A 54707-nucleotide genomic window follows, 5' to 3' on the forward strand; every position below is an offset into this window, starting at 1 on the left:
CGGCCGCCACAACTGCAAGATCGGCGGGTGCGGGCCGAAGGCTAGTCCGCGTCGGGGAAGCCCAGCGAGAACGCCGCGTCCAGGTCGTGCCGCGAGAAGACGCTGAACGCCACGTGCGAATCCGTGTTGAGCACACCCGGGACCTTCGAGATCTGGCCGGTGATCACCGTGGCGATGTCCTCGAAGCGGCGCACCCGCACCACGGCGATCAGGTCGACCTGACCGGTCACCGAGTACACCTCGCTCACGCCGTCGATGTCGGCGATGGCCTGCGCCACCTCCGGGATCGAGTCCGTCGCGCAGTCGATGAGAACGATCGCCGTGTTCACGATCAGCACTCTACGCCGGCACGGTCAGGGTTTCTCCCGCACGGATCGCCCGCTCCAGCGCCTCTCCCTCGCGCACCCGCGCACCGGGCCAGACGACCGCGTCGCGCACCTCGCCCTCGACGACGGCGCCCGCGCCGATCACCGCCCGCGTCACCGGCGCGGCCACCGTCGCACCCGGGTCGACGAGGCTGCCGCCATCCGCGGCGTGGAGATTCGCGGCCAGGTAGTCGCGCGGGGTCCCCGTGTCGACATAGGTCCCTTCATATCGAACGACCGTGAGCCGGCCGTCCCGTTCGGCCGGCCGCCAGGCGGTGCGGACCAGCTCGTTCCGCTCGATCGGCAGGTCGCGCACGATCGACCAGGGCAGCAGGGAGAAGCCGGCGAAGCGGTGGCCGCTGAACTCGTTCCCGCCGGGGACGCCGAGGATGCGCACGCTGTCGCCGTCCCAGCCGTCGAGGAGGGCCGCGATGTCCTTGCCGGGCGGGCGCTCCGGGTCGGCCAGGTACGCGTCGGCGTTGCCGACCAGCACACCCCGGCCGTCGATCCAGTGCTTGAGCCGCGCTATGCCGCCGGAGGTTCCCCACGGATCATCGGGCTCGACGGAGACGGTCAGGCGGCCGCCGACGTGGGTGACCACCTGGTCGGCGAGGTAACAGGCGTTGACGGCGGTGTCGAGGCCGAGCGCCCCGACGCGGGCCAGGGCGCGGTCGAGCAGGGCGACGTTGCCGACCGGGCAGAGCGCCTTGGGCAGCAGCGCGGTGAGCGGGCGCAACCGCTGTCCCTCACCGGCCGCGAGAACGACCGCGCAGAGATCCCGCGCGCTCATTTCGCGTACGGCCCGATGCCGTAGTGGGCGAGCAGCCGCGCCGTCGGAACGGCCAGCGGCGGCAGGTTGTCGATCGGGTGGAACACCGCCTCGTACACCTCCGCCCCGTCCACCGCCGGCGTCACGTCGGCCGGCACCTCCGCCTCGAACACGCAGTCCACCCAGCGGCCCTTGGTGTGGATGATCGCGTTGGGGTTGGCCGGGCGCAGCTCGCTCACGTCCAGCTTGATGCCGGCCTCCTCGCCCAGTTCGCGGGCGGCGCACTGGATCGGCTCCTCGCCGCGGTCCATCAGCCCACCGGGAACGCCCCAGCCGTTGCCGGGCGGCTGGCGCAGGAGAAGCAGCCGTTCGCCGTCGGGAGTGGACTGCCGGACCATGATCACCGCGCCGATGATGTAGCGGGGCTGCAGCGTCCGGGCCGCGCGACGGCGCCACGACGCGGGCATCCCGTAGAAGGCCCGGTAGAAGACCCGGCGCGCGGTGTGAACCGGCCCGCGGCGGGCGGGGGACTGTGCTGACACCTGCGCCAGGCTAGAGGATGGGAGGGAGCTCTACTGGGGCGAGTGGTCCACGGCGATCCGTTTCCCGCGCGGGCACGGCTCCGCCCCACGCCGGCTTCCCTCCGCTGCGCTCCGGTCCAGGCGGCGTGCTATGCCGCGCTCGCTGTTGCGCGGCCTACTGGGGAGAGTGGTCCACCGCGGCGATCAGCCGGTCGACGACGGTGGCCGCCGCGACCTTGTGATCGGCGACCGCCACGAGCAGCGTCTCCAGGTCGGGGTACCCGAGCTGCGGCGCCAGGCGCACCAGCGGCAGGTCGCTGGCGAGCCCGCGGCCGTGCTGGCGCAGCGCGAGCCCGATGGCGACCCGGCCGAGCCGGACCTTGTTGGCGATCGTGACCGCCGGCTCCTTGTACTTGTCGAACCAGCGCCCGATGTGCAGCCGCGCGTGCGAGGTCTTGACGATGTCGAGCCATTCCTCGGACGGCCCGGGCGGCGCGGCCTTCTCGTCGTAGTCGAACTCGTCCTTCTGCCCCGGCCGGGTGATGATCTCCACGGAGTCGCCGTCGTCCAGCGTGGACGTCAACGGCACGAGCCGGCCGTTGAGCCGGGCGCCGATGCAGCGGTGCCCCACGTCGGCGCTCAGCGTGTAGGCCAGGTCGACCGGGGTCGCCTCGGAGGGCAGCAGCACGGGACGGCCGGTGGAGGTGAAGACGATGATCTGCGACTCGGACAGGTCGCACCGCAGCGACGCGAGGAACTGCCCCGGCTCCGCCGCCGCGCTCTCCCAGTCGAGCACCCGCTGCAGCCAGTCCAGCTGCTCGGCGCGCGCCGCGGGACCGAAGCCGCTGCCCAGGTCGGGATAGCGGAAGTTGGCGGCGATGCCGTACTCCGCGGCCCGGTGCATCTCGGCGGTGCGGATCAGCACCTCGACCGAACGGTCACCGGGCCCGATGACCGTCGTGTGCAGCGAACGGTAGAGGTTGTTCTTCGGGGAGGCGATGAAGTCCTTGAACCGGCCGGGCACGGGGCGCCATCGCCCGTGGATCGCACCGAGCGCCGCGTAGCAGTCCATGTCGTCGCCGTTGACCGTGATCACGACGCGCGGCAGGTCGTGCGGCTCGGGGTACCGCCCGGCGACGGTGTCCTTCCAGATGGAGTACAGGTGCCGGGGCCGGGACTGGACCTTGGACTCGATCTTGCCGGTCTTGAGCTCGTGCGTGAACGCCGTGATGACCTGCTCGAGATAGCTCTCCCAGCCCTCGCGATGGCGCAGGTAGTCGGCGACCATCGCGTAGCCGCTCGGCGTGATGGCCTTGAGGACGCAGTCCTCCAGCTCCCGCTTGAGCAGCTGGATGCCGAGCCGGTCGCAGAGCGGTACCAGCACGTCCCGGGTGGCGATCGCGATGCGCTTCTGCGACGCCGGCGAACGGGCGTCGAGCGTGCGCATGTTGTGCACCCGGTCGGCCATCTTGATGATCAGCACCCGGACGTCCCGGCCGGCCGAGATCATCAGCTTGCGGATGGTCTCCGCCTCGGCGGCGTCCCCGAAGAACAGCTTGTCGAACTTGGTCAGCCCGTCGACGATCAGCGCCACCTCGGGGCCGAAGTCGCTCTCCAGCGCCTGGAGCGTGTAGCTGGTGTCCTCGACCGTGTCGTGCAGCAGCGCTGCCACCAGCGTGACCGTGTCCATCCCCAGGTCGGCGAGGATCTCGGTGACCTCGACCGGGTGGGTGATGTACGGGTCGCCGCTCTTGCGCATCTGGCCGCGGTGCATGCGCTCGGCGGTCTCGTAGGCGCGGCGGATCACCGTGACGTCGGCGTCGGAGTGGATCTGCCGGTGGGTCCGGATCACGTTCATGATCGGGTCGTTGGTCGACGCCCACGGCATCATCGCCAGCAGCCGCTGGGTCAGCCCCGGGGTGGCCGGACCCTGCTCCACTTTGGACGCCGGCTCCTCGGCGCGCGGCGCGGCCGCCGCGAGGGCCTGGTCGGCAAGGCTGCCGCCGGTCCGTCGCATGGCGGAATCCACGGCTGGCACCTCCTCACCGCCCCGGCGTACGGGCGATCGGCACGGGCAATTGGATGGGTCCAGGGTAATGACCGATCCGTTGCCCGATCGGTCATTTGAACATGTGCAAACGTCGGATGCGGGATTGGCGCATCGGGTCTAGACGGGCCGTGGGGGGACGTACAGGTCTACGACGGTAGCTCAACCTGGGCGCTCGCCGCCGCCTCCGCCCGATCGAGCAGGGCCCGCCACCGTCCCGCCCCCCGCGCGGGTGACGCCCAACCGTCGGCCAGACGGACGAGGCGGGTCTCGGGGCGTTCGACCCAGGCGAGGATGCGCTCGCTCTCGGCCGCGCTGGCCGCGGGGGTCGGGCCGGGCCCGGGCATGACCGTCTCGGCGGTGGCCAGCATCGCCTCCACGGTGATCATCGGGTGCGCGCCGGCCGGGGAGACGCCCGCCGCCGCGAGCCGTCCCCGACGGGCCACGGTGATCTCCCAGCCGCCACCGACCGCCGGTCGCGCCGCGACCACTTCTTCGATCCGGGTGAACGCCGCCAGCCGCTGCATCCGTACGGACGCCCGGAGAAAGGCCACCAGTCGGCTACGCACATTTGCCGCATCCTCGTAGCGCTTGGCGTCGGCCAGCACCCCGATCCGGTCCATCAGGCGCTCGACGACCCCGGCCGGATCGTCCACGGTGGCCGCCCGGACCGGGTCGGAGATCCGCTCGACGTACTCCTCCGGCGTGATCCGCAACTCGCACGGGGCCGGGCAGCGCCCCAACTCGGCCAGCGCGCAGGCCGGGGTCGGCTTGCGCACCGACAGCTTGTGCGTGCACTGGCGCAGCGGCACCGCGTCGTAGATGCCGGCCGCCGCCAGCTCCGCGGCCCGCCGCGACCCGAACGGCCCCAGGTACGCCGCGCCGTCCTCGGCGACCTGCCGCACGAGCGACAGCCGTGGATACGCCTCCGCGGTCAGCTTCAGCCAGAACACCCGCTCGGGGAACTTCGAGCGCCGGTTGTACGGCGGCTTGTGGGCCGCGATCAGGCGCAGCTCCCGTACCTCGGCCTCCAGCGCGTGGGCGCACTCGATGGCCTCGACCCGCTCGGCGGCGGCGAGCATCTCGCTCATCCGGGCGCGCTTCTCGGCGGCGGTGAAGTAGGAGCGCACCCGCGTCGCGATCGACGAACTGGTGCCGACGTACAGCGGCCGCTCCTTCGCGTCCCGAAAGACGTAGACGCCGGGAACGTCCGGGAGGCCGTTGGCCAGATGCTTCTTGCGCCGCTGCTCCGGACTGACCGCCTTGACGAACTCCAGCGCGTCGCCGAGCGTGTGCACCTTGTGGCTGCCCAGCCGGCCGATCAGCCCGTGCAGCACGTCGACCGTCGCCTTGGCGTCGGCCAGCGCCCGGTGGCACGGCTCGGTCTGGGCCCGGAAGTGCCGCGCCAGCGTGGCGAGCTTGTGGTTGGGCACCTCGTCGGCGATGAGCGCCCGCCGGGCCAGTTGCGCGGTGTCCAGGATCAACGGCTTGGGCCAGGTGTAGCCCAGCTCGTTGCACGCGGTCCGCAAGAAGTTGGCGTCGTAGGGCGCGTTGTGCGCCACGAGCACCGCACCCTCCATGAACTGCAGGAACCCGGGCAGCACCTCGTCGATCGGCGGTGCCGGCAGGACCATCGCCTCGGTGATCCCGGTCAGCACCGTGATGAACGGCGGGATCCGCTCCATCGGCCGCACGAGCGTCGCGAACTCGCCGAGCACCTCGCCGCCGCGCACCTTGACCGCGCCGATCTCGGTGATGCCGCCGCCGCTGACCGCCCCGCCGGTGGTCTCCAGGTCCACCACGACGAACGTGGTGCTGAACAGGGACGCGGCCCGCGGATCGTCGAACAGCGCGTCGAGGGTGAGCTGCACGGGCCGCAGCGTAGGGGAGGGGTCTGACAATCTGTCCTTGAGTGTTTTCACATATGCGTTCGGTAACGATCGCATTGTCAGGCAATCGTCGGCAACCTTGATCCGTACAGTCCGGCGCCGACAGTGCGACACTGGAGGGTATGTCCTCCCAGCCGCACCCCGCTGACCCCGCCCCGCGGGGTTCGCTGTCGGCGGAATCGGAGACAGACCTCGATCTCGAACCGGTCCTTCCCGCTCCCGTGCGCCAGCGTGTGATCACCCTCGCCTCAGGTGCCCTCACCGGCCTGCCCAACGACGAGATGCCCAACGCGCTGCGCCGGATCGCCAAGTTCGCCCCCAACAAGCGCGCCCAGCACGGCGGTGCCCTGATCGCGACCCAGCTCGGGACGGACGCCCTGTTCCGGCAGCGGATCGCGACCCGGATCGTCGACGACGCCGGCGAGCTCGGCGCGGCCGTCGCCGAGGGTGCGCCGCCGGCCGCGGCCGACCCGGTCGAGGTCGCCGCGCTGGCCTATCTTTCCCGGCCCGACGGCTGGCGTGAGCTGGTCGAGGCGGCCACCGAGGCGCTGCGCCTCGACGCCGAGAACGCCTCCACCGCCAACCAGATCCGTGATCTCGAGCACCAGATGGCCCGGCTCGAGCACGACCGCGCCGTCGCCCGGACCGAGGCCGACAAGCTGCGCGACGAGCTGGCCCGGCTGCGCGACGAGACCGCCGGCATCCGCGAGGAGGCCCGCCGGCTCACCCGCACCGTCCGCGAACTGGAGCAGCGCGAGCGCAAGGCCACCGAGATGCTCGCTACGGAGCGGGGCCGCGCCGCCCGCGCCGCCGCCGACCACGACGCCGAGGTGCGCCGGCTCAAGGCCCGCCTCGCCGAGGCCGAGGGCCTGGTGGGTGCCGCGCGGCAGAGCGCCAAGGACGCCCGCGCCGCCGACGACGCCCGCCTCTGGTTGCTGTTGGAGACGATCGGCCAGGCCGCCGTCGGTCTGCGTCGCGAGCTGGCGTTGGAACCGACGGATCGGCTGCCCGCCGACTTCGTGGCCGACGTGGCCGCCGACCGGCCCGACATCACCGGCCAGTCGGCGAAGGCGCGCGCGCTCGACGCCGACGACCCGGCCCGGCTCGACCAGCTGCTCGCCCTGCCCAAGGCGCACCTCGTCGTCGACGGCTACAACGTCACCAAGCGCGGCTACCCGGACATGTCGTTGGAGCACCAGCGCAGCCGCCTGATCACCGGTCTCGGCGGGATAGCCGCCCAGACGCGTGCCGAGGTCACCTGCGTGTTCGACGGCGCCGAACGCATCATCGGCCTGCCGCCCGCGCCCCGCGGCGTGCGGGTGCTCTTCTCCAAGAAGGGCGAGACGGCCGACGAGCTGATCCGCCGGCTCGTGCGCGCCGAGCCGCCCGGCCGGCCGGTGACGGTCATCTCCTCCGACCGCGAGGTCGCCGACGGCGTGCGCCGCCACGGTGCGTACCCGCTGTCCTCGGATTCCCTGCTCAGGCGCCTGGGCCGGACGTAACTTCGGGTTTTGTCGTACCCCTCGGTTACCGTCCGTCTCGGATGGCGATCGCGAGGAGGGGCGATGCTCATCGATTGTGAGACATGCACCGCACGCGGGGCCGGCTGTGCCGACTGCGCGCTGACGGCACTGTTCACGCCGCCGGTCGAGGTAGAGGTGCTCGACCGGGACGAGCTGTGGGCGGTGGAGATACTGACCCGTGCCGGCTTCGAGGTGGAGGTGCTGGAGCCCCACGACGAGCCGGTGAGCCCGACGCTCCCGCTGTTGCCCCGCACCCCCCGAGCCCGCCGCGCCTCGTAGTTGTCGATCTTGGAACGCCAGGCATGATCGAATGGGCGATCTACCTGTCTGGTGTTCCAAGATCGGCACGGAGTAGCGCTTCTCGGACCTGAGCGGCCACCAGCTCGGGGTTCCTCAAGTCGGCGGCCGTGAAGCGGAGGATTGTCCAGCCGCAGAGGTGGAGGCTGTTCAGGCGGGCGGCGTCGCGTTGGAAGGTCGCGCGTTCGCGATGGTGGTCGCCGTCGTACTCGAGGCCGATGCGTAGGTGCTCGTAGGCGAGATCGAGTCGTGCCACGGAGCGGCCGGCCCGGTCGTACACGGGGAATTGGACGGCGGGCTCGGGTAGGCCGGCGTCGATAACGATCAGCCGCACCGGTGTTTCCATCGGCGACTCGGCGCCCTCCCGGGGGCCAGGGCGACCGCGCGGCGGAATCGCGCTACGCCCGGTCGGCCGGCAACTGCCGGCACCGACTTCTCCAGCGCCGGCAGGCGGATCACACCGCGGTTGAGCAACGCGTCGAGTGCGATGACGGCACGATGCGCATCCGGTCCGCGGCCGAGGTCGAAGGCGGTACGCAGCGGACCGGTCGTGATGAGTCCACGCCGTCGCACCATGTCGCCCGGCAGCAGGTCGCCGCGGTGGATCGAGAGCCGGTCCACGGCCCGTACCCGCTTCGCGGCCGGGATCGTGGCCGTGACCCGCAGTGGCTCCCGCCGGTCCTGAAGGCCGACGCCGTGCAGCGAGGTGGCCGACTCGTGGCTGATCGCGCTGCCGGGCGGCAGGTACAGCAGCGCGGCGGCGCACCACATTGTGTGGTCCGGCACCGCCTCGTGGTGCACGTAGACGTCGGGCAGCAGGCGTTGCCAGCGCCGGCCCGCGAGCTGACCGCGCGTCAGCAGGCCGTGGGTGATGGCGTCCGAGCCGCGGAAGGGTTCGTGCATCAGGGCATCGTGCGGCAGCGCGGCCGCGGGGCGCAGGAGGCAATCGCTTCCTGTGGATAACCCGTGCGTGGCCGTGGCGCGGAGCTGCGGAAAACCGGACAAGCTCTAGACTTGCGGCGATGTCTACCCGGGTCTGGGCCGTGGCCACGTTGGGCGTTCTGCTGGTGCTGATCGGCATCGTGGCGATCACGCGCGTGCCGTGGAGCGGTGCGCCGGCGCCGCGTTCGGAGCAGCTGGCGGCGCTCGCGGGACTGCCGGCCGACGCCGTGGCGAAGGGGAAGGCGTTCAACGCGGCGCTGCGGCCGGGCAGCTACGGGTCGATGGTGATCGGGCTCGTCGTGGCGCTGGTGCTGGGGCTCACGCCGTTCGGGGCGCGGATCGTGGAGGCGGTGGGCCGGCCGCTCGGCGGGCACTGGCTGGCGCAGGCCGTTCTCGGCGGGCTGGTGATCGTGCTGATCGGCGAGGTCGTCTCGCTGCCGTTCGCGGCGTGGCGGCACACCGTTCTCAAGAGGTACGGGCTGTCCACCCAGGACTGGGGGGCTTGGCTCGTCGACCTCCTCAAGGCGTACGGCGTGGGAGCCGTCCTCGGGGCTCTGGTGCTCGCCGGGTTCTTCACGATCACGCGGCTGTTTCCGCAGTGGTGGTGGGCCGTCGGTGCCGGTGCGGCCGCCGCGCTGGTGCTGGTGCTGACGTTCGTCTTCCCGGTGCTGGTGGAGCCGGTCTTCAACAAGTTCACGCCGATGGAGGACGGGGCGCTGCGGGACAGTCTGGTGCAGCTGGCCGAGCGGGACGGCGTTCCCGTGAAGGACGTGCTGGTCGCCGACGCCTCGCGGCGCACGCGTGCGGTCAACGCCTACGTCTCCGGCTACGGGGCCACCCGGCGGATCGTCGTCTACGACACCCTGCTCCGCGAGGCGCCCGAGGCCGAGGTGCGCTCCGTCGTGGCGCACGAGCTGAGCCACGCGCGTTCCAACGACGTGCTCACCGGGACGCTGCTCGGCGCGCTCGGTTCGGCCGCCGCCGTCGTGCTCGTGTACCTGCTCGGGGCGTGGGAGCCGTTGCTGCGGCGGGCCGGTGTGGACTCCATCGCCGAACCGCGGGCCGTGGCGCTGCTCATGGCGATCGCGATCGTCGGCGGGCTCGTCGCCGGGCCGGTGCAGGCGTACGTGTCGCGCAAGGTGGAGGCGCGTTCCGACGCGCACGCGCTGGAGCTGACCGGCGATCCGGAGACGTTCCAGGCGATGATGACGCGCCTGGCGATGGTCAACCTCGCCGACCCGGACCCCAACCGGGTCGAGCACGGGCTCTTCGGCTCCCATCCGTCCACAGTGGAACGCCTCGCGATGGCGCGGGCGTGGGCCAAGTAATGAGGACCCTGCTCGTCACGAACGACTTTCCGCCCCGCCCGGGCGGCATCCAGCAGTTCGTGCACAACCTCGCGGTCAGGCTGCCCGAGCTGGTGGTGTACTCCTCCACCTGGCGGGACCCGCGGGCGTTCGACGCGGAGCAGCCGTTCGAGGTCGTGCGGGAGAAGACCGGCGTGCTCCTGCCCACCCCGGCCGTCGCGAAGAGAGCACAGGAGATCGCCCGGGCGCACGACTGCGACAGCGTCTGGTTCGGGGCGGCGGCGCCGCTGGGACTGCTGGCCAAGGGGCTGGGACGACGCTCCGTCGCGCTCACCCACGGCCACGAGGTCGGGTGGGCGAAGCTGCCGGGAGCGAAGAGCCTCCTGCGAAAGATCGGCCGGGACGTCGACGTCGTGACCTACCTGGGGGAGTACACCCGGGTGCGGCTGGCACCGGTCATGCCGCGGCTGGAGCGGCTCGCTCCCGGCGTCGACGTGCACACCTACCACCCGGGCGTGGACGGGGCGGCGATCCGCAAGCGGCACGGGCTCGACGACCGGCCGGTCGTGGTGTGCGTCTCCCGGCTGGTGCCGCGCAAGGGGCAGGACATGCTGATCCGGGCCATGCCGGCGATCCGTCGCCGGGTGCCGGACGCGCGGCTGCTGATCGTCGGCGGCGGGCCGGATCGCAAGCGGCTGCAGAAGCTGGCAGGCGACGACGTGATCTTCACGGGATCGGTGTCGTGGGAGGAACTGCCCGCGCACTACCGGGCCGGTGACGTGTTCGCCATGCCGTGCCGGACCCGCAACGGTGGGCTGGACGTCGAGGGGCTCGGGATCGTGTTCCTCGAGGCGTCGGCCGTCGGGATCCCGGTCGTCGGTGGGGACTCGGGTGGGGCCCCTGATGCCGTTCGACATGGGGAAACGGGATGGACGGTCGACGGTCGGGACGTGCCCGCGATCGCGGACCGGGTCGCGACGCTGCTCGAGGACCGCGACCTGGCGCGACGGATGGGCGCCGCCGGGCGCAGCTGGGTCGAGAAGGAGTGGCGCTGGGAGACCCAGGCCGAACGCCTCACGACACTGCTGCGCCCCGACTCGCGTACGTAAGGCCTGTGCCGAGGTGGCTGGCCGGCCTGCGTCGGGCCCAGACGCCGCCTGGCCGCACGCCGGTCTCACCCGGATACGACACCGGTATCCGGGCGAGCCCGGCGCACACCCAGTCGACGCCTGGACTCCGCCTCGGCTCGACCGACCACCTCGGCACAGGCCTTAGAACTTCGGTGCGTCCGGCGCTTCCAGCAGGCCCAACCGCAGCGCGGTCATCAGCGCCTGGGCCCGGTTGGCGGCGCCGAGCTTCTCGTAGAGCTTGGAGATGTGCGTCTTCGCCGTCGACTCGGAGACGAACAGCTGCTTGGCGATGCCCGCCACGCTCATCCCGTCGGCGAGCAGCCGCAGCACCTGTCCCTCGCGGGGGGAGAGCTGCGGGCCCTGCGGGGCGAGCCGGCGCTTCATGGCCTCGGCCAGGTCGGCGGCGGTGAACGCGGACGGCGCGGACGCGGCGTGCCGGGCGGCGGCCACGACCTCGTCGGCCGGTGCGGTCTTCGGGACGAACGCGCTGGCGCCCGCCTCCAGGGCACCGAAGAGCTGGTCGTCGCCGGCGTACATGGTGAGCACGACGATGCCCATCGTCGCGCTGGTCTTGCGCAGCGCCCGGGTGGCGTCCAGGCCGCTGCCGTCGGGCAGCCGGAGGTCCATGATCACGACCTCGGGCTGGAGCGCGCCGGCCAGACGGATCGCCTCGGCGACGGTGGACGCCTCGCCGACCACCTCGAACTGGCGGTCCCGTTCGAACGCGTGACGTAGGCCCCGACGGATCAGGTCGTGGTCGTCGACGAGGAGCACCTTGGTGCGCGTCGCGGACGGAGTCGGGTTAGTGGTCATACGCGGTGCTCTCTCCCTTTTGGTCGGCTTATACGCTACCGCGTCGGGGGGCCGTACCGAGGGCCACCGCCACGGTCGTACCCGTCGGGTCTCGCGGTTTGATCTCCAGTCGCCCGCGAATCCGGTCTGCCCGCTCCTGCATGATCGTCAGACCGTATCGCCCATCGGGGCGGTTCTCGCTGATTCCCGCCCCGTCGTCCGAAATCTCGATGTGCGCGTACGGCGGGTCGACGGCGCACGTCACCCACAGGTTTTCCGCGCCCGCGTGCTTACGGGCATTGGTGATCGCCTCCTGGGCGATCCGGAGCAGTTCCGCCTCGACGGCAGCCGGGAGACGTGCCGTCGACTCGTCCAGGGACAGGTGCACGCGCAGGCCGCCGGTCTGGCCGATGGTGCGCGCGTAGTCGGCGATCGCCGCCGTGAGCCCGCCGTAGCGGTCGACCTCGCTGCGCAGTTCGAACAGCGAGAGCCGCAGCTCGGTGATCACGCGGGTCACCTCGGCACGCAACACCCGGAGCTCCTCCGCCGCGGGCACCACGTCCTCGCGCGTGCCGCCCTCGGGAAGGACCGCCATCGTGTTGTCGATGCCGTAGCCGACCATGACCAGTTCCTGGGCGACGCCGTCATGGATCTCCCGGGCCAGCCGCTGCCGCTCCTCCGTGGTGGCGAGCGAACGCACCTCGTCGAAGAGCAGCGCCGCCTCCAGCCGGATCGCGGCCGGGCCGACCAGTTCGACCACGCGCTTGAGAACCGGCGGGGGATAGGCGCCCCCGAGATCCGACTCCAGCGCCACGAGCCCGATCGAACGCACCCCCGCCACCAGCGGCACCACCAGCGCGGACACCTCGTGCCCCCGGCCGGCGCTGCGCGCCTGGGAACGGATGGCGGTCTGCGGCTGCTGGCTCGCCCAGGCGTCGGCGATCGCCGAGTCGACGTCCAGATCGGTCTCCCAGTCGACCCGGTCGGCACCGGTCTGCGCGAGCACCACCAGCCGGCCGCCGCCGCTCGCCGACAGCACCGCGGCCCGATCGGCCGGGGCGACGGCGCGCAGCTCGTCGAGCAGGTGTTCGGCCAGCCCGCCCGGGTCGAGGGTGGCGCCCGGGAGCTGGCGGGCGACGCTGCGCAGCTGGGTGAGCAGGCGGGTCGCCTCGGCGTACGGCTGGGGAGCCGAACGCCGTTCGAGCAGCGACTTCTGGAGCATCGCGAGCACGGCCCCCGCGAACGCCGTCACGATCATCGACTGCGTGCAGGCGATGAGGTACCCCGACCGGTTGAGCAGTCCGTCGGCCAGGCCGACCCCGGTCAGCACCCCGGCGGCCACGACCGGCAGGGCCGCCGCCTCGACCGTTCGCTGATGCAGAACGGCGGCCACGACGGGCACCAGCAGGTACGGCAACACCGTGCACGCCGCGAGCCCGTTGCCCGGTGCCTCGCCCGCGACGGCGGCGGCCGCGAGCCCGGTCAACGTCACCTCGGCCAGCCGCGCCAACGGACCCACCACCGGGTGCGCGGCACCCAGCAGCGACGGAACGCCCGCCACCAGCAGCAGCCCGATCCAGCCCAGGACCCAGGCGTCGCCCGTGACCCAGACCGACAGGATCGCCACCAGGGCGAGCTGGCCGAGCCGGGCGGCCAGCGCGGACGGCTGGATGTTCAGCCGGCCCAGGCGTCCCGGGCGGAACTCGGACGGGACCGCACGGAACGAGCCGCTGTCGGTGTGGATCGTCTGCCACGCCCCCGACTCGGAGCCGTCAGTCGCCGTAAATCGCAGCGATCTCGTCGGCGTACTCCTTCAGGACGACGTTTCGCTTCACCTTCAACGACGGGGTCATTTCCCCGTTAGCTTCGGTGAAGTCATTCGGCAGGATGCGGAATTCCCTGATCGCCTCTGCCTTGGACACGGCGAGGTTAGCTTCATTAACCGCATTGCGCACCTCTGCGCGCAGAGCGTCATCCTCTCGGAGGTCGCTTACTGTCGCATCGGCCGGTTTGCCCGCGCCGTCCCGCCATGCCGGGAAAGCCTCGGGGTCGATGGTGATCAGTGCCCCGATGAACGGTTTGCCGTCCCCGACGACCACGCACTGGCTCACCAGTGGGTGCGCGCGTAGCCGATCCTCCAGGACGGCCGGAGCCACGTTCTTGCCGCCGGCGGTGACGATGATTTCCTTCTTCCGGCCGGTGATGCGCAGGAAGCCGTCCTTGTCGAGTTCACCCATGTCGCCGCTGTGAAACCAGCCGTCGGCATCGAGCACCTCCTTTGTGGCGACCTCATTGCGCCAGTAACCGGAGAAGACGTGATCGCCCTTGATCAGGATCTCCCCGTCGTCGGCGATCCGGAGCGTGGCGCCGGGCACCGGCGGGCCGATCGTGCCGATCCGCACCTTGCCCGGCATGTTGACGCTGGAGACCGGAGACGTCTCGGTGAGGCCGTATCCCTCGTACACCGGAATACCGATGCCGTTGAAGAAGTGCCCGAGCCGTTCGCCGAGCGGGGCGCCGCCGGAGATGACCCCCGCGCACTCTCCGCCGAGCGCGGCGCGCAGCTTGCCGTAGACGAGCCGGTCGAAGAGGGCGTGCTGGAGGGAGAGCAGGACACCGGCGTGGCCGTCGTGGCGGCTGTAGTTGATCGCGACCCGTTCGGCGCGGTCGAAGATGGCGCCCTTGCCGTCGGCGTGCGCACGCTGCTTGGCGGTGTTGTAGACCTTCTCGAAGACCCGCGGCACGCTCAGCAGGAACGTCGGCCTGAACTCTGCGAGGGCCGGGACCAGCGTCTTCACGTCGTGGTGGTGGCCCATCGTGGCGCGCGTCTGCACCACACCGATCTGGATCAGCCGCGCGAGCGCGTGCGCCAGCGGCAGGAAGAGGAGGGTGCGGCCGTGGGGGTTGATGAAGTCGGCGAACCCGGGGGCGGCGTTGGCGATGTCGGTGTACATGTTGCGGTGGGTGAGAGCGCACCCTTTGGGGCGGCCCGTGGTGCCACTGGTGTAGATGATCGTCGCCAGGTCGTCGGCGCCGGTCGCCGTCCGGCGCGCCTCCACCTGGGCGGTCTCCACGCCGGCGCCCGACTCCTTCAGCATCGTCACGGCCGGTCGTCCGCCGTCGATCTGCCATACCTGGGTGAGAACGTCCAGTCCGCCGCGCACGGACTCCAGCGTCTCGCTGTGCTCGTCGGTCTCCACCACGCACGCGACCGCACCCGAGTCGGACAAGATCCACGCGACCTGTTCCCCGCTGGAGGTCTCGTAGATGGGTACGGTGACGGCGCCGACGGTCCAGATGGCGTAATCGATGAGGGTCCACTCGTAGCGGGTGCGGCTCATCAGGCCCACCCGGTCGCCGGGCTCGATGCCCGCGGCGATCAGCCCGCGCGCCACATCCACGACCTCGTCGCGGAACGCGCGACAGGTGACGTCGGTCCAGCCGTTCGGACCCTTGCGCCGGAACTGGACGTCGTCGGGGTGGCCGGCGGCGTTGTTCCACACCGGATCGGTGAGGTTCTGTGACGCGCCGATCGTGACGATCGCCGGTACCGAATACTCCCGCACTTCCACACTCCCCACCTCATTGGCCGTATGGCTGAACCTACCTGTCCGCGCCGGTCAGCGGCGCAGCGACGTGGGTCCCGCGCTCCGTTCGCCGCGGCGCACAGGTAGCCTGCCCACCATGACGGACACCTCGACGCAGTCCATCACCATCGCGGCGACCCCCGAGCGGGTGGCCGAGGTGATCACCGACTTCCGTTCCTACCCGGACTGGGTGTCGGCGGTGAAGGAGGTCGAGGTCGTCGAGGAGTACGAGGACGGGTACGCCAGCCAGGTCCGGTTCGTGCTCGACGCGGGGATGGCGGCCGACGAGTACACGCTGCGGTACGAGTACGCCGAAGACATCTCGCGCGTCGAGTGGTCGCTGGTGGCACCCTCGAAGATGCAGAAGCGCCAGGACGGCTCGTACGACATCGCCGCCAACGACGACGGCACCTCCACGGTCACGTACACACTGGCAGTGGAGCTGTCGGTCGCGATGCTCGGCATGTTCAAGCGGAAGGCCGAGAAGATGATCATGGATAGTGCGTTGAAGGACCTCAAGCGCCGGGTCGAGGCAACCAGCGGTGCGGGGGCATCGGAATGACGGATCCGCGGACCGAGGCCGAGCGGCTCGTGGCCACGCTGCTGGGCGGCGCCTCGATGGCGGCCGACAGCCTCAAGGGGTTCGCCACCGGGTCGGCCGAGTGCTGTGTCTGCCCGGTGTGCAAGGCGATCGCCGCCGCCCGGGATCCCGACCCCGACCTGGCCGGACGCCTCGCCGACGGCGCGGGCGAGATCGCCGCCGGGGTCGCCGGCGTGCTGCGCGCCTTCGCGGGGGGCGCACAGCCCAAACCTGCCCCGGCCGAGCCCGCGGCACCCGCCGCCGGTGACGACGTCTGGGCGGCCGCCACCCGCGCGGAGCGTTCCCCCGAGAAGACGCCACCGAAGCCGATGGCCAAGAAGGCCACGAAGCCCAAGGCGGCACCGGAGGACTCCGAGTGAACGACCTTGCCATCGGGGTCGACATCGGGGGGACGAAGGTCTTAGGGGCCGTCGTCGACCTGGAAGGCGAGGTCCTCGCCCGCTGCCGGCGCGACACCCCGGCCCAGGACACGGCCGAGATCGTCGACCGCATCGTCGAGGTCATCGAGGAACTGCGGGCCGCGCACCCGTCGGTGGGCGCCGTCGGCGTCGGCGCGGCCGGCTGGATCGACCCCACCGGCTCGACCGTCCTGTTCGCCGCCAACCTCGCCTGGCGCAACGAGCCGCTGCGCGACCACATCCAGGCCCGCGTCGACCTGCCGGCGATCGTCGAGAACGACGGAAACGTGGCCGCCTGGGCGGAGTTCAGCTTCGGCGCGGCCCGCGACGCCGACGACTCGATGGTGCTCTTCACCGTCGGGACCGGCATCGGCGGCGGCATCGTGATCGGCGGCAACCTGATCCGTGGCGCACACGGGATCGCCGGTGAGGTCGGCCACACGATGATGGTTCCCGACGGCCACCCCTGCGGCTGCGGGCGCAAGGGCTGCATGGAGCAGTACGCCAGCGGGAACGCCCTCGTGCGCTTCGCCCGCACGATTGCCACGGAGGACCCCGACTCGGCGAGCGTGATGCTCGAACTGGCGGCCGGGAAGATCGAGGCGATCAACGGCCCCACGGTCACCAAGGCCGCGCACGCCGGGTGCAAGGCGGCTGTGGCGGCGTTCGATCGGGTGGCCTACTGGCTCGCCGTCGGGCTGGCCGACACGATCCAGAACCTCGACCCGCAGGTGATCGTCGTCGGCGGCGGTGTCGTCGAGGCCGGTGACCTGCTGATGGTGCCCACCCGGGAGTACCTACGCGAGGCGTTGGCCCAGCGCGGGCGACTCGACTACGCGGAGGTCCGGCCGGCGCTCATGGGCAACCACGCCGGCGTGATCGGCGCTGCCGACCTGGCTCGCAAGCGGTAGGAGGGACGTTTCGTTGCACAAGATCCGGATCATGTCCTACAACATCCACCAGTCCAAGGACGACCTGCGCGCGCTGGCGTCGGTGATCCGGTCGGAGGCGCCGGACCTGATCCTGGTGCAGGAGGCGCCGCGCCGGTTCCGGTGGCGGGCGAAGCACGCCCGGCTGGCCCGCGACTGGGGCATGACCTACGCCGGCGGTGGGCTGTGGGCGTTGGGCAACTCCGGGTTCACCACGCTCCGGCTGCGGGTGCACGAGTCGTGGCACACGCAGTTCCCGCTCACGCCGGGGCGGCACATGCGCGGCGCGGTGTTCCTGCGGCTGTCCGTGGGGCGCACCCGGTTCGTGGCCGTCGGGACGCACCTGTCGCTCGACGCCACCGAACGGGCCTCGCAGGGGCGCCTCCTCAAGGAACAGCTGCGCGACATCGAGGAGCCGGTGGTCGTCTGCGGCGACTTCAACGAGGACGCCGGCGGTTCGGGGTGGCGCACGATCGTCGACGGGCTGGTCGACGCGGCCGAGGCGAAGGACTGCGCGGGGTCGCACACGTTCCCGTGCCGTGCGCCGGACCGCCGCATCGACGGGATCTTCGTGGACGAACGCTTCAACGTGGAGGACTTCCGGGTGGTGGACACGCCGGAGTCGCGCCGCGCGAGCGACCACTTCCCGCTGGTGGCGGACCTGACCCTGCCGGAGTGAGCTCAGCCGTGCAGCGCTGACGCCCACGCGACGAGGCGGTCCCGCAGTGCCGAGGCCGCCTCGGGCGTCAGCGCGTATCCGCGGCGCGCGGCGCCACCGCGGGGAAGCGGGACTCCCACAGTTGGCGGACGGTGCGGGGCAGGAAGATGTGGCGCCACACGGCGACGAGGGTATCGGCGTCGAGGTACTCCGTGAGGTCCCGTGGCCCCATCGATTCCCGGATCACCCGCTCGTACATGAGGCCGAGCTGCTTGGGATCGTCGAGGTCGTACGTGCCCTGCTCGGACCAGTCCAGCCGGTGGGGCAGCGTGACGCGGCCGCTCGTCGGCCCCCGCAGGTCGTCGAGACGTTCCGGCAGGGTCCACGGGCGGCGCTGCTCGTACGACGCCGAACGCTCGACCACGCCCACCAGTATGCCGCCGTCGCGACGACTCGAGGGCTGGACAAAGGCCGGAGCGGCGGCGAGGATGCCCGCCGGGACCGCTGCACTGGGGAGAACGCGTTGAGTGACGAACGTGGTGGGCCGCCGCGCCCGCCGACCCGTCCGAGCAGGCCGGCAATGCCGCAGCAGGCCGTTCCCGTGGCGGACCGGCACGGGGCCGTGTGCGTGATCGGGGCCGGCGGCACGGGTCTCGCCGCGATCAAGAACCTGCGTCAGTACGGCTTCGACGTCGACTGCTACGAGCGCGAGACCGGCGTCGGCGGCGCGTGGAACTGGCGCCACCAGCACAGCCCGGTGTACTCCAGCACGCACCTGATCTCGTCCCGGCCGCTGACCCAGTTCCCCGATTTTCCGATGCCGGACGACTGGCCGGACTATCCGCACCACAGCCAGCTGCTGGCCTACTTCGAGCGCTACGCCGACCACTTCGCGCTGCGCGAACACGTCTGGTTCGGCACCGAGGTGGTGTCGCTGAAGCCGGTGTCGGACGAGCCCGGGACGGCCTGGGACGTGACCGTGCGCGGGGCGCGCGGCGGCGCCCCGAAGACGCTGCGGTACGCGGCCGTCGTCGCGTGCAACGGTCACAACTGGGTGCCCCGGGCACCGATGTTCGACGGGCTGGACGAGTTCCGCGGGAATGTCCTGCACGCGAGCGCCTACAAGGACCCGGCGCAGCTGCGGGGGAAGAAGGTCCTGGTCGTCGGCGGCGGCAACACCGGCTGCGACATCGCGGTGGAGGCGGCGCAGCAGGCCGCGCGCTGCTGGCACTCGACGCGGCGCGGCTACTGGTACGCGCCGAAGTTCGCGTTCGGCCGGCCGGCCGACCAGGTCGACGCCGGGGTCCGCGGCCTGCCGCTGTGGCTGCGTCAACGGGCGCAGCAGCGCGTGCTGACCCGCACCGTCGGGGACCTGACCCGGCTGGGCCTGCCGAAGCCGGACCACAAGATCCTCGAGACGCATCCGATCGTCAACAGCCTGCTGCCGTACTACGTGGGCCACGGCGAGATCACGCCGGTGCCGGACGTGAAGCGGTTCGAGTACGACCGGGTGGTCTTCACCGACGGGCGCACCGCCGAGCCGGACGTGGTGATCCTCGCGACCGGGTACACGCCGCGCTTCGAGTTCGTCGCGCCGGAGCTGATCGGGGCCGACGAGGAGGGCCGGCCGCACCTGCGCTGGCAGCTGATGTCGCGCAGCCACCCGACGCTGGCCGTCGCCGGGCTGCTGCAACCGGACTCCGGGCTCTTCCCGCTCGCGCACTGGCAGACCGTGCTCTTCGCCGCGTGGCTGCGCGCCCTGCACACCACGCCGGACCCGGCGATCGCCTGGTGGGAGCGGCAGCGTTCCGCCGACGGCAGGCGCTACGTGGACACCAAGCTCAAGGATTCGCCGCGGCACTGGTTCGAGGTCAGCTACCGGACGTACCTCAAGACCCTTCAAAAAGCTCTGGTCGAACTGGACGGAGTGCGCACATGAGCGAGCGGGCAGACTCATGAGGATTCTCCGGACGGAGGAGTGGGCCGATCCGACCCCGCACGCGGCTCGCGAGGTGCGCAAGGCGCTTCCGGAGGCCCCGACGGAGCACGCGCCGGTGCTGTTCGTGCCCGGGTTCGGGGGTGGTGCGTGGGTCTACGCCGAGAACTGGCTGGCGCACGCCGCCTCCCGTGGCGTGCCGGCGTACGCGATGAGCCCGCGCGGGCACGGCGAGTCGGGTGCGGCGCCGAAGGCGGACCTGCGGGCGTACACACACGACGTGGTGCAGGTGGCGGCGTCGCTGCCGCGCCAGGCGGTGCTGGTCGGGCACGGCGCGGGTGCGCTGGTGGTGGCGCAGGCTCTCGCCCGGTACCCGGCCCGGGCCGCGGTGCTGCTCGCGCCGGTCTTCGGCGGCTGGGGTCCGGCGTTCGGGGCGTGGGCGCGCAACCCGTTCGGGGTCACGCCGGCGATCTTCGGCGGGGCGTTGCGGCCGCGGCGCGGCCAGCTGTTCAGCCCGGAGACCCCGGTGGAGGAACAGCGCGAGTACGCCTCCCGGCGGGGCCGGGCGTCGGCGCGGGCGCAGTGGCAACTGGCCCGGCACCGAGGGCCCGAACAGCCGGTCGGGGAGCCGCCGGTGCTGGTGGTGGGCAGTCCCGACGACAAACTCGTTCCCGCGAAGGAACTGGACCGGGTCGCTCGGCGCTACCGCGGCTCGCCGCTGCTGTTCCCCGGCATGGGGCACGACCTGATGCTCGACGCGAGCTGGCGCGAACCGATCGACGCGATCCTCGACTGGCTCGAGAAGAATCCCTAAACCGCGTCGGCGAGGGGCGAACCGACCTCGACGGCGCTGGAGAAGTGCACGGTCTGGGCCACGATGAGCCCGTCGCGCACCACGAACGACTCGGTGCCCTCCATCGGCATCGTCCCGCTGCGCCCGCCGAGCCCGGACCATTCGAAGATGCCGACCTGGTCGGAGGCGAGGAGCCGGTGGCACTCGACGGCGCCGTCGTAGCGGCCGTGCCGCGCGGCGAGCGCACGCACGCCGTCGTGTCCGCGGGATTCGCCGTCGGGGTGCAGGATCACCACGTCGGGGTGGTAGTTGGTGGCCAGGTCGCCGTCGAGGTCGCCGGCGGCCCGGCGGCGGAGGTGATCGGTGAGGACGTCACGGGTCTGACGGAGGTGCATGGGATCCACCTTGTGGGTCGAGGGGGATCCATCGCGTACCCGTCGCCGGAGTTGGTAAACGCGGGTTCAGGTTTCTCAGATTCGGGCGCCGTCGTCGAACTCGTCGTCGTCCTCGTCGTCGCCCGGCCGCAGCCGCCAGATCAGCGTCACGAACCCGGCCACGATCGACCCGAACGCCAGCAGCAGCACGGTGTCGCCGGCGAGCGGCAGCAGCCCGGGCCAGATGAACAGCAGCAGCCCGAACCCGATCGCCGCGATGCCGAGCGCCGCCGCCTTCGAGATGCGCGGCAGCGGCGGCGGGGGCGGCGGCGTGTAGCCCTCGTCGTCGGTCGGCTCGTCGGGCAGCCCCATCCCGAATGTGTCGAGGGCGTCGAGCAGCGACGGCTCCTCGCGGTCGGTGCGGCGGCGGCGCGGCGGCGCGTCGGTCGGCGGGTCGAGCACCGGCAGCGGCCGCGGCTCGCCGAGGGTCACCTCTTCGGACTTGGGCCAGGGCGCGTCCGCGGGGTCGATCTTCAGGTCGAACCCGGCGACGATCTCCTCCCAGGCGATCTGTTCGCGGGCGGCGCGATCGTCCGGCTCCGGGTCGGTCTCCGTCTTGTCGGGTTCGCGGTCGGGGGCGGGCACCATCGCGGCCTCCACGGCGGGGTCGGAGCGGTCCGGCTCGGGGTTGACCTGGCGGACGTAGTCACGGGCGGTACCTACATGATCCTTGTCGACGAACAGGCGGTCCGTCGGCCGTGCGGGCAGGCTCGTCGTCCGGGTGATCGGATGCTGGTCGGTGGACGGTTGAAGATACGCCGCGATCCCGTCGGCGGCCAGGACGTCGAGCAGGTGCTCCCCGATCCGGGGGTCGATGTCGCCGACAGCGGTGTACGCGGCCGCGACCAGCCCGTTGTCGCGCCGTCCGCGCCGGCCTCCGGTTGCTGGCACGCCTGCAACCCCTCCCCGGTGGTGCGCACGCGACGACCGGGTACGTCGCGGGACACCGCCTCGCAGAGAATCCTGACACGGCCGCGCCGGTTGGCGGCAGTGCGTTGTGTCGGGCCGTCCCGGATCCGTAGGCTCAGTGACCACCGGGCGTGGTGGTGGGAGAGGACCGACGTTGTTCTACTGGACGCTGAAGTACATCCTCCTCGGCCCCCTGCTGAGGCTGATCTACCGGCCCAAGGTGGAGGGGGTGGAGCACCTCCCGGCCTCGGGCGCCGCGATCCTCGCGAGCAATCACCTGTCGTTCTCCGACTCGATCTTCATTCCGTTGGTGACGAGCCGGCGGGTGACCTTCATTGCCAAGCAGGAGTACTTCACCGGTAAGGGCATCAAAGGCTGGTTCATGCGCCAGTTCTTCACGGCGGCCGGGTGTATTCCGGTCGACCGAACGGGTGGTCGGGCCGCGCAGGCCGCGATCGACACCGGGCTGCGGGTGCTGCGCGAGGGCCACGTCTTCGGGATCTACCCCGAGGGGACCCGTTCGCCGGACGGGCGGCTGTACCGGGGCAAGACCGGCGTGGCGCGGATGGCGCTGGAGAGCGGCGCCCCGGTGATCCCGATCGCGATGATCAACACTGACGACATTCAGCCGATCGGACACCGGATGTGGCGGATCCGTCAGGTGCACATGCGCATCGGCGCGCCGCTCGACTTCAGCCGTTATCAGGGCATGGCGGGCGAACGGTTCATCGAGCGCGCCATCACCGACGAGATCATGTACGAGCTGATGCAGCTGTCCGGCCGCGAGTACATCGACCGGTACGCCCAGCGCGGCGCGGCGCCGACGCCCGCCCCGGCCCCCGCGACGACGGCCGCCGCAGCCTGACCCGGCTCAGTCCAGGCCGGCCAGCGTCAGCAGGCGCGGGGCGGTCGCCGACGCGGCGAAGCGCCGCAGCTCCCGCACGGAGGCGTCGTCGGGCTCGGCGCGCACCGCCCACGCCAGGGCGAGCATCCGGTTGGTGGCGTTCGGGATGTCGGCGTAGATCGCCGCCGCGGCGCGGTGCAGCACACCCGCCCGGGCGAGGTCGCCGTCGGCGGCCGCGACGGCGCCGGAGACCGTCCGCAGCGCCGCCTCGACCCAGGGCGTGCGGTGCGGCACCTCGCTCAGCAGCTCCCGCAGCCCCACCGAGGCCGAACGCCCCACCAGCACCGCCGCGTGCGCCGCCGTCGGCAGCCACTCGCCGCTCGCGATGGCACGCACCTTCTGCCAGCTCTCGCCCAGTTCCAACAGAAGGGCCCCGGCGTCCCCCGGACGTCCCTGGAGCGCGAACGAGAACGCGCACTGACCGAGGGCCACCCACATCAGCCGGTGGAACCCGGACCGGCGGCCGGCCCGCAACAGCGCCTGCGCGTCGTCCTCCACCGGCAGGCCGCCGCGCAGCTGGTCGATCCAGAGGAACAGGCCGCGCGAGTGCAGGTCCCACTCCTCGCTCGGCGCGTTCACCGCGTCCCGGGCGCACGTCAGGATCAGCTCCCAGTCGCCGTCGAAGTAGGCCCGCTGCACCCGGTCGGAGTAGCCGGTGGTCAGGTTGTGTCCACCGGGCACGTCGCCGCCCTCGTCGTGCAGCAGGGCGAACGACGCCGGCCAGTCGCCCTCCTCGCGCAGCGCGTAGGAGAGGTTCTGGTTGGCGCGGCGCAGGGCGAGCAGGCGCTGCTCCCGGCACAGCCGCGCCACCTCCCGCAGCTCGGCCAGCCCGCGGCGGTCGCCCGCCTGGTAGCGGCTCATGCCGATGGTGATCCGCGAGTTGGCCGCCACCTCGACGAGGCCGAGCTGCGAGGCGATGTCCGCCGCTATGCCGGCAGCCGCCACCGCCGGGCCGTCCTCCATGTTGAGCATGTGCAAGCGGCCGAGTTCGGCGTAGGCGTCGGCCTTTTCCGGGGTGTCCGGCAGCTCGTCGAACAGCTCCACCGCCCGGTCCAGGCAGGACAGCGCCGTCGCCCGGTCGGCCCGCAGCCAGGCGGCCTGACCGAGCAGCGTCCACGCGCGGGCGGCGTTCGGCTGGTCGCCGGCGTCGTGCAGCTGCTGCGCCAGCAGGGTCATGCGGTCCTCGCCGCCCTCGGTCAGGTACGCGTTGCCGTCCGCGTAGAACGCGATCTCGCCGACCAGCAGTTCGATGCCGAGTCGTTCGGCCGGGGCGGTGGTGTCGTCGCACAGGCCCAGCGCGCGGGCGGCGTGGTTGGACGCCGGTTCGAGGGCCTGCAGCGCGTAGGCCCGACGGGCGGCCCGGTTGAGCGCGTCCCGCGCCGCCGGCGCGTACCGGGTCGCGTCGGAGCCGAGCGTGCGGGCGATCTCGTACGCCGTGTACCGGTGATGCGCCAGAACCTCGGCCAGGTCGGTGTCGCGGCTGGTGGAGATGCGATCCAGCCAGTCGGCGGTGCGTTCGTGGCGGGCGACCCGTTCGGTGCGGGGGAGGCGCTGGTAGCAGACGTCGCGCACGAGCACGTGCCCGAACCGGTACTCCAGCTGCCCCTCCATCGAGGAGGTCACCTGCTCGTGCACGAGGTCGCGCTGCTCCAGGCGGCGCAGCGTGCGTTCGACCGCGTCCTCCGGCCGGCCCAGCGCGGCGGCCACCGCCCCCGGCCAGAACGCCAGCCCCACCACCGCGGCGGCCTGCAGCACCGCCCGGTCGGCCGGCTCCAGCAGGTCCACCCGGTTGGCGATCACCGCGTGCACACCGTCCGGCATCGGCGGCGCCGCCCCGTCCCGCAACGGCGTCATCGGCCGCAGCGCGCCCTGCTCGATCAGCATCCGGGTGTACTCGTGCGCGTAGAGCGGGTTGCCGTCGGCCAGCTCGACCACGGTCGCGAGCGTCTCGTCCGGGTACGACGCCTGGCCGAGCAAATGCGTGTACATGGTGGCGATCTCGGGTGCGCGCAGCGGCGGCAGCGTGATGGTCAGCGCGCCGGGCGTGGCCGCCGACCAGCCGGGGTGGTGCTCGACCAGTTCGGGGCGGGCGGTGGCGATCATCAGCAGCGGCACGTCCCGAACGGAGGCCCCCAGCAGCTCGACGAAGCGCAGCATGTTCTCGTCGGCCCAGTGCAGGTCCTCGATGACGAGCACCACGGACTGCCGCGACGCGAGCGCCACGACGAACCGCCGCCACGCCGACTCGGCCTCCTCGGTGCCGAGCTTGGAGCCGGGCAGGCCGACGAGGGGACCGATCGCGTCGCTGAGCCGGGCCGCCTCGGCGGGCGTGACCAGTTCGCGCATCGCGCTGTCGAGCCGCCGCCGGGCGGTCTGTGCCGAGTCGGTGTCCAGGATGCCGGCGTAGGCCTTCACGATGTCCGCGAGTGCGGCGTAGGTGACGTTCTCGCCGAATGGGGGGCACCGGCCGGTGTACCAGAGCGCCTGCCCGGAGCGCTCCTGCGCGTGCCGGTACAGCTCCCGCACGAGCCGGCTCTTGCCGATGCCTGCGTGCCCGAGGACGGTGACGAGCTGCGGAATGCGGTCGGCCAGCGCCCGGTCGAGCGCGTTGACCAGTAGCGCCAACTCGTGTGTGCGGTTGACCAGCGGAGTGGCCCGCATCTCCCGGTCGGGGTGGCTGCGCTGGATGGGGGCCAGCGCCAGCCACACCTCGGTCTGCTGGCTGCGCCCGCGCAGGGTCACCGGCGGCTGCGGGCTGTAGCGGATGGCGGTCTTGGTGGCGGCGTACGTGGTGCCGCAGACGAGCACCCCGCCGGGCGGCGCGACGGACTGCAGCCGGGCGGCCGTGTTGACCACGTCGCCGGCCACGATCGCCTGCCCGCCGTCGCGGGCGGCCGCCACGTCGACGATCGCCTCGCCGGTGGTGATCCCGACCCGGCAGCGCAGCCCGCCGTCGGCGTAGCGCTCCAGCACCCGCTGCAGCTCGAGGCCGGCCCGCACGCAGCGCACGGCGTCGATCTCGGTGGCGACCGGCGCGCCGAACAGCGCCATCACCGCGTCGCCGATGTACTTCTCGACGACACCGCCGTACTGGGCGATCACCCGCCGGACGGCGGAGAAGAAGTTGGTCTGGATCTCGCGCACCTGCTCGGGGTCGGTGCGCTCGACGTACGGCGTGAAGTCGATCAGGTCGACGAACAGGACGCTGATCCGGCGGCGGTCCTCGGAGTGCACCTGCTCCGGCCGGGCGGCCGCGCGCGGGGTGCCGCAGCCGGTGCAGAAGTCCGCGTCGGGCGAGAGCGGGCGGTCGCAGCGGGAACAGGCCTGAGGAAGCGCGGTGCCACAGCCGCCGCAGAACCGGTCGTCCTGTGCGGCTGTCCGGTTGCACCGCGGACATACCGTCGCGATGGGAGGCCTCCTCGGGCCGTCAGGGGAGCAGAGCGGGTCCCAGTATCCTCATGCTTTCCCGTACGTCGTGACCAGCCCGTCTCATAGGCGACAGAGCCCCGCTGACACCCACGAATTCGGCGCTTCGGTGGCTACAGTGCGACCGAGGACGAAAACGGAGGGTGGTCAATGGTTGCGGTGCGTCTCGCGCGTGGGTGGGTCGGTTACGGCGGTGTCGTGCACCGGGCCGGCGAGACCGTCGACGTGGACCCGGTCACCCTGGCCAGGCTGGAGGCGAGTGGAGTGGTAACTCCGAACGATGACGACGAGCGCACCGTGGCGTGGGCCGGTCCCACGTCCGAGCCGGTGAACGACCCCGACGCCACGATGGCGTGGGCCGGCCCGACGAGCGATGACGACGACGATCAGGACAGCGACTGGGCCGGCCCGACGGCTCAGCGGACCGTTTGAACACCTGATACCGCCCCGGGTTGCCGACGATCCCGGGGCGGTTTTGTACGTGGATCCCTATGTGCGGATCACTAGCGGTATGTGCGGATCACTAGCGGTCGGCCATGCCGCCACGGCGGCGCAGCGCGGCCAGGTCCGTCACGACGATCCGCCGTCCCTCGGTGCGCAGCCAGCCACGGCTCGCGAACGAGCCGATCGCCTGGTTGACGCTCTGGCGGGAGCCGCCGGCCATCTCGGCGAGCTGGCTCTGGTTGAGCTCGATGGTGACCATCGGTGCGGTGGTGTCACCGGCGAGGCGGACCAGGGTCTTGGCCACCCGACCGGGCAGGTCGAGGAAGACATGATCGGCGTTCTGGTCGGTGAGCCGGCGGATCAGCCCGCCGAGGGAACGCATGACCGCGTCGAGGATGCGCGGGTTGGCGTGCACCAGCTCGATGAACGCACCACGGGACAGCGCCAGCGCCGAGCAGTCCTCGATCGCCTCCGCGGATGCCGAACGCGGTGCGCCGTCGAGCAGCGACACCTCGCCCAGCACGTCCGGTGGTCGCTGGACCGACAGCACCGCGCGCTCACCCGTCGGCGCGGTGCGGAACACCATGACGGCGCCGCGCCGCAGCACGATCAGTGATTCGCCGGGGTCGTTCTCCACGAAGAGGAGCTGCCCCTTGCGGTAGGTGCGGGGGACGGCGGCGGCGATGACCCGCTGCCGTACCTCGGGCTCGAGTGCCGCGAAGATCTCGACACCGGTCAGCGCGTCTCCGGGATTCGGCGCCGGGACCTCCACGGTCCAACTCCTCCCCGCCTGAATGCTCAATGGTTTCTCCCAGATCATTCCGTGGGCACGACGCCATGTACAGCCCCCGCGCCGCACAAGCGTGTCCACATGGTGGTCGGTCCATCGATTGTCGAGACTGTCCGGCGATCGTGGAGTCGGATCGCCGACACTGTCGGGATGACCGGCTGACCTAAGCCGCCGCACAGCGGTCACAAAATTGGCAATAATCGACGCCGTGGACGGCTCCGGAGAGCTTCGCACGGTGCTGCGGACCTGTTGGCAGGTAGGCGTCGACGGGTGCACCCCGGTCAGCCGTCTGAACTCCGACACCTACGTGATCGACAGTGACGCGGCCCGATATCTGGCGGTTCTGGTGCCGGTCGGGCGGCGGCGGCAGTTCGAGGCGGGGCTCGCCGTCGCCGAACGGCTCGCCGGCACCGGCCTGCCCTCGGAGACCCCCGTGCGGGCGGCCAACGGCGCGTTGTGCGTCCCACTTGACGGGACGGTCGTCGCCCTGCTGCGCTGCGTGGACGGCCGGGCCCTCACCCCCGCCGAACGCCGGACGTGGGGCGTCGCCCTCGGCACCGTGCAGCGGGCGCTGGTCGGCTACAGCCATCCGGACCTGGGCAGGTTCCACTGGGTGCGGCCGGACGCCGCGCACCTGGGCGTCGCCGACTGGGTCCGCCCCGTCGTGGCCGCCGCCGTCGAGGCCGTGGCGAAGATCTCCGTCACGGACGTGCTGAGTCACGGGGTGCTGCACGGCGACCCGGTGGCGGCGGCGTTCCGGGTGGACGGGGGCTCGGGGCGCACCGGGCTGGTCGACTGGGGCGCCGCCGGGAGCGGGCCGCTGGTCTACGACCTCGCCTGCGCGGTCATGCACGCCGGTGGTCCCGAGCACGCCGCCGACCTGATCGAGGGCTACGTCACATCAGCGCCCGTCCCGCCGGACGAGGTCGAGGCGGTGCTCCCGACGATGCTGCGCTTCCGGCACGCCGTCGAGGCCGACTCGGCGGCGCGCGGCGTGTGGGCGGCGCACCAGGCCGGCAGCGTGGCCCCGGACACCGCGCGGCTGGACCGGGCGCGGGAGCTGTGCGAGTCGGGGGCATGATGTAGCGCGATGCGGTACCGGTACTTCTACGACTGCGAGTTCATCGAGGACGGGCGCCTGATCGACCTGGTGTCGATCGGGGTGGTCGACGAGCACGGGCGCGAGTTCTACGCGGTCTCGACCGAGTTCGACGACACGCACGCCCTGCCGTGGGTGCGTCGCAACGTGCTCGACAAGCTGCCCTCGCCGGCCGACAAGGCGTGGCGCAGCCGCGAACGGATCCGCGACGACCTGTACGCGTTCCTCACCGAGCCGTTGGGCCCCGGCGACGAGATCGAGCTGTGGGCCTGGTTCGCCGCGTACGACCACGTGGTGCTGGCGCAGCTGTGGGGTGCCATGCCGGCGCTGCCGCGCGAGCTTCCCCGGTTCACCAAGGATCTCCGTCAGCTCTGGGACGACGTGGGGCGACCCGCCCTGCCCACGGCGACCGGCCGCCACGACGCGCTCGTCGACGCCCGCCACAACCTGGCGCGTTGGCGCGCGATGGAGGCCATCGACCCGGGTGCGACCGCCCGGGTTGGCTGATCCGGCGGGGGACTGGAACGGTACAGTTCCCCTGCGGCCTGGCCCGGGCCGGCAACGATGCCGCGGGGACCACGCATTCTCTCGAAAAATTCATTGGAAGGATGAGCTTCTATGCGCATCGGCGTGCTCACCGGCGGCGGCGACTGCCCCGGCCTCAACGCGGTGATCCGGGCGGTCGTCCGTAAGGGCGTCCAGACGTACGGGCACGAGTTCGTCGGGTTCCAGGACGGCTGGAAGGGCCCGCTGAAGGGCATCTCCAAGCCGCTCGGCGTCAAGGAGGTGCGTGGCATCCTGCCCCGCGGCGGCACCATCCTGGGCTCCTCCCGGACCAACCCGTTCAAGATCGAAAACGGCGTCGAGCAGATCAAGGAGAACCTCGCCAAGGACGGCATCGACGCGCTCGTCGCGATCGGCGGCGAGGACACCCTGGGAGTCGCCTCCAAGCTGACCGACCTCGGCGTCAACGTCGTCGGCGTGCCGAAGACCATCGACAACGACCTCGGCGCGACCGACTACACGTTCGGCTTCGACACCGCGGTCAACATCGCGATGGAGGCCATCGACCGGCTGCACACCACCGCCGAGAGCCACCACCGCTGCCTCGTCGTCGAGGTCATGGGCCGCCACGCCGGCTGGATCGCGCTGCACTCCGGCCTCGCCGGCGGCGCCAACGTCATCCTGCTGCCGGAGCGGAAGTTCGACATCGACCAGGTGTGCGCCTACGTCGAGAAGCGCTTCCAGATCGAGTACGCGCCGATCGTGGTCGTCTCCGAGGGCGCCATGCCGACCGACGGCGAGATGACGCTGCAGAGCGGCGAGAAGGACGCGTTCGGCCACGTGCGCCTCGGCGGCATCGGCCAGTGGCTCGCCGGCGAGATCGAGTCGCGCACCGGCAAGGAGGCGCGCACCGTCGTCCTCGGGCACATCCAGCGCGGCGGCACGCCGACGGCGTTCGACCGGGTGCTGGCGACGCGGTTCGGCCTCGGTGCGATCGACGCCGTGCACGACGGCGACTTCGGCAAGATGGTCGCGCTGCGCAGCACCGAGATCGTCCGGGTGCCGCTGCAGGAGGCCACCCGCGAGCTGAAGACCGTCCCGGTCGAGCGGTACGACGAGGTCGAGGTCTTCTTCGGGAACTGATCCAGGCCGGGGTGCGCCGCACCGGCGCACCCCGGCCCGGGGAGTGGATGTCATGAACACGATTGCTGTTCTCGGTGCTGGCAAGATCGGTGAGGTCATGCTCTCCGGGCTGCTGCGCGCCGGATGGCCGGTCGGCCGGCTGATCGCGACCGCCCGCCGGCCCGAACGCGGCCGGGAACTCGCCGAGCGCTACGGCGTGCGGGTGCTCTCCAACGAGGCGGCGCTGGCCGAGGCGGACGTGTTCGCGATCGCGGTCAAGCCGCAGGACGCCGGCACCCTGATGGCCGAACTGGGCCCGAAGGTCCCGGCCGGCAAACTGGTGATCTCGCTCTGCGCGGGCCTGCCGACGGCGTTCTTCGCGAAGTACCTGCCGCAGGGCACCCCGGTCGTGCGCGTGATGACCAACACGCCGGCGCTGGTCGACGAGGCGATGACGGCCATCTCGGCGGGCGAACACGCGACGGCCGCCCACCTGGCGCTGGCGGAGGAGCTGTTCACCCCGCTCGGGCGCACCCTCCGGGTGCCGGAGTCGCAGCAGGACGCGGTGACGGCGCTGTCCGGTTCCGGGCCGGCGTACTTCTACTACCTGGTCGAGGCGATGACCGACGCCGGGATCCTGCTCGGGCTGCCCCGGCAGGTGGCGCACGACCTGATCGTGCAGACCGCGATCGGCTCCGCGGTGATGCTGCGCGAGTCCGGGGAGCACCCGGTGAAGCTGCGCGAGGCGGTCACCTCCCCGGCCGGCACGACCATCTCCGCCATCCGGGAGCTGGAGAACCACCGCGTGCGCGCGGCGCTCCTCGCGGCCCTCGAAGCGGCCCGGGACCGGGCGCAGGAGATCGCCGCCGACGCCCGGTGACGGGACGGTGGGAGCCGGACCTCTACCGGGGGACCGCGGCGTACTACGCCGACGGGCGGATGCCCTATCCGGCGGCGATCGCCACCGCGCTGCGCGACCTGGTGGGCCTCGACGGGCGCGGCCGGCTGCTCGACGTCGGCTGCGGGCCGGGGCCGGTGACCCGGCTGCTGGCGCCGATGTTCGAGGCGGCGGTGGGGGTGGACCCGGATCCGGAGATGCTGGCCGAGGCCGCCCGGCGCACCGGCGACGCCCGCGTCACCTGGCACCGGGCGCGGGCCGAGGAACTGCCCGACGGGTTGGGCGTGTTCCGGATGGTGACCTTCGCGCAGTCGTTCCACTGGATGGATCGACTGCTCGTGGCGCGAAACGTCCGGTCGATGATCGAGCCCGGCGGGGTCTGGGTGCACGTCGGGGCGACGACCCATCAGGGCGTCGAGGGCGACGACCCGCTGCCGCGCCCGCGCGTGCCGCACGCCGCGATCAGGGCGCTGATCGCCGAATATCTCGGGCCGCCCCGGCAGCGCCCGCCCCTCGGCCCGGAGGAGGAGGTCATGCGCGCCGCCGGCTACGGCGGGCCGCGCCGGCTCACCGTGGGCGGCGACGAGATCATGATCCGGACGTCCGACCAGGTCGTCGCCGCGGTCCACTCGCTCTCCTTCGCCACCCCGCACCTTTTCGGCGAACGTCGTCACGAGTTCGAGAGCGACCTGCGACGCCTGCTGCTGGCGGCCTCGCCGGAGGGCCTGTTCGCCGAGCGCACCCGCGACGTCGAACTGGTCGTCTGGACGCGCTGACCTAGCGCCCGTAGGCGCGGGCGCGCTCGACGGCGAGCCGGCGTTCGGCATCCTGCGCGGCCTCGACGATCCGGCGGTGCAGGATCCGCTCCGCGCGCTGTCGCTCCCAGCGCGCCGGCAGCTGCCGCACCACCAGCACCGGCACCACGACCAGCGCCACCAGCCCGAACGACCACAGGAAGACCGGCGGCGGGTCGAGCAGCGCGTTCAGCCCGAGGCCGAGCGGGGGCATGACGAGCAGCTCGGCGACCAGCACGGCGAGCACCATCGTGAACGGCCACTCGCCCGACGGCTTCAGCCGCCGCACCCGCCGGCGGTGCGCCACCGGCGCCGGCTCCCACAGCCCGATGCCGTAGGCGCGCAGGAACAGCGGGCTCAGCACGCGCGCACCCGTACCGCCCGGGTCGCCGGGCCAGCCCATCGCGGCGTACCGGGCGACCTCGGCGCGCGAGGCCCGCCGGTGGCCCCCGCCCTTCGCGAACCGCCGCTGACCGGCGAATGCGGCCACCTCCGCCAGCCACGCCCGCCGGCTCGATGCGAGCGCCTCGGCTGCCGCATCGAGCCCGGCGGGGGTGTCCAGCGGGCCGCACCGTTCCCGCAGGTGTTCGAGGGTGCCGGTGTAACCGAACGGCGCGTAGGCCGACACGCACCGCCGCAGCGCGTGGGCGCGGTGCGCGTCCGGCCGGTGCGGATCACGCAGGACCCGCAGGTGCTGTGCGAAGCTCACGTTCGGCCCGCCAGCCCGGCCTCCTTGCGGGCCAGCGCGAACGTCTCGGCCTGCTCGCCGAAGTAGACCCAGGGCAGGTAGGCCGGCCGTGGTCCGCCGCGTTCGAGATGCGGCCGGGCCCGTTCCGGCACGCTGGTGACGTAGTAGAACGCCGCGAAGACCTGATGCGCCGACAGGGTCGCCGGATGGTCGGCGAACGTGCGCGGGTCGACCAGCAGCCGGTCGGCGGCGGCGTCCACCTCGGCCCTGATCCGCTTGTCGGACGTGAACCGCGCGAACCGCCAGAACCGGGTGATCGCGTTGCCCCGCATCGAGATGTCAACCATGCCCTCGACGTGCGCGAACGCCACCAGCGCCCACAGCGGGTGCCCCGGCGGCAGGTGCGCGGTGCCGGCGCGGGCGAAGTCCACGGCCTGCTGCTGGCTGCCGTACCACTTGCGGGTGAGCGACATGAGGCGGGTGATCTCGGCCGGGTAGAGATCGGTGCTGCGCCGCCGCACCTCGGCGTAGATCTGGTCGAGTTCGCCGTCGTGCTCGACGGCACCCATCGCGCAGCCGAGCAGCACCGACCACGGCACCGGGTCGGCCGGCGCGAGGCGGGCCGCGGTGCGCAGCGCCCTGCGGGCGTGCCCGCCGAGTTCGAGCATGCCTTCGATCTGTTCCTCGCTGGTGCGGGAGATGACGTCGGCACCCCGGGCGCTCGCCGCGGCCGACGCCAGCGCCGCGCCGAGCAGCAGCCAGCGGTCCGGGTCCTCGTGCTCCTTTGCGAGGGTGCGCAGTTCGTGCAGGGCGCTCTCGCCGGCGGTGCCGAGAACCTCGATGTACAGGGCCCGGCGGTGCGGATCGTCCCGCGTCGCCGCGAGCGCCGCCAGCGCCGGCCGGGCGTCGCGGCGCGTCAGGGCGCGCATCGCCGCCTCCAGGCGTTCGTCCGACCAGGCGAGTGTGACCTCTACGGGTCCCCCGTTGTCGCCGCCCACCACGTGCTCCTTCCGAACGAAATTTGCGGATGGATGTGCCACCGGCATTCACTCAGGCGTTCAACCCTGCCGTCACCCTGTGTAGATCTTCTACGGTCATTTCAGTGGTTGGGGGGCCGACCAGTAGAAGCGGAGGTGACGTCCCACCGGCGTCACCTCCGCGGCGTCTTCCGAACATCTCGACTGCGCGGCGAGACTTCCCCGCGCCGCGTCGGACCCGCTGTCGGTCGCGCATGCGGCCGGCGGCGGCCCCCGGTGGGGTGTTCCCGATGCGCGACAACCAGGTGTCCAGTATGGTGACGCGCCGCAGTGCAGCATGATGTTCGGGTGCGATTCGAAGTGACCCGGGCGTTGGACGCCATCGAGCGCCGCATCTTCACCGACCCGCTGCGTACCGGCGGGATCGTCGATGTTGCGGAGATCATCCGTCTCGTGGACCTGGACGGCGGCAAGCCGATCTCGTTGATGCGGCTCGGCATGGTCATCGACGGCCTGGCCAAGCTGCTCGGCGACGGCGGTGCCGCGCTGTACCCGGTCGCGTCGCGGGCGCTGCTCAGCGACACCGCGCTGACCTCCAACGAGCGGATGGTGCTGCGCCGCTGGTCCGACGACGGGCTGGTGGAGATCCTGCCGCAGGGCATCCCGCCGCTCGCCCGCGCGGGTGAGATCTCCGCGCTGACGGCCCAGCCGGTGGTCACCGCCACCCCGATGCGCGGGTACACGCTGCGGCCGATCGCCGAGGGCGGCGGCGCGATGCTGCTCCAGGCGGGGCCGCCCGCCGCACCGGCGGGTTCGCACCCGGCGCTGTCGCGGCTGTGGCGCTGCCCCGAGATGGACTGCCCGAGCTTCGGCCGTCCCGGCGTCAGCCAGTCGCCGCCGCACCTGGCGCAGGGCGGCGTGCCGACGTGTCCGCGGCACCTGGTGCGCCTCGGCGACGCCGGTGCCCGTCCACCGGTCGTCATGCTGGTCGCCCGCGTGGACGGGCTGGTCCGGCACCGGTTCGGCGTGGCTGCCGGTTCCCCCGTGATCGTGGGGCGCAACCCGGACGAGCGCGGCGGCGTCGTCCTCGGCCCCTACCTCGACGAGCGCGCGGCGGGGTGGATCAGCCGCAAGCACGTCCGCCTGGAGCTGCGCGCGGACGGGATCTACGCGACCGACCTCAGCACCAACGGCACGATCGCGGTCGGCGGCGGCACGCGCAACCGACTGCCGCAGGGTCAGCCGCACCGGCTCGGCGATCGAGAGTCGCTGGAGCTGCACGAGGGGGTCGAGGTGACCCGGTACGGCGCGGTCTCGTCGACGGCAGCCGCCCCCCGGTCGGTCATGACGGAGGCGCCGACGGTCGCGATCCGCCTTCCCAAGCTCTGATTCTCATGGAACGGGCGCCAGGCGCACGACGGGCCTGGTCACGTCGATCGTGGCGAACGACACCAGGTCGGCGTGCGGGCCGACCAGCCCGGCGAGCGCCTGCTGCGCCTGTTGCATCCGGTCGTCCGGCACCGCCGTGGCGGAGACGCGCTCGAGGATGAACACCGCGCCGGTGGTCTCCTCGGTCAGCTTGGTGCTGTCGCAGTCGCGATGGTTCCAGCAGCGGGTCAGCACCCGGTCGCCGGCCGCGTACACCACCTCGTGCGGGGCGGGCTCCTCGACGCTGTCCGGCTCGCCCAGCGGCACGAACCGGTCACCCGGCCGGGACCGCCTGATGTGCACCGGGGCGTCGAGGTGCGCCAGGTCGAACGCCCCGGCGGGAATGCCGTACATCACCGACACCAGGTTGTAGGCGTCGACCGGCGGCGAGACCCGGGGGAGCCGGCCGCTCTTCGCCAGGCGCCGGCAGAGCGCGTCGACGCTGGGGCGCAGCCGGCGCGGGTTGGCGCCGAAGCGCCGGTATGCGGCGTGCCACGAGGCGATCTCGTCGTTCTCCTCGGTGACCGGCTGCCACTGGAGGCCGGCGAGCCTGTTCTCCAGGCTCTGGATCGCGGCGCCCACGTGCGCCCAGTCGGGGCCGACGCGCAGCCCGTCGGCGACCACGAGCCGGATCTGCGTCTCCGGGAACGCCTCCGCCACCTCGTCGGTCAGCACGAACTCCGTCCGGGTCATGAGAACCTCACCGAAGCCAGTTGGATGGCCTGGGCGACCAGCCGGTCCGCCGAGTCCCACACGTCGCACTCCTCGACCATCCAACCCGGCTGCTGGATCAGGCGCGCCCGCTGGCGCACCTTCAGCGGCCCGGGGGCGGGCAGGGCCCGCACGTACACGGTGTACTCCAGCGTCGGCACCCAGCCGGACGCGCCCACGGTCAGCGAGGCGGGCGGCAGCGCGTCGGCCGCGAAGAGCAGCCCCAGCGGGTCGAAGTCGGTGCCGTCGACGAACCCGACATAGCCCCGGATCTCGCCGCCGCCGTCCGGGGCGCCCCTCAGGTGTCCGAGGACCGCCGGGTCCAGCCGCTGCTCGATGACCTCGAGGATCTCGACCGTGACCGTCGGCGACGGCCGCGGGATCATCAGCCGGCACTCCTGCGGCGGCGGCAGGACCGGCGGCGCCTCGACCGACCACACCGGCTCGGCGTCCGGCGCGAGCCGGCCGAGCGTGAACACGCCCTCGACGCACGGCGTGCCGTCCTGGATCAGGCGGGTGCGCACCTGGCTGACCGAACGGCCCCGGCGCAGCGTCTCGGTGACGATCGTGGCGGGGCCGGGCGAGGGCGGGTTGAGGTAGTGGGCGTTGGTGGCGAGCGGGTGCGGGTGCGCGGCGTCGATCGAGGCGATCGCGGCCCGCGCGAGAACGGCCGCCAGGTACCCGCCGTTGGGCCGGCCCATGACCGCCCACTGCCCGTCCAGCTCCGCGCTCCACTCGCCGTCGGCGACCGGCGCCACCTTGGTGGCGTCGACGAATCCCGCCATCGCGCTCTCCTCGTCCCCGTGTGCGGCGCTCCGCGGGGGAGCGACCCGGATCAGGATAGGCGCACGTAAACGCGGACCGAGGTCGCGCCGGGTGTGGTATAGATCCGCACCAGGTCGCAGAGGTAGTTGACCAACAGCAGCCCGCGACCGGACTCGCTGCTCAGCGGCGGTGGCACCCGCCCGGCGAGCGGGTCCGGGATGTGGCCGCCGTCGGAGACGTCACAGATGATGTGGCCGTCGTCGGCCCACACGCGGGCGACCCCGGGCCCGCCGGAGTGACGGATCGTGTTGGTGGCCAGCTCGTTGGCGGCGACCTGCAGGTCGACCGAACGGTCGTAGACGAGCCCGATGTCGCGGGCCGCCTTCTCGACGAAGTTACGCAGCTCCAGCAGGTCGTCGACGTTGTCGAAGACCATGAGCGCGGCGTGCGGCGGCGGCACCGGCAGCGGGCGGTTGAACAGCTCCATCACGGCGCGCGGCGGTGTGTAGGCCCGGCTGTCCTGCCGCTGGCCTGCGTTGACCAGAACGGGATGCGTGCGCGCCGCGTCGGCCAGCACCTCGGGCTCGAGATCGTGCACGTGGTAGGCGCACAGTATGGACGCCCGCGCGTCGTCGAACACGCTGTTGATCATCGCCTCGTGCTGCATGCACGCCGGATACTCCGCCGCGGTGCGGGTCGGCCAGACGGGCTCGCCGATGATGTGGACCGGCTGCCCACGGTGCTCCTCGATGAACGCGTGCAGCACCGCCGGGATGATCCGGCCCGGGTTGCGCCCGTCGATCGTCATGTCGAGGATCCGCACCTGGTCGTCGCGCGTGCCCAGCTCACGGCGCAGCAGCTCGCCGTTGGCCTTCGGGACGGCGACCAGCACCGGAGCGCCGGACTGCAGGCCCCGGTCGATGAAGGGCAGGCAGCCGTCCAGATACGAGGGCGCGTCGCGATACATCAATGCCTCGTGCGCGAGTGACGTCATCTGTAACACCCGCCCTTCGCCCACCCACCTGGAAACGCTCCATTCGACAGTAACGGTGGCGCAATCCTCGGGCTAGTTCGGGCGGGAGAAGACGCACCGGGGGTGCGGCGTCGTGTCGGACTTCCGATCGGAACGTCATACCCGGGAGGTCAGCGATATCAATCCGAGGTAGGCGAGCTTCTGATGGATCGTCTCCGAGGTGAACGGCTTGATCACGTACTCGTGCGCGCCGGCGGCCAGGGCACGGACCACCTGGCTGTGTTCGCTCTCGGTGGTGCACATCATCAGCCACATCGGCCGGAACTCCGGCATCCGGCGCACGTGCCGGATGAAATCGAGGCCGTTCATCTCGGGCATGTTCCAGTCGACGAGCGCCAGATCGGGGCGCTTGCTCACCTTGCTGAGCAGGTCGAGCGCCTCCTTGCCGTTGCCCGCCTCGTAGGCGTCGAACCCGAGCGGCGCGAGGACGCGGCGCAGCACCCGGCGCATCGACTGCGAGTCGTCAACGATCAGCGCCAGCACGCGCCGCTCCCCGGACTGAGCGAGTGCATGGCACGGTGCCTGGAAACACTGATGGTCACGCCGAGCTATCGGCCCTGGATCGCCCGACCTGAGACAATGACCCGAATGACGGTGACTGGGAGCCTCATCATCGACGCCGCCAACGTGGTCGGCTCCCGGCCGGACGGGTGGTGGCGGGACCGCGCGGGTGCCACCCGCCGCCTGCGCGACGCCGTGGCCGCCGCCGCGCTCCCCGCCGACGAGGTCGTCCTGGTCGTCGAGGGACAGGCCCGCGGGGTCGAGCCGGTCGAGGGCGTCACCGTCGTCGCCGCTCCCGGCAGTGGGGACGACACGATAGTGGAACTGGCGGAGCGACTGGCCGGTGCGTGCACGGTCGTCACGGCCGACCGGGCCCTGCGGGAGCGCGTCGCCGCGCACGGGGCCTCGGTCGTCGGCCCTGGTACGTTGCGTGGCTGGCTCGGATAGGTGTGTCAATAATCCACTTCTTAGGACACGCCTCCCGTGTTTCGGGCGCGTTGCCGACGTCCGTAGGCTTACCGCCATGCGGCAGGAATGGCATCACTTCCGGTACCCCGGACCGGAGATCGGCGAGCCCGTCAGCGAGGAGTCGTTGGGGCTGGACCACTGGCGTGAGCTCCCGCGGGCACAGGTCCCGCCGTTTCCGGACCAGGTGGCCGTCGACGGTGTGATGGAGGTGCTCAACCTCGTTCCGCCGATCGTGGCGCCGTACGAGGTGGACCAGTTGCGCGACCGGCTGGCGCTGGTGGCCGACGGGAAGGCGTTCCTGCTCCAGGGCGGCGACTGCGCGGAGACGTTCGCGGACAACACCGAGGCGCATCTGCTCGCCAACGCGCGCACGCTTCTGCAGATGGCGGTCGTGCTGACCTACGGCGCGTCGCTGCCGGTGGTCAAGGTCGGCCGGGTCGCGGGACAGTACACGAAGCCGCGTTCGTCGCCGACGGACGCGCTGGGCCTACCGGCGTACCGCGGCGACCTGATCAACTCGCTGGACACCACGCCCGAGGCCCGCGTCGCCGACCCGCAGCGGATGATCCGCGCGTACGCCAACGCGTCGAGCGCCATGAACATGCTGCGCGCCTACCTCGGCGGCGGCATGGCCGACCTGCACGCCGTCCACGACTGGAACAAGGACTTCGTGCGCACGTCGGCCGCCGGCCAGCGGTACGAGGCCATCGGGCGGGAGATCGACCGGGCGCTCGGCTTCATGCAGGCCTGCGGCGTGCAGGACAACGAGGAACTGCGCCGGGTCACGCTCTACTGTTCGCACGAGGCGCTGGCCCTGGAGTACGAACGCCCGCTGACCCGCATCGTCGGCGACAAGGCGTACGGCCTCTCCGGCCACTTCCTGTGGATCGGTGAACGCACCCGCCAGCTCGACCACGCGCACATCGACTACATCTCGCGCATCGCCAACCCGATCGGCGTGAAGCTCGGCCCCGGCACCTCGCCCGAGACCGCGATCGAACTGTGCGAGAAGCTCAACCCGCAGAACATCCCCGGCCGGCTGACCCTGATCAGCCGCATGGGCAACGGCAAGGTCCGCGACGTGCTGCCGTCCATCGTGGAGAAGGTCACCGCCGCGGGCTGCCGCGTCGTGTGGCAGTGCGACCCGATGCACGGCAACACGGTCGAGTCCTCCAACGGCTACAAGACCCGCCACTTCGACCGGATCGTCGACGAGGTGCTCGGCTACTTCGAGGTGCACCGCCAGCTCGGCACGCACCCGGGCGGCCTGCACGTCGAGCTGACCGGCGAGGACGTCACCGAGTGCCTCGGCGGCGCCCAGGCGATCGTCGACGAGGACCTGCCCGACCGCTACGAGACGGCCTGCGACCCGCGGCTCAACACGCAGCAGTCGCTGGAGCTGGCGTTCCTGGTGGCGGAGATGCTGCGCGGCTGACGGCGGCGGTGTGAAGCGGTCCTCCGGGGGTATGGCGATCGCACATTCCCTCAGGAGGACAGCATGCGACTCAACGACGACGACATCCGTCCGGGCGGCGCCGGCGCCGAAGGCCCGGCCGACGGCGGCGCGAACGCCCTGGTCGAGGATGGCGGCGCGGACAGCGGCGCCACCGCGCAGGGCAACGACACCACGGCCGTCGGGCCGGCCACCGGCGCCACCGAGGGCCCGGCGGACGGCGGCGCGAACGTGGCCGTCGAGGACGGCGGCGCCGACGGTGGCGCGTCCGGCGAGGGGACTGCCGACGGCGGGGCCGACCCGGACGGTGTCGACGCGGGTGCCGACGGCGCGGCCGAGGGCCCCGCGGACGGCGGCGCGAACGCGGTCGCCGAGGACGGCGGGGCCGACAGCGGCGCCCGATGACGCTCACCTCGCGTCCGCAGGGCTCCGCCCGCCCCGTGGCGGGGTCCGCGGATCGGGTCTCCCCGCCGCCGGCGGCGCCTTCGGGCGGCGACGGGCACGCGGCGTCGGACGGTGGTGCGGCGGCCCGCGCGGGTGGCGGTGACCGGGCGGCGGGCGTCGATCGGGCCGCGCTGCGGCGGTGCGTCGCGGTTGCCCCGGACGAGTTCGCGACCGTCCACTTCGGACGGACCCCGCTGCTGTCCCGGCCCCCGGACGGGTTCGCCGACCTGTTCGACGTCACGGCCGTCGACTCCCTCCTGAGCGAACGCGGGCTGCGCACGCCGTTCCTGCGGGTGGCGAAGGAGGGGCGGGTCCTGCCGGCGGAGCGCTTCGTCGGCAGCGGCGGCACCGGTGCGGAGGTCGCCGACCAGGTGCTCGACGAGAAGGTGCTGGCACTGCTCGGCGACGGGGCCACGCTCGTGCTCCAGGGGCTGCACCGGCTGTGGCCGCCGCTGATCCGGTTCGCTGTCGGGCTGCGGGCGGATCTCGGGCATCCCGTGCAGATCAACGGCTACGTCACGCCGCCGGGCAACCGGGGCTTCGCGACGCACTACGACACGCACGACGTGTTCGTGCTCCAGATCGCCGGCCGCAAGCGGTGGCGCATCCACCCGCCGGTGGTGCCCGACCCGCTCGAACGCCAGCCGTGGGGCGGGCGCGCCGACGAGGTGTCGGCCGCGGCCGACGGTGCGCCGTTCCTGGACGAGGTCTTCGCACCTGGGGACGCGCTGTACCTGCCCCGCGGGTGGCTGCACTCGGCGCAGGCCGTGGACGAACTGTCCGTGCACCTGACCATCGGCGTGAAGTCCTACACCCGGCACGACCTGTTGGGGGCGCTGCTCGACCTGGCCGTCAGCGAGCCGTCCCTGCGCAGGGGCCTGCCGATGGGTGTGGACGTCACCTCGGCCGCCGGCCTGGCCGGGGAGCTGGAGTCCACAGTGGACGCACTCCGGGACTGGCTGTCCACAGTGGATGCCGCCGACGTGGCGCGGCTGCTGGGTGCGCGGGACCGGACCTCCGCGCGGCCGGCCCCGCTCGCCCCGCTCGCACAGCTCGCGGCGGCCGACGCCCTGGACCCGGCGACGCCGGTGGCGCTGCGGCCCGGGCTGCGCCCGACCCTGCGGCCGTCGGGGGACCGCGTGATCATGTCGCTGTACGGGCGGACGCTGGACTTTCCGGGGTTCTGCGCGCCGGCGCTGGAACGCGTCCTGGCCGGCGAGCCGTGCAGGGCGCGGGACCTCCCGGGTCTGGACGACGCGGCGGACGGCATGGTCCTGCTCCGCCGTTTGCTCCGCGAGGCGGTCGTCGTACCGCTCTGACCGCGCCGATCTTGCAGTTGTGGTGCCCGGCGCGTCCGGTTCTAGGCCGTTATGTCGCTGCCGCAACTGCAAGATCGGCGGAAGCGGAGGCAGGCGCGGAAGCGGCCGCGCGGAGCAGCGCGATGTCCGCCCGATGGCCGGCGTACTTCACGCCGTCGCGATCCGTGTGCGTCTCCACCAGGACCGGCACGCCACGCACCGCCTCGTGGGCCATCAACTCGGCGAACGCCGCCGCGCCGATCGTCCCGGCACCCAGGGACTCGTGGCGGTCGCGGGTGGAGCCGCACGTGTCCTTGGAGTCGTTCGCGTGGACGAGGCGCAGCCGGCCCGCGCCCACCGTGGCCACCAGGGTGTCCAGCGTCGCCGCCATCCCGCCCGGCGTCGCCAGGTCGTGACCGGCCGCCCACGCGTGACACGTGTCGAAGCACACGCCCAGCCCCGGGTGGTGATCCACCGCGGCCAGGTACGGGCCCAGGTCCTCGACCCGCTTGGCCAGGCAGCGACCGCCGCCCGCGCTCGGTTCGACGAGGAGGATCGGGTCGTCGTCGCCGATGCCGTCCAGCACGGGCAGCAGCACCTCGCGGACCTGCCGCAGCGCGTGCGGCGCATGGTCCTCGTCGACCGCGCTGCCGGCGTGGAAGACCACCGCCTCCGCACCGATCTCCTTCGCGCGGGACAGGCCGTGGCGGAGGCAGTCGATGGAGCGTTCGACCGTAGCCGGGGTCGGGGAGCCGATGTTGACCAGCAGGCACGCGTGCACGAACGCCGTCACGTCCCGCTCCGCGCACCCCGCCCGGAACGCCTCGTCCTGCTCGGGCCGGCCGGGCGGGAGCGCCCAGCCGCGGGAGTTCGACACGTACACCTGCACCACGTCAGCGCCGGTGGCGTCGATGTAGGGCATCGTCCCGGTGGCGAGTCCGCCGCCCGCGCTGGCGTGCCCGCCGATCCGCACCGCCGTCATATGCAGTACAGGGTGATCGTCGTGCCGCGCTTCTGGCGGCCCTGCGGGCTGTAGCCGATCACGGCGTTCGGTCCGCCGACGATGGCGACCACGAAGCCGAGCCCCTCCAGGTTGGCCTTGGCCTGCGCCGGGTTCTGGCCCTGCACGTTGGGCACCTCGACCTCCGGCGGCCCCTTGCTCACCGTCAACGTGACGGTCTGGCCCTTTTCCGCGCTGGAGCCCTCCGGCGGATCCTGGCCGATCACCTCGCCGGCCGGGCGGCTGTCCTCCTTCTCCGAGGTCACCACCTGCAGGCCGAGCAGGCTGAGCGCGTTGGTGGCCTGGCTGACGTTCTGGCCGATGACGCGCGGGACGGTCAGCGGCGCGCGGCCCTTGCTGACGATCAGCGTGAGCTTGAACCCGGGCGAGACCTCCTGGCCGTTGGCCGGCGGGTCGGTCCCGATGACGCGGCCCTTCTCGACCACGTCGCTGTAGTCGTCGCGGCGTTCGACGACCACCTTCAGGTCCTTGAGCTGCTGCATGGCGAGGTCGACCTCGTAGCCCACGAGATCGGGCAGGACGAACTTCTCCGGTCCCAGGGACAGCGTCAACGTGAGCGTGCCGCCCGACGCGATGCGTTCACCGGCCGCCGGCTGCTGGGCGAGCACCCGGTCCTTCGGCGCCTTGTCGTCGAAGCGCGGCTCGGTGTACTTCACGGTCAGGTCGAACTTCTTCGCCGTGGCCTCCGCCTCGGCCTTCGTCATCGCGACCACGCCCGGCGCCGGGTCGTACCGCCCGATGCCGAACCACCAGCCGCCGAAGGCCGCCAGCAGGCCGATCGTCACCAGCGCCGCCGCGAGCGCGATCCGCCCCCGCGGGTCCGCGTTGACCCGGCGCAGCAGGCCACCGATGCCGTCCGAGCGGGCCGGCGCGTTTCTGCGGGAACGTGGCCGGGGCGGCTCACCCGGCAGCCGGGCCCACGCGGGCCGGGCGCCCTCGACCCGGGGCAGCATCGTCGTTTCGCTCTCGCGCGGCCCCGCGATCTGCGGCACCACGACCGTCGGGCCGGACAGCAGCGGCGGCGTGTGCCGGGTCCGCACCGTCATGCCCACGTCCTCGCGGGCCGCCTGCACCTCGGCGAGCATGGCGCCCGCGTCGGTCGGCCGGCTGCCGGGGTCGCGGCGGGTGGCGCGCTCGACCAGTTCGTCCACGAGGGGCGGCAGCCCGGCGACGAACCGGGACGGCGGCGGGACGTCCTGCTGCACGTGCTGCCACGCCACGTCGACCGGCCGTTCGCCGTCGTACGGCACCTGGCCGGTGAGCATCTCGAACAGCACGATGCCGGCCGAGTACACGTCGGTGCGCGGGTCGGCGTGCCCGCTGGTGACCAGCTCGGGGGCCACGTAGGCGGCCGTCGCGAGCAGCTGCGGCGAGCCGGCGTCCTCGGTGCTGCGCTCCACCGCCCGGGCCAGCCCGAAGTCGGCGACCTTCACGACACCGTCGATGATCGCGTTGACCGTGCCGCCGGGGGATTCGGCGACCAGGATGTTCTCCGGCTTGACGTCGCGGTGCACCAGACCGGCCCGGTGCGCGGCGGCGACGGCGGCCAGCACCTGGTCCAGAACGGCCAGCGCCTCGGCCGGCTGGAGCCGACGCCGGTCGGCCAGCACCTCGCGCAGCGTGCGGCCGCGCACGTACTCCATCACCAGATAGGGGAGACCCTCGTGGGTGCCCTGGTCGTAGACGGCCACCACGTTGGGGTGGGTCAGCCGGGCGATCGTCGAGGCCTCGTCGATGAACCGGTCGACGAACCGCGGATCACTGGCCTGCGCCGGGTGAATGATCTTCAGCGCGACCTGGCGCTCCAGGCGCTCGTCGACGGCGGTGTACACGGTTGCCATGCCGCCCCGCGCCACGCGCGCCCGGACCCGGTAGCGCCCGTCGACGAGCGCACCGAGGAACGAATCGGTAACCGTGGTGTCCATCGCAGGCGAGTGTACGGCCGATGTGCCCAGATCTTCAGCGACCGTTGCGGTGCTGACGCCAACGGGGCACGTCGTCGCTGGCCGAAGGGGCCGCCGACGGGGCGGGCGACACGCTCGGATCGGGTGACTCGCTCACACTCGGTGACGGTGCGACGGTCGTCGCTTCCGGGATCGGCTGCTCGGACTCGCTCGGCGCCGTGATCGGGGAGTTCCGCCCTACGGGCTCCGGTCGGGCGGCCGGCCGGCGGGCCGTCTCGGGGCGGACCGTCTCCGGTGTGCCCTCGTCCGTCGGGTCGGCCTCCTGGGTGGTGGTCGACGCCGGTGTGCCGTTGCCGGCCAGGGGCGCGGTGTCCGTTCCCATGGCGGCAAGACCACCGGAGACGGCCAGGACGGCACCCGCGGCACCGCCCGCGACGAGCAACGCGACCCCCGTCAGGGGGACCAGCCGCGACCGCGACTCCCCGTCCGGGGGCTCGATCTCCTTGGTGAACGCGCTGCCGAGCCGCGTGGCCCGGTGTGCGTCCAGGTCATAGCGCATCGAACGCCATACGCCGGCCGCCTCTCGGCCGATCCGGTCGAACACGTTGCCCACGTGATCCCCTTCGTGCGTGTGCCGCTACTGGTGGAGGCGGGTGGCGTGGCACCCTATTGCGGTGAGCGAAACTCCCGTCGAGCCGGCAGGCTGGGTCAACCTTCCCGACATCGCCGAACGTCTCTCGGTCCCCGTGACGCGGGTGCGGCAGATGCTGCGGGATCACCACCTGCTCGCCGTCCGCCGGGACGGGGTGCTCTACGTGCCGGCCGAACTCGTCGCCGGCCCGACCGTGCTCAAGCACCTTCCCGGGGTGCTCACCGTCCTCTTCGACGCTGGGTACAACGACGAAGAGGCCATGCGGTGGCTCTACACGGCGGATGACACCCTGCCGGGCTGCCCGGCCGCGGCGCTCAACGGGCCGCGCGCGACCGAGGTGAAGCGGCGCGCCCAGGCTCTGGGCTTTTGAGACATCTCGTATATCTCGGCGTTCTCGCGTTCTGCCTCTGCGGAGCGCTGTGGTTGGAACCGCTGCTGAAGGTCGGCGTGCTGCGCCGGTGGCGGCGGCTGGCGCTGACCGTGCTGCCCGTGGCGGTGATCTTCGTGCTGTGGGATCTCGCGGCGATCGCGGCCGGGCACTGGTGGTTCGACGAGGCGCAGATCACCGGGGTCTTCGCGCCGGGCGGGCTGCCGCTGGAGGAGATCCTGTTCTTCCTGGTGGTGCCGGTCTGCGCGATCCTGGGGTTCGAAGCGGTGCGTACCGTGCTGGGGCGTCGACGGTGAGCTACACGGCCGCCGCACTGCTCGGGGTCCTTCTCGCGGTGCTCGTGGACCTCTTCGTGCTCCGCACGCGGCTGGTGCTGCGGAAGGTGTTCTGGGCGACGTACCCGATCATCGTGTTCTTCCAGTTGCTGTCCAACGGGGTGCTCACCGGGCGGGGCGTGGTGCGCTACGACCCGGACGCGATCGTCGGGCTGCGGATCGTGTACGCGCCGGTCGAGGACCTGGTGTTCGGGTTCGCGCTGGTGCTGCTGACGCTGTCGCTGTGGATGTGGTGGGGGCGCCGCGGCGTAGACCCCACGCCCTGGGACTAGCGAAATTCGCCGGCCCGCACCGCGTCGGTGAACGCCGTCCACTCGCTCGGCGTGAACGCGACGGTCGGGCTGTCCGGATCGATCGAGTTTCGTAGGGCGACCAGTCCGCCGTTCAGGAACGCGACCTCGACGCAGTCGTCCGAGTCCCGGTCCACCTTGGTCCAGTGCACGGCGCCCAGTTCGATCGTCAGGCATGGCCAGCGGATTTCGCGTCCGTGTTGCTCGCGGCAGCCGGCGCACAGGCCGGCCTTGTCAGGCACATGTGAATCGGTCATGACGCCACCATGCCCTCGTGCATGAATCTAGTCAAGCAATTGCACTCCGATTGCACATCATGTGAGGATGGACGTCATTCGATGACCCGGCGAAGGGTGCAGTCATGCTGAAGTTGATGTTTCTCTGGAAGGACGACACCTCGGGTGGAGCGGGATGCCCGGCTCTGTACGCCACCGAGGGCGGTTACGTGGTGCAGGGACGCAAGCTCGACGACGCCACCCGCGCCGAGTTGCGACAGCTCGCCGATGACGAGGACGGCGTGTTCGTTCCGGCCAATGTGCTGGACCGGCTGCGGGAGCCACGCTGACCATGGGTGACCGGCCGCTCGACGACGATGAGTTCGTCGGTCTGCTCGGGACCTTCGCGTTCACGGCGTTCCGCCTGGAAAGCCAGGCCGAGTACTGCGAGCCCAGTGAGATCGACACGATTCGCCGATTCGCGGCGGGTGATCCGCAGGACCCCACCGAGGTGCCGTCGCTGCGCAGCTGGTTCGCACAGGTGCGCCGGTTGACAGCGGCCGGTCGTACCGTCGATCGGGTCCGGATCCACGACGAGCCGCCGACCGTGAGCCAGCGATGGGAGCAGTGGGCCGGCGCGTGGAACGTCGCGGCCGGTGAGCGCCTGCGGTACCTTTCCCGGCGCCGCGCCGAAGCGGTCGGTCTGCTGCCTGATGCCGGGCATTCGGACTGGTGGCTGCTTGATGACAGAAAGTTGATCGTGATGCGGTTCGACGGCCTGGGCAACCGCGTGCGCACGCACTTGACCGATGACCCCGGGTCGCTCGGCCGGGCGAGGTACTGGCGCGATCTCGCCCTGGCGCACGGAGTGGCACTCACGCACGCCGAGCCGGAGCAGGCTCCGTGAACAAGAAGGAGTGGCTCGCTGTGCCGGGCGGGGTGGCCGAACGGCTCCGCGCCCTGCACGACGCGACCGGGCTCAACGGAAAGGATTTCGCCGAACGACTCGGCTGGCACCCGTCGAAGGTGTCCAGAATTCGCGCCGGCCAGATCTTTCCGAGTGCCGACGACGTGACGGCGTGGGCGACGGCCGCGGGTGTGCCGCAGGCGAAGGACGATCTGTTGACGCTTCTCGCCGCCGCCGAACTGCTACGTAGGGACTTTCGGCAGCGCATGGCCCAAGGGCAGGCCGGCGTCCAGCGTGACTACAACCGGCTGGTCGCCGACTCGACCGTCATCCGGTACTTCGACACCGCCTGGATCCCGGGGTTCCTTCAGACCAGGGCCTACGCGCGGCGGGTTTTCGAGGAGATGCAGGAGTTGCACGGCGGCCGAGAGGACATCGACGAGGCGGTCGCCGTGCGGCTGGAACGCCAGCGGTATCTCCACGACCGGACGAAGATGTTCGACCTGTTGATCGACGAGCCGGTACTTCACCGGAACGTGTACCCGGCCGAGATCATGGAGCCGCAGCTGCACTACCTGCTGACCTGGCTCGACGCTCCCAATGTGCGCGTCGCCGTGCTGCCGATGCGCGGCGGGCACCGGCGCATGCCGCAGAACTCCTTCCAGATGTACGACGGAATCGTCGTGCTGGACCTGTTCCACGGTGAGGTCGACTGCGACGCGGAACTCTACTCACGGGTGATGGACGACATGCTGGAGATCGCCGCCACAGGCGCCGACGCCCGGGCTCTGATCCGCCGGGCCGTCGACGCCGTCACGGGCTGAGCACTGCTCAGACCTGGCGGCGGGTGGCCGCCTCCGCCAGCGCCGTGAGGACGGCCTTTGCCTCCGGCTCCAGCGTCGCCGTGTCCAGGGCGGCGAGGGCGTTCGCGGTGAGGTCGGCGATCCGCGCCTCGGTCCTCGCCAGGGCGCCGGAGCCGTCGATGATGCCGCGCAGCCGGTCCACCCCGGCGGCGTCGAGGTCGGGGTCGCCGAGGTGGCGTTCGAGATCCTTGCGGTCGGTGCCGTCGATCGCCTCCATCGCGGCCGCCACCAGGTAGGTGCGCTTGCCCTCGCGCAGGTCGTCGCCGGCCGGCTTGCCGGTCACCGCCGGGTCGCCGAAGACGCCGAGGACGTCGTCCCGCAGCTGGAACGCCTCGCCGAGCGGCAGCCCGTACCCGGAGTACGCGGCCAGCACGTCCGGGCCGGCGTCGGCGGCGGCCGCACCCATCAGCAGCGGGCGTTCGATCGTGTACTTGCCCGACTTGAACCGGGCGACGAGGCTCGCCCGCGCCGTGGTGGACAGCGCCGCCGCCTGCGTCTGCACGTCGAGATACTGGCCGACCGTCACCTCGGTGCGCATCTCGTCGAACTGCGGCCGCAGCCGCGCGATCGCCGCCGGGTCCAACCCGCTGGTGTGCAGCAGTTCATCGGACCAGACCATGCACAGGTCGCCGCAGAGGATCGCCGCGGCGGTCCCGAACGCGTCCGGGGAGCCGTGCCAGCCCGCGGAGCGGTGTGCGGCGGCGAACCGCCGGTGCACCGACGGCTCGCCCCGCCGGGTGTCGGAGCCGTCCATCACGTCGTCGTGGATCAGCGCGAGCCCCTGGACGAGTTCGAGGGAGGCGAACGCCGCGACGGCCGCGTCCGCGTCGACCCCGCCGGCACCCCGGTACCCCCAGTAGGCGAACGCGGGCCGGAGCCGCTTGCCGCCGGAGAGGAAGCGCTCGATCGTGTCGATGACCGGCGTGAGCGCCTCCGGATCGATGGCCTCCATGCGGCTGCGCTGTCCGGCGAGGAACCGGGAGAGGGCCGCGCCGACCCGGGAACGGAGATCGGCGCGGTCCAATGGATGTGAGGAGGGATCACGAGTCACCCCTCGGACGCTAGCCGGCATCCGGCAGGGTGCCACGGCCGGGTGCGATCGCCTGGGGATCGGCCCGGCCGGACGGCCCGCGACCACCACGAACGGTGATCGTCGAGATCCGTTCGGCGAGCGCCTGTGCGCGCATCGAGGCCCGCACCGACCCCGAACGCATCGCGTCGAGGCGCACCTCCCCGGCCAGCACCCGGGCCCGGTCGAACGCCCCGGCGTCGAGGTGCGCCTCGGCCAGGTACGACCGGTACAGCGCCGCCGGCCGGGGCTGCCCGATGCCGCGCAGCGCATGCTCGAGCAGCGGAACCGCGAGCCGCGGCCGGCCCAGCACCGCGAAGCACCGCCCGGTCATCGCCGTGAACTCCGGCTCGGTCAGCCAGTACAGCCACTCCGGATCGCTCCCGGGCGAACGCCCGTCGAACGCCGACTCGGCCGCACCCAGCGCACGCTCGGCGTCCGCCCGCTCGCCGGCCCGGGCCGCCGCCAGCGCCACCCGCTGCTGGAGCAACGCCCGCACGGCACCCGGAGCGCCCCGCGCCGCCTCGGCCGCACCGGCCGTGGCCAGGGCCAACGCCCGGCGCGGATCGTCGGCCAGGTGCGCGGCCGCCCCGAGCAGGTGCGCGGCGAGCGGACGGTCACCGGCGATCCGGGCCGCGCGGAGCCCGAGCCGGTGGGCCGCCCGCGCCCCGGCGTCGTCGCCCGCGTCGGCGTCGACCCAGCCCGCCAACTGGGCGAGCCCGGCCAGCCGGCGGACCCGGGAGCGCCGCGCCGATCGGGTACGCCGCAGCGCCGCCACCTCGCGGCGCAGCACCGCGTCGACGATCACGGCCAGGTCGCCGCCGCCGACCTGGTCGTCGAGGGCCCGCAGCCGGGGAAGATCGCGGGCCTCGGCGAGCAACGTGGAACGGGCGGGCGCGCCGAACACGTCCCGCCCGGGCGGTGCCGGCGGGACGGCCGACCGCGGCGGGGTGCGGGTCCGCAGCTCCCGGCTGGTGGCGGCCGCCGTCTCCAGCGCGGACAGCGGCAGCTCCAGCACCGCCGCGAGCCAGCGCAGCCAGTGGCCGCCGGGCACCCGCAGGTCCCGCTCCCAACGACTGATCTCGTGCCGGGTGACCGTGGCGGTCCCCGACGCGGCACACAACAACTCGGCCATCCGTAACTGGGAACGCCCCTGGCTCAGCCTGGTGCGCGCCAGCAGCGCCCCCAGCGACTCGGCGCCCCCTCCACCCGACAACGACATGGGCATGACCTCCTGCGCTCCGGACCCCCGACGGCAGTGGCGGAGCGGCGCCCGGGTGGGGCTGCTCCGGTGTTCGTATACCGGGTGGGTACGACGGTTTGGTGGCGGGCGGTGGGACGGATGACGCCGTCGGGCCGGTGGGCCGCTACAGTCGGTGCGTGGCGCTCGGTCTTCCTTCAGTCATGCCTGGGCGGTACCCGTCGATCGGCGACCTCGTGCGCGAGAGCGCACCGACCTTCTCGTTCGAGTTCTTCCCGCCGCGGGATGCCGACGGCGAGCGGCAGCTGTGGTCGGCGATCCGGGACCTGGAGTCGCTCAAGCCGTCGTTCGTGTCGATCACCTACGGGGCCGGCGGCTCGACGCGTGACAACACGGTCGCCGTCACCGAACGCATCGCCACCGAGACGACGCTGCTGCCGATGGCGCACCTGACGGCGGTCAACCACTCCGTCGCCGAGCTGCGCCACGTGATCGGCCGGATCGCCGCGGTCAACGTGCGCAACGTTCTCGCGGTGCGGGGCGATCCGCCGGGGAACCCCACGGCCGAATGGGTGCGCCACCCCGAGGGTGTGCTGTACGCCGACGAGCTGGTCCGGCTGGTCAAGGAGGCCGGTGACTTCTGCGTCGGCGTGGCGGCGTTCCCGTACCGGCACCCGCGTTCGCCCGACATCGAGACGGACACCGCCAACTTCGTGCGCAAGTGCCGGGCCGGTGCGGATTTCGCCGTGACGCAGATGTTCTTCGACGCCGACGAGTACCTGCGCCTGCGGGACCGGGTGGCGGCGGCCGGCGGCGACACGCCCATCCTTGCCGGGGTCATGCCGGTGACGACGATGAACACGATCGCGCGTTCGGAACAGCTGTCCGGTGCGCCGTTCCCGCGGCACCTGCTGGCCGAGTTCGAGCGGATCGCCGAGGACAAGGTGGCGGTGCGCAAGCTCGGCATCGAGCACGCGGCCCTCATGTGCGAACGCCTGCTCGCCGAGGGCGTGCCGGGGATCCACTTCATCACGCTCAACCGCTCCACGGCCACGCGGGAGATCTGGCAGCACCTGCGCGCCGATTCCGTGGTGTGAGCGGGCCTTCCGCCGACTCCGGCTCCCGCGCCGTCGGCTGGGACGAATACGCCGCGCGCTGGTCCGGGCTGCACGGCGGCTTCGATCCGCGTCGGGCGTCGCCGCTGGTGCGCGGCTGGCTGCGGATCGCCCATCGGGTCGCCTGCGGGCTGGCCGCGCTGCGGGTCGGTCCCGGGGCGGTGACGGCGTTCGGGGTGCTGCTCGGCGGGCTGGTGCCGGTGGCGGCGTTCGCGGGCGGCGGGGCGGTGCTCGGGGCGGCCGCGCTCGTGGTCGTCGGGGCGCTCGCCGACACGGTGGACGGTGCGCTCGCCGTGGTGCGCGACCGGGTCAGCGCGCGCGGCACCGTGTACGACTCCGTCGCCGACCGGCTCACCGAGGCGGCGTGGCTGGCCGCCTTCTGGGCGGTGGGCGCCGCGGGCTGGCCGGTCGTGGTGTGCGGGGCGGTCGCCTGGCTGCACGAGTACGTCCGGGCCCGGGCCACGGTGGCGGGGATGCCGGACATCGGCACGGTCACCGTCGCCGAACGCCCCACCCGCGTGCTCGTGGCGCTCTTCGGCCTGGCCGCCGCCGGCGGGGTGGCGTTTGTCGACGCGGAGCTCGCCCCGGTGGCGGCGGCCGTGGCGGTGGCGGTCTGGACGGTGCTGGGCGCGGTGGGCCTGGTTCAGCTGACGATCACGGTCCGCCGCGCCCTGTAGCCTCGCCGATCTTGCAGTTGTGGTGCGGACATTCCGCGCCCGGAGTGGGCAGGTCGGGCGCCACAACTGCAAGATCGGCGCGCGGGGCGGCTACAGGTCGGGCACGTTCAGGGTGATGCGGCCGGCCGCGCTGGGCCAGGCGGGGACCGTGAAGAGGTGGGTGCCGCCGGCCGCCCGCGAGGTCACCGACACCGTCACCGTGCCGCCGGACGGGATGTACACGTCGGCCGCCGAGATGAAGGTCTCGTCGAAGTCCGGGATCGCCCGGGTCAGGTCGGTGCGGCCGTCGACGCCCTGGTCGTGCACGAACAGGCCGATGACGCGCTTGTCCCGCGGTGCCGTGACGGCGTTCAGGATCTGCGTGCCGTTGACGCTCAGCGCGTCACCGGTCGCGCCCTGGTCGCCCCACCACTCCTTGTACCGCGTGATCGACAGCGCGCTGTGGTTCGGCCCGACGGGGACCCGGGCGCCGAGGCCCTCGCCGGGGCGGTTCGTCAGCAGGCGGACGAGCCGGTCGGTGCGCTGGAACGGCGCGAAGTACTGGTGCTGCACCTGTCCCGAGCCCTGGTCGATCGCGAACTCGTAGCGCGCCGTCGGACTCGCCGCGATCGGCCCGAACGCGCCGTCCGCGCCGACCGTGAAGCTCGTCAGGAGCGCCGTGCGCGAGCCCGTCGCCGGGGAGACCTCGTGGACGTCGACGCGCATGCCGGACGCGGGGGCGTTCGAGGGGAAGAGGGAGACCCGGCCGGAGAGCTGGATCGTCCCCGCGGCCGGGACCACCGACGTGGTCGCGGGGGCGGAGCCCGTCAGGAACCGGAACATCTGCGTGAAGCTCTGCGTCGAGGTGACCGTCTGGGTGTGCGACTGGTCGGACTGGTAGACGTTGGTGGCGCCGAGGATCCGCCGCGCCGTCGAGCCCTCGCCCCAGATCGCGAGCGTGGAGACGCCTCCGGGCCGGCTGAGCGCCGTCGAGCCGTCCAGGTTGACGTAGTGGGCCACCTTTGCCGCGCGGGAACGGGTACGCAGGAAGCTCTGGCTCAGAAAGGTGCCGAGCGAGTGGGCGACCAGGTCGACCTGCGTGACGCCGGCGAGCGCACGGAGCCGGTCGATCGCCCGTTCGACGGCGTCGAGCACCTCGCTGCTGCTCGCACCGGCGAACGTGGAGTCGTAGTCGACGCCGTCGATCCACTCGGCCGGGTAGCCGTTGCCGGCGAAGCGCTTGGCCTGCGTCTCGAACTGGGCGGCGGAGCCGGCGGCGCCGTGCACGAACAGCACCGGGCGGGGTGCGGCGGCCCACGCGGCCCGGGTGCCCGTGGCGGCCACGGCGGCCGCGGCGGCAGCGGCGCCGGTGGACAGGAGAAGGGTTCGTCTGCGCATGGGGGTGGGTCCCTTCGCATCGCGGGGGGTGAATATCGCACTGGGAGTGCAATATTTCCCCCGCGGGCCGCCGCGCGTCGAGGGCCCGCGGCGATCCTGAGACCCCGGTGTCAGGCCGGGCCGATGAGTTCGGCGACGTGGCGCGCCGACAGCAGCACCATCGGCAGCCCGCCGCCCGGGTGCACCGAGCCGCCGACGAGGAAGACGCCCGGTGCCGGGCCCCGGTTCGGCGGGCGGAGCAGGCTTCCGGCGGTGCCGTAGATCGTGCCGCCCGGGGCGTTCGTGGCGCGCGCCAGATCGGCGGGCGTGCGCACCTCGCGGAACGCCACCCGCTCCCGCACGTCCACCCCGCGCGCCGCGAGCACGTCCAGCACACGGTCGGCGTAGCGCTCGGCCGTGCCCGGCACCGTCCAGTCCACAGTGGACTGTGGGGCGGCGTTCACGAGCACGAACCAGCCCTCGTGCCCGGCCGGGCGCACCGCGTCGTCGTCCGGCGCGGTCACGAAGACCGTCGGGTCGGCCGCCGGGCGCGGCCGGCGGGTGGGCGTTCCGAACACCGCGTCGAACTCGGCGTCGTAGTCGTGCGGGAAGAAGACGTTGTGGTGCGCCAGGCCCGGCGTCGTCCCGCGCACACCCATCAGCAGCACGAACCCGGCCAGGCTGCGGTCGTTCAGGCGGGCCAGCCGGCTCGGGGTGGGCAGGAGGTCGCGGTACACGTGCGTGGCGTCGGCGTTCGCGACGACGGCGTCGGTCGGGATCCGCACGCCGTCGGCCACGAGCGGGCGGATGCCGGTCACCGACACTCCCGTGTGGACGGTCACGCCGGCCGCCTCCGCCCTGGCCAGCAACGCGTCGGCGATGCGGCCCAGACCGCCCGGCACGTACCAGCCGCCGTAGTGGAGTTCGGCGTAGGCGATCGCGACCAGGGCGGCGGGTGCGCGGCGCGGGTCCGCGCCGGCGTACGTGGCGTAGCGGTCCAGCAGCATGCGCAGGCGCGGGTCGCGCAGCATCCGCCGGCCGAGCCCGCGCAGTGTGCCGCCGGGCGCCACGGCGAGCAGGTCGGGCAGCCGCCAACCCTGCCGGGCGATGGAGAGCGGGGACTCCAGCGGAACGCTCAGC

Annotated in this window: 59 protein-coding genes (1 of these 59 running past the window's edge); 30 read left to right on the forward strand and 29 right to left on the reverse strand. The window is 72.3% G+C overall.

Annotated elements, in window-relative coordinates:
• Positions 1-41: 41 nt before the first annotated feature.
• The 5 genes from Val02_RS33365 to Val02_RS33385 all read right to left on the reverse strand — a co-directional run bounded on the left by Val02_RS33365 (position 42) and on the right by Val02_RS33385 (position 5573).
• Complete coding sequence (locus tag Val02_RS33365; protein WP_203903264.1) at positions 42-329, reverse strand: Lrp/AsnC family transcriptional regulator; 288 nt, start codon at positions 327-329, stop codon at positions 42-44.
• Positions 330-339: 10 nt separating this feature from the next.
• Complete coding sequence (locus tag Val02_RS33370; RefSeq protein WP_203903265.1) at positions 340-1155, reverse strand: nucleotidyltransferase family protein; 816 nt, start codon at positions 1153-1155, stop codon at positions 340-342.
• On the reverse strand, positions 1152-1601 hold the full coding sequence (locus tag Val02_RS33375; RefSeq protein WP_203903368.1) for an NUDIX hydrolase: 450 nt from the start codon (positions 1599-1601) through the stop codon (positions 1152-1154). The genes Val02_RS33370 and Val02_RS33375 overlap by 4 nt, the downstream gene beginning before the upstream one ends.
• 229 nt (positions 1602-1830) lie before the next feature.
• On the reverse strand, positions 1831-3672 hold the full coding sequence (locus tag Val02_RS33380; RefSeq protein ID WP_203903369.1) for a RelA/SpoT family protein: 1842 nt from the start codon (positions 3670-3672) through the stop codon (positions 1831-1833).
• 179 nt (positions 3673-3851) lie between these two features.
• Positions 3852-5573 (reverse strand): DEDD exonuclease domain-containing protein, encoded by a 1722-nt coding sequence (locus tag Val02_RS33385; RefSeq protein WP_239153528.1) that lies wholly within the window; start codon positions 5571-5573, stop codon positions 3852-3854.
• Positions 5574-5713: 140 nt separating this feature from the next.
• Between Val02_RS33385 and Val02_RS33390 the strand changes: the two genes are divergently transcribed.
• Together Val02_RS33390 and Val02_RS33395 are read left to right on the forward strand one after the other, a co-directional pair.
• Positions 5714-7093 carry an NYN domain-containing protein gene (locus tag Val02_RS33390; RefSeq protein ID WP_203903267.1) on the forward strand — a complete coding sequence of 460 codons (1380 nt, stop codon included), beginning with the start codon at positions 5714-5716 and terminating at the stop codon, positions 7091-7093.
• 63 nt (positions 7094-7156) lie between these two features.
• The gene (locus tag Val02_RS33395) at positions 7157-7393 is read left to right on the forward strand and encodes a hypothetical protein (RefSeq protein ID WP_203903268.1); all 237 of its coding nucleotides are present in this window, start codon (positions 7157-7159) and stop codon (positions 7391-7393) included.
• A 40-nt stretch (positions 7394-7433) separates the two neighbouring features.
• On the opposite strand, the gene Val02_RS47735 is transcribed toward Val02_RS33395, so the two are convergent.
• Positions 7434-7745 carry an endonuclease domain-containing protein gene (locus tag Val02_RS47735; RefSeq protein ID WP_239153529.1) on the reverse strand — a complete coding sequence of 104 codons (312 nt, stop codon included), beginning with the start codon at positions 7743-7745 and terminating at the stop codon, positions 7434-7436.
• On the reverse strand, positions 7736-8314 hold the full coding sequence (locus tag Val02_RS33400) for a hypothetical protein (protein WP_239153530.1): 579 nt from the start codon (positions 8312-8314) through the stop codon (positions 7736-7738). The genes Val02_RS47735 and Val02_RS33400 overlap by 10 nt, the downstream gene beginning before the upstream one ends.
• Positions 8315-8433: 119 nt before the next feature.
• On the opposite strand from Val02_RS33400, the gene Val02_RS33405 reads away from it, so the two are divergent.
• Positions 8434-9681 carry a M48 family metallopeptidase gene (locus Val02_RS33405; protein WP_203903269.1) on the forward strand — a complete coding sequence of 416 codons (1248 nt, stop codon included), beginning with the start codon at positions 8434-8436 and terminating at the stop codon, positions 9679-9681.
• The gene (locus Val02_RS33410; RefSeq protein ID WP_203903270.1) at positions 9681-10769 is read left to right on the forward strand and encodes a glycosyltransferase family 4 protein; all 1089 of its coding nucleotides are present in this window, start codon (positions 9681-9683) and stop codon (positions 10767-10769) included. Before Val02_RS33405 ends, Val02_RS33410 begins: the two co-directional genes overlap by 1 nt.
• Positions 10770-10931: 162 nt before the next feature.
• Here Val02_RS33410 and Val02_RS33415 read toward each other — a convergent pair whose 3' ends face one another.
• The 3 genes from Val02_RS33415 to Val02_RS33425 form a co-directional block, all read right to left on the reverse strand.
• Positions 10932-11603 (reverse strand): response regulator transcription factor, encoded by a 672-nt coding sequence (locus Val02_RS33415; protein WP_203903271.1) that lies wholly within the window; start codon positions 11601-11603, stop codon positions 10932-10934.
• 28 nt (positions 11604-11631) lie between these two features.
• Positions 11632-13209, reverse strand: coding sequence for a sensor histidine kinase (locus Val02_RS33420; RefSeq protein ID WP_239153531.1), 1578 nt, complete (start codon positions 13207-13209; stop codon positions 11632-11634).
• A gap of 145 nt (positions 13210-13354) precedes the next feature.
• Positions 13355-15148, reverse strand: a complete 1794-nt coding sequence (locus tag Val02_RS33425; RefSeq protein ID WP_203903371.1) for an AMP-dependent synthetase/ligase — start codon at positions 15146-15148, stop codon at positions 13355-13357.
• 118 nt (positions 15149-15266) lie between these two features.
• Between Val02_RS33425 and Val02_RS33430 the strand changes: the two genes are divergently transcribed.
• The 4 genes from Val02_RS33430 to Val02_RS33445 are packed head-to-tail and all read left to right on the forward strand — an operon-like array spanning position 15267 to position 17776.
• A complete protein-coding gene (locus tag Val02_RS33430) occupies positions 15267-15731 on the forward strand; it encodes an SRPBCC family protein (protein ID WP_203903272.1) in 465 nt (154 codons plus the stop codon).
• Positions 15728-16129, forward strand: coding sequence for a hypothetical protein (locus Val02_RS33435; RefSeq protein ID WP_203903273.1), 402 nt, complete (start codon positions 15728-15730; stop codon positions 16127-16129). The genes Val02_RS33430 and Val02_RS33435 overlap by 4 nt, the downstream gene beginning before the upstream one ends.
• The gene (locus tag Val02_RS33440; RefSeq protein WP_203903274.1) at positions 16126-17079 is read left to right on the forward strand and encodes an ROK family glucokinase; all 954 of its coding nucleotides are present in this window, start codon (positions 16126-16128) and stop codon (positions 17077-17079) included. The genes Val02_RS33435 and Val02_RS33440 overlap by 4 nt, the downstream gene beginning before the upstream one ends.
• Before the next feature lie 31 nt (positions 17080-17110).
• Entirely contained in the window at positions 17111-17776 is a 666-nt protein-coding gene (locus Val02_RS33445) for an endonuclease/exonuclease/phosphatase family protein (protein WP_203903275.1), read from the forward strand.
• 67 nt (positions 17777-17843) lie between these two features.
• Here Val02_RS33445 and Val02_RS33450 read toward each other — a convergent pair whose 3' ends face one another.
• Positions 17844-18179 (reverse strand): hypothetical protein, encoded by a 336-nt coding sequence (locus tag Val02_RS33450; protein ID WP_239153532.1) that lies wholly within the window; start codon positions 18177-18179, stop codon positions 17844-17846.
• A gap of 156 nt (positions 18180-18335) precedes the next feature.
• On the opposite strand from Val02_RS33450, the gene Val02_RS33455 reads away from it, so the two are divergent.
• Together Val02_RS33455 and Val02_RS33460 are read left to right on the forward strand one after the other, a co-directional pair.
• The gene (locus Val02_RS33455) at positions 18336-19694 is read left to right on the forward strand and encodes a flavin-containing monooxygenase (RefSeq protein ID WP_203903276.1); all 1359 of its coding nucleotides are present in this window, start codon (positions 18336-18338) and stop codon (positions 19692-19694) included.
• A gap of 16 nt (positions 19695-19710) precedes the next feature.
• Positions 19711-20505, forward strand: a complete 795-nt coding sequence (locus tag Val02_RS33460) for an alpha/beta hydrolase (RefSeq protein ID WP_203903277.1) — start codon at positions 19711-19713, stop codon at positions 20503-20505.
• Here Val02_RS33460 and Val02_RS33465 read toward each other — a convergent pair.
• Together Val02_RS33465 and Val02_RS33470 are read right to left on the reverse strand one after the other, a co-directional pair.
• Complete coding sequence (locus tag Val02_RS33465; protein ID WP_203903278.1) at positions 20502-20879, reverse strand: nuclear transport factor 2 family protein; 378 nt, start codon at positions 20877-20879, stop codon at positions 20502-20504. The two genes, Val02_RS33460 and Val02_RS33465, sit on opposite strands and share 4 nt — an antisense overlap.
• 75 nt (positions 20880-20954) lie before the next feature.
• Complete coding sequence (locus Val02_RS33470) at positions 20955-21809, reverse strand: DUF308 domain-containing protein (protein ID WP_203903279.1); 855 nt, start codon at positions 21807-21809, stop codon at positions 20955-20957.
• Between the two features lie 172 nt (positions 21810-21981).
• Between Val02_RS33470 and Val02_RS33475 the strand changes: the two genes are divergently transcribed.
• Positions 21982-22692 carry a lysophospholipid acyltransferase family protein gene (locus tag Val02_RS33475; RefSeq protein WP_203903280.1) on the forward strand — a complete coding sequence of 237 codons (711 nt, stop codon included), beginning with the start codon at positions 21982-21984 and terminating at the stop codon, positions 22690-22692.
• A 6-nt stretch (positions 22693-22698) separates the two neighbouring features.
• Here the strand turns inward: Val02_RS33475 and Val02_RS33480 are convergent, their stop codons facing one another.
• Positions 22699-26139: an ATP-binding protein gene (locus Val02_RS33480; protein WP_203903373.1), complete on the reverse strand. Its 3441-nt coding sequence runs from the start codon at positions 26137-26139 to the stop codon at positions 22699-22701.
• A gap of 168 nt (positions 26140-26307) precedes the next feature.
• Between Val02_RS33480 and Val02_RS33485 the strand changes: the two genes are divergently transcribed.
• On the forward strand, positions 26308-26589 hold the full coding sequence (locus Val02_RS33485) for a hypothetical protein (protein ID WP_203903281.1): 282 nt from the start codon (positions 26308-26310) through the stop codon (positions 26587-26589).
• Between the two features lie 91 nt (positions 26590-26680).
• On the opposite strand, the gene Val02_RS33490 is transcribed toward Val02_RS33485, so the two are convergent.
• Positions 26681-27373, reverse strand: a complete 693-nt coding sequence (locus tag Val02_RS33490; protein WP_203903282.1) for a Crp/Fnr family transcriptional regulator — start codon at positions 27371-27373, stop codon at positions 26681-26683.
• Positions 27374-27599: 226 nt separating this feature from the next.
• Here Val02_RS33490 and Val02_RS33495 point away from each other — a divergent pair, with 226 nt between their 5' ends.
• The 5 genes from Val02_RS33495 to Val02_RS33515 all read left to right on the forward strand — a co-directional run bounded on the left by Val02_RS33495 (position 27600) and on the right by Val02_RS33515 (position 31790).
• Positions 27600-28472 carry a phosphotransferase enzyme family protein gene (locus Val02_RS33495; protein ID WP_203903283.1) on the forward strand — a complete coding sequence of 291 codons (873 nt, stop codon included), beginning with the start codon at positions 27600-27602 and terminating at the stop codon, positions 28470-28472.
• Between the two features lie 9 nt (positions 28473-28481).
• Positions 28482-28997, forward strand: coding sequence for a polyadenylate-specific 3'-exoribonuclease AS (locus Val02_RS33500; RefSeq protein ID WP_203903284.1), 516 nt, complete (start codon positions 28482-28484; stop codon positions 28995-28997).
• Positions 28998-29108: 111 nt separating this feature from the next.
• Complete coding sequence (locus Val02_RS33505) at positions 29109-30137, forward strand: 6-phosphofructokinase (RefSeq protein WP_203903285.1); 1029 nt, start codon at positions 29109-29111, stop codon at positions 30135-30137.
• A gap of 52 nt (positions 30138-30189) precedes the next feature.
• Positions 30190-30996, forward strand: a complete 807-nt coding sequence (gene proC, locus Val02_RS33510) for a pyrroline-5-carboxylate reductase (RefSeq protein ID WP_203903286.1) — start codon at positions 30190-30192, stop codon at positions 30994-30996.
• A complete protein-coding gene (locus Val02_RS33515) occupies positions 30993-31790 on the forward strand; it encodes a class I SAM-dependent methyltransferase (RefSeq protein ID WP_239153533.1) in 798 nt (265 codons plus the stop codon). The genes proC and Val02_RS33515 overlap by 4 nt, the downstream gene beginning before the upstream one ends.
• A gap of 1 nt (position 31791) precedes the next feature.
• Here Val02_RS33515 and Val02_RS33520 read toward each other — a convergent pair whose 3' ends face one another.
• Positions 31792-32517 (reverse strand): hypothetical protein, encoded by a 726-nt coding sequence (locus tag Val02_RS33520; protein WP_203903287.1) that lies wholly within the window; start codon positions 32515-32517, stop codon positions 31792-31794.
• Positions 32514-33494 carry a hypothetical protein gene (locus Val02_RS33525; RefSeq protein WP_203903288.1) on the reverse strand — a complete coding sequence of 327 codons (981 nt, stop codon included), beginning with the start codon at positions 33492-33494 and terminating at the stop codon, positions 32514-32516. Before Val02_RS33525 ends, Val02_RS33520 begins: the two co-directional genes overlap by 4 nt.
• Before the next feature lie 327 nt (positions 33495-33821).
• Between Val02_RS33525 and Val02_RS33530 the strand changes: the two genes are divergently transcribed.
• Positions 33822-34862: an FHA domain-containing protein gene (locus Val02_RS33530; protein ID WP_203903289.1), complete on the forward strand. Its 1041-nt coding sequence runs from the start codon at positions 33822-33824 to the stop codon at positions 34860-34862.
• Positions 34863-34865: 3 nt separating this feature from the next.
• On the opposite strand, the gene Val02_RS33535 is transcribed toward Val02_RS33530, so the two are convergent.
• The 4 genes from Val02_RS33535 to Val02_RS33550 all read right to left on the reverse strand — a co-directional run bounded on the left by Val02_RS33535 (position 34866) and on the right by Val02_RS33550 (position 37893).
• Positions 34866-35594 (reverse strand): B3/B4 domain-containing protein, encoded by a 729-nt coding sequence (locus Val02_RS33535; protein WP_203903290.1) that lies wholly within the window; start codon positions 35592-35594, stop codon positions 34866-34868.
• Positions 35591-36397: a thioesterase family protein gene (locus tag Val02_RS33540; RefSeq protein ID WP_203903291.1), complete on the reverse strand. Its 807-nt coding sequence runs from the start codon at positions 36395-36397 to the stop codon at positions 35591-35593. Before Val02_RS33540 ends, Val02_RS33535 begins: the two co-directional genes overlap by 4 nt.
• Positions 36398-36447: 50 nt before the next feature.
• Entirely contained in the window at positions 36448-37371 is a 924-nt protein-coding gene (locus Val02_RS33545) for an anti-sigma factor RsbA family regulatory protein (protein WP_203903292.1), read from the reverse strand.
• 135 nt (positions 37372-37506) lie between these two features.
• Entirely contained in the window at positions 37507-37893 is a 387-nt protein-coding gene (locus Val02_RS33550; RefSeq protein WP_203903293.1) for a response regulator, read from the reverse strand.
• A gap of 105 nt (positions 37894-37998) precedes the next feature.
• On the opposite strand from Val02_RS33550, the gene Val02_RS33555 reads away from it, so the two are divergent.
• The 4 genes from Val02_RS33555 (at position 37999) to Val02_RS33570 (ending at position 41595) form a co-directional block, all read left to right on the forward strand.
• On the forward strand, positions 37999-38358 hold the full coding sequence (locus tag Val02_RS33555; RefSeq protein ID WP_203903294.1) for a PIN domain-containing protein: 360 nt from the start codon (positions 37999-38001) through the stop codon (positions 38356-38358).
• Between the two features lie 76 nt (positions 38359-38434).
• Positions 38435-39814, forward strand: coding sequence for a class II 3-deoxy-7-phosphoheptulonate synthase (locus tag Val02_RS33560; protein WP_203903295.1), 1380 nt, complete (start codon positions 38435-38437; stop codon positions 39812-39814).
• Positions 39815-39877: 63 nt separating this feature from the next.
• The gene (locus Val02_RS33565; RefSeq protein ID WP_203903296.1) at positions 39878-40237 is read left to right on the forward strand and encodes a hypothetical protein; all 360 of its coding nucleotides are present in this window, start codon (positions 39878-39880) and stop codon (positions 40235-40237) included.
• Entirely contained in the window at positions 40234-41595 is a 1362-nt protein-coding gene (locus tag Val02_RS33570) for a cupin domain-containing protein (protein WP_203903297.1), read from the forward strand. The genes Val02_RS33565 and Val02_RS33570 overlap by 4 nt, the downstream gene beginning before the upstream one ends.
• Before the next feature lie 49 nt (positions 41596-41644).
• Here the strand turns inward: Val02_RS33570 and Val02_RS33575 are convergent, their stop codons facing one another.
• The 3 genes from Val02_RS33575 to Val02_RS33585 are packed head-to-tail and all read right to left on the reverse strand — an operon-like array spanning position 41645 to position 45112.
• Entirely contained in the window at positions 41645-42556 is a 912-nt protein-coding gene (locus Val02_RS33575) for a deoxyribonuclease IV (protein WP_203903298.1), read from the reverse strand.
• Positions 42553-44520, reverse strand: coding sequence for a Stk1 family PASTA domain-containing Ser/Thr kinase (pknB, locus tag Val02_RS33580; protein ID WP_203903299.1), 1968 nt, complete (start codon positions 44518-44520; stop codon positions 42553-42555). The genes Val02_RS33575 and pknB overlap by 4 nt, the downstream gene beginning before the upstream one ends.
• 34 nt (positions 44521-44554) lie before the next feature.
• Complete coding sequence (locus Val02_RS33585) at positions 44555-45112, reverse strand: hypothetical protein (protein WP_203903300.1); 558 nt, start codon at positions 45110-45112, stop codon at positions 44555-44557.
• Between the two features lie 61 nt (positions 45113-45173).
• Between Val02_RS33585 and Val02_RS33590 the strand changes: the two genes are divergently transcribed.
• The 3 genes from Val02_RS33590 to Val02_RS33600 are packed head-to-tail and all read left to right on the forward strand — an operon-like array spanning position 45174 to position 46146.
• Entirely contained in the window at positions 45174-45521 is a 348-nt protein-coding gene (locus tag Val02_RS33590; protein WP_239153534.1) for an Rv2175c family DNA-binding protein, read from the forward strand.
• On the forward strand, positions 45518-45835 hold the full coding sequence (locus tag Val02_RS33595) for a lycopene cyclase domain-containing protein (RefSeq protein WP_203903301.1): 318 nt from the start codon (positions 45518-45520) through the stop codon (positions 45833-45835). The genes Val02_RS33590 and Val02_RS33595 overlap by 4 nt, the downstream gene beginning before the upstream one ends.
• Positions 45832-46146 (forward strand): lycopene cyclase domain-containing protein, encoded by a 315-nt coding sequence (locus Val02_RS33600; RefSeq protein ID WP_203903302.1) that lies wholly within the window; start codon positions 45832-45834, stop codon positions 46144-46146. The genes Val02_RS33595 and Val02_RS33600 overlap by 4 nt, the downstream gene beginning before the upstream one ends.
• Here Val02_RS33600 and Val02_RS33605 read toward each other — a convergent pair.
• Positions 46143-46421 carry a DUF397 domain-containing protein gene (locus tag Val02_RS33605; protein ID WP_203903303.1) on the reverse strand — a complete coding sequence of 93 codons (279 nt, stop codon included), beginning with the start codon at positions 46419-46421 and terminating at the stop codon, positions 46143-46145. The genes Val02_RS33600 and Val02_RS33605 overlap by 4 nt on opposite strands.
• Positions 46422-46525: 104 nt before the next feature.
• Here Val02_RS33605 and Val02_RS33610 point away from each other — a divergent pair, with 104 nt between their 5' ends.
• From Val02_RS33610 to Val02_RS33620, 3 genes are read left to right on the forward strand one after another with little or no spacing between them, the layout of a single operon-like run.
• Positions 46526-46729, forward strand: a complete 204-nt coding sequence (locus Val02_RS33610) for a lipid A biosynthesis lauroyl acyltransferase (RefSeq protein WP_203903304.1) — start codon at positions 46526-46528, stop codon at positions 46727-46729.
• A 2-nt stretch (positions 46730-46731) separates the two neighbouring features.
• Positions 46732-47286, forward strand: a complete 555-nt coding sequence (locus tag Val02_RS33615) for a DUF6879 family protein (protein WP_203903305.1) — start codon at positions 46732-46734, stop codon at positions 47284-47286.
• The gene (locus tag Val02_RS33620) at positions 47283-48110 is read left to right on the forward strand and encodes a helix-turn-helix domain-containing protein (protein ID WP_203903306.1); all 828 of its coding nucleotides are present in this window, start codon (positions 47283-47285) and stop codon (positions 48108-48110) included. Before Val02_RS33615 ends, Val02_RS33620 begins: the two co-directional genes overlap by 4 nt.
• 7 nt (positions 48111-48117) lie before the next feature.
• On the opposite strand, the gene Val02_RS33625 is transcribed toward Val02_RS33620, so the two are convergent.
• Positions 48118-49200, reverse strand: coding sequence for a polyprenyl synthetase family protein (locus tag Val02_RS33625; RefSeq protein ID WP_373317983.1), 1083 nt, complete (start codon positions 49198-49200; stop codon positions 48118-48120).
• A gap of 10 nt (positions 49201-49210) precedes the next feature.
• Positions 49211-50440 (reverse strand): NsdA family TPR-like regulatory protein, encoded by a 1230-nt coding sequence (locus Val02_RS33630; protein WP_203903307.1) that lies wholly within the window; start codon positions 50438-50440, stop codon positions 49211-49213.
• Positions 50441-50598: 158 nt separating this feature from the next.
• Between Val02_RS33630 and metF the strand changes: the two genes are divergently transcribed.
• Positions 50599-51516 carry a methylenetetrahydrofolate reductase [NAD(P)H] gene (gene metF, locus Val02_RS33635; RefSeq protein ID WP_203903308.1) on the forward strand — a complete coding sequence of 306 codons (918 nt, stop codon included), beginning with the start codon at positions 50599-50601 and terminating at the stop codon, positions 51514-51516.
• Positions 51513-52211 (forward strand): CDP-alcohol phosphatidyltransferase family protein, encoded by a 699-nt coding sequence (locus Val02_RS33640; protein ID WP_203903309.1) that lies wholly within the window; start codon positions 51513-51515, stop codon positions 52209-52211. Before metF ends, Val02_RS33640 begins: the two co-directional genes overlap by 4 nt.
• A gap of 90 nt (positions 52212-52301) precedes the next feature.
• On the opposite strand, the gene Val02_RS33645 is transcribed toward Val02_RS33640, so the two are convergent.
• Both Val02_RS33645 and Val02_RS33650 read right to left on the reverse strand, forming a co-directional pair.
• Positions 52302-53588 carry an alpha/beta fold hydrolase gene (locus tag Val02_RS33645; RefSeq protein ID WP_203903310.1) on the reverse strand — a complete coding sequence of 429 codons (1287 nt, stop codon included), beginning with the start codon at positions 53586-53588 and terminating at the stop codon, positions 52302-52304.
• A 110-nt stretch (positions 53589-53698) separates the two neighbouring features.
• A protein-coding gene (locus tag Val02_RS33650; RefSeq protein ID WP_203903311.1) for a phytoene desaturase family protein crosses the window boundary here: on the reverse strand, positions 53699-54707 show its 3' portion. Its footprint extends 383 nt past the window's final position; the window shows 1009 of its 1392 coding nt (coding positions 384-1392); the start codon falls outside the window, past its right edge; its stop codon occupies positions 53699-53701.

The organism is Virgisporangium aliadipatigenens, from assembly GCF_016863615.1.
GTDB lineage: Bacteria > Actinomycetota > Actinomycetes > Mycobacteriales > Micromonosporaceae > Virgisporangium > Virgisporangium aliadipatigenens.

What these genes read in the sequence shown, in the direction of transcription:
- Val02_RS33610 (WP_203903304.1), top strand. Translation starts at nt 46,526, where the DNA reads ATGCTGAAGTTGATGTTTCTCTGGAAGGACGACACCTCGGGTGGAGCG.
- Val02_RS33400 (WP_239153530.1), bottom strand. Translation starts at nt 8,314, where the DNA reads ATGCACGAACCCTTCCGCGGCTCGGACGCCATCACCCACGGCCTGCTG.
- Val02_RS33430 (WP_203903272.1), top strand. Translation starts at nt 15,267, where the DNA reads ATGACGGACACCTCGACGCAGTCCATCACCATCGCGGCGACCCCCGAG.
- Val02_RS33500 (WP_203903284.1), top strand. Translation starts at nt 28,482, where the DNA reads ATGCGGTACCGGTACTTCTACGACTGCGAGTTCATCGAGGACGGGCGC.
- Val02_RS33435 (WP_203903273.1), top strand. Translation starts at nt 15,728, where the DNA reads ATGACGGATCCGCGGACCGAGGCCGAGCGGCTCGTGGCCACGCTGCTG.
- Val02_RS33570 (WP_203903297.1), top strand. Translation starts at nt 40,234, where the DNA reads ATGACGCTCACCTCGCGTCCGCAGGGCTCCGCCCGCCCCGTGGCGGGG.
- Val02_RS33415 (WP_203903271.1), bottom strand. Translation starts at nt 11,603, where the DNA reads ATGACCACTAACCCGACTCCGTCCGCGACGCGCACCAAGGTGCTCCTC.
- Val02_RS33540 (WP_203903291.1), bottom strand. Translation starts at nt 36,397, where the DNA reads ATGGCGGGATTCGTCGACGCCACCAAGGTGGCGCCGGTCGCCGACGGC.
- Val02_RS33560 (WP_203903295.1), top strand. Translation starts at nt 38,435, where the DNA reads ATGCGGCAGGAATGGCATCACTTCCGGTACCCCGGACCGGAGATCGGC.
- Val02_RS33445 (WP_203903275.1), top strand. Translation starts at nt 17,111, where the DNA reads ATGTCCTACAACATCCACCAGTCCAAGGACGACCTGCGCGCGCTGGCG.
- Val02_RS33645 (WP_203903310.1), bottom strand. Translation starts at nt 53,588, where the DNA reads ATGCGCAGACGAACCCTTCTCCTGTCCACCGGCGCCGCTGCCGCCGCG.
- Val02_RS33605 (WP_203903303.1), bottom strand. Translation starts at nt 46,421, where the DNA reads ATGACCGATTCACATGTGCCTGACAAGGCCGGCCTGTGCGCCGGCTGC.
- proC (WP_203903286.1), top strand. Translation starts at nt 30,190, where the DNA reads ATGAACACGATTGCTGTTCTCGGTGCTGGCAAGATCGGTGAGGTCATG.
- Val02_RS33410 (WP_203903270.1), top strand. Translation starts at nt 9,681, where the DNA reads ATGAGGACCCTGCTCGTCACGAACGACTTTCCGCCCCGCCCGGGCGGC.
- Val02_RS33535 (WP_203903290.1), bottom strand. Translation starts at nt 35,594, where the DNA reads ATGACCCGGACGGAGTTCGTGCTGACCGACGAGGTGGCGGAGGCGTTC.
- Val02_RS33465 (WP_203903278.1), bottom strand. Translation starts at nt 20,879, where the DNA reads ATGCACCTCCGTCAGACCCGTGACGTCCTCACCGATCACCTCCGCCGC.
- Val02_RS33555 (WP_203903294.1), top strand. Translation starts at nt 37,999, where the DNA reads ATGACGGTGACTGGGAGCCTCATCATCGACGCCGCCAACGTGGTCGGC.
- Val02_RS33630 (WP_203903307.1), bottom strand. Translation starts at nt 50,440, where the DNA reads ATGTCGTTGTCGGGTGGAGGGGGCGCCGAGTCGCTGGGGGCGCTGCTG.
- Val02_RS33615 (WP_203903305.1), top strand. Translation starts at nt 46,732, where the DNA reads ATGGGTGACCGGCCGCTCGACGACGATGAGTTCGTCGGTCTGCTCGGG.
- Val02_RS33405 (WP_203903269.1), top strand. Translation starts at nt 8,434, where the DNA reads ATGTCTACCCGGGTCTGGGCCGTGGCCACGTTGGGCGTTCTGCTGGTG.
- Val02_RS33505 (WP_203903285.1), top strand. Translation starts at nt 29,109, where the DNA reads ATGCGCATCGGCGTGCTCACCGGCGGCGGCGACTGCCCCGGCCTCAAC.
- Val02_RS33375 (WP_203903368.1), bottom strand. Translation starts at nt 1,601, where the DNA reads ATGCCCGCGTCGTGGCGCCGTCGCGCGGCCCGGACGCTGCAGCCCCGC.
- Val02_RS33565 (WP_203903296.1), top strand. Translation starts at nt 39,878, where the DNA reads ATGCGACTCAACGACGACGACATCCGTCCGGGCGGCGCCGGCGCCGAA.
- Val02_RS33395 (WP_203903268.1), top strand. Translation starts at nt 7,157, where the DNA reads ATGCTCATCGATTGTGAGACATGCACCGCACGCGGGGCCGGCTGTGCC.
- Val02_RS33485 (WP_203903281.1), top strand. Translation starts at nt 26,308, where the DNA reads ATGGTTGCGGTGCGTCTCGCGCGTGGGTGGGTCGGTTACGGCGGTGTC.
- Val02_RS33380 (WP_203903369.1), bottom strand. Translation starts at nt 3,672, where the DNA reads ATGCGACGGACCGGCGGCAGCCTTGCCGACCAGGCCCTCGCGGCGGCC.
- Val02_RS33390 (WP_203903267.1), top strand. Translation starts at nt 5,714, where the DNA reads ATGTCCTCCCAGCCGCACCCCGCTGACCCCGCCCCGCGGGGTTCGCTG.
- Val02_RS33370 (WP_203903265.1), bottom strand. Translation starts at nt 1,155, where the DNA reads ATGAGCGCGCGGGATCTCTGCGCGGTCGTTCTCGCGGCCGGTGAGGGA.
- Val02_RS33455 (WP_203903276.1), top strand. Translation starts at nt 18,336, where the DNA reads ATGCCGCAGCAGGCCGTTCCCGTGGCGGACCGGCACGGGGCCGTGTGC.
- Val02_RS33545 (WP_203903292.1), bottom strand. Translation starts at nt 37,371, where the DNA reads ATGACGTCACTCGCGCACGAGGCATTGATGTATCGCGACGCGCCCTCG.
- pknB (WP_203903299.1), bottom strand. Translation starts at nt 44,520, where the DNA reads ATGGACACCACGGTTACCGATTCGTTCCTCGGTGCGCTCGTCGACGGG.
- Val02_RS33460 (WP_203903277.1), top strand. Translation starts at nt 19,711, where the DNA reads ATGAGGATTCTCCGGACGGAGGAGTGGGCCGATCCGACCCCGCACGCG.
- Val02_RS33575 (WP_203903298.1), bottom strand. Translation starts at nt 42,556, where the DNA reads ATGACGGCGGTGCGGATCGGCGGGCACGCCAGCGCGGGCGGCGGACTC.